The sequence below is a fragment of the Burkholderia sp. BCC0405 genome (assembly GCF_902833075.1).
Classification (GTDB): domain Bacteria; phylum Pseudomonadota; class Gammaproteobacteria; order Burkholderiales; family Burkholderiaceae; genus Burkholderia.
This window is the reverse complement of the sequence record NZ_CADFEO010000008.1, coordinates 225327-282564: the sequence shown is the minus strand read 5'-3', so window position 1 is coordinate 282564 and position 57238 is coordinate 225327. Positions and strand designations below refer to the sequence as shown.

General features: G+C 69.9%; 48 protein-coding genes and 2 pseudogenes (2 of these 50 only partly in view). 38 read left to right on the top strand and 12 right to left on the bottom strand.

Annotation, left to right across the window (positions count from 1 at the left end; translation table 11 throughout):
* The 3 genes in view from HWX36_RS16235 to HWX36_RS37630 are tightly spaced (at most 25 nt apart) and all read left to right on the top strand, a layout consistent with a single transcriptional unit that may run on beyond the window.
* A protein-coding gene (locus HWX36_RS16235; RefSeq protein WP_175953054.1) for a topoisomerase IV crosses the window boundary here: on the top strand, window positions 1-37 show its final stretch. It extends 776 nt beyond the left edge of the window; 37 of the gene's 813 nt are visible here — the last part of the coding sequence; its start codon lies beyond the left edge, outside the window; the stop codon is at window positions 35-37.
* Window positions 38-62: 25 nt separating this feature from the next.
* The gene (locus HWX36_RS16230) at window positions 63-224 is read left to right on the top strand and encodes a hypothetical protein (RefSeq protein WP_175953053.1); all 162 of its coding nucleotides are present in this window, start codon (window positions 63-65) and stop codon (window positions 222-224) included.
* On the top strand, window positions 221-346 hold the full coding sequence (locus HWX36_RS37630; RefSeq protein ID WP_279613388.1) for a hypothetical protein: 126 nt from the start codon (window positions 221-223) through the stop codon (window positions 344-346). Before HWX36_RS16230 ends, HWX36_RS37630 begins: the two co-directional genes overlap by 4 nt.
* 144 nt (window positions 347-490) lie before the next feature.
* On the opposite strand, the gene HWX36_RS16225 is transcribed toward HWX36_RS37630, so the two are convergent.
* Both HWX36_RS16225 and HWX36_RS16220 read right to left on the bottom strand, forming a co-directional pair.
* Window positions 491-1420 carry a phosphatidate cytidylyltransferase gene (locus HWX36_RS16225; RefSeq protein ID WP_175953052.1) on the bottom strand — a complete coding sequence of 310 codons (930 nt, stop codon included), beginning with the start codon at window positions 1418-1420 and terminating at the stop codon, window positions 491-493.
* 37 nt (window positions 1421-1457) lie between these two features.
* Window positions 1458-2090, bottom strand: a complete 633-nt coding sequence (locus tag HWX36_RS16220) for a lysophospholipid acyltransferase family protein (protein WP_166962972.1) — start codon at window positions 2088-2090, stop codon at window positions 1458-1460.
* Window positions 2091-2556: 466 nt separating this feature from the next.
* On the opposite strand from HWX36_RS16220, the gene HWX36_RS16215 reads away from it, so the two are divergent.
* From HWX36_RS16215 to HWX36_RS16200, 4 genes are all read left to right on the top strand, one after another.
* On the top strand, window positions 2557-3162 hold the full coding sequence (locus HWX36_RS16215) for a CDP-alcohol phosphatidyltransferase family protein (protein WP_041492804.1): 606 nt from the start codon (window positions 2557-2559) through the stop codon (window positions 3160-3162).
* Window positions 3163-3243: 81 nt separating this feature from the next.
* Window positions 3244-5013, top strand: coding sequence for a bifunctional alpha/beta hydrolase/class I SAM-dependent methyltransferase (locus tag HWX36_RS16210; RefSeq protein ID WP_175953051.1), 1770 nt, complete (start codon window positions 3244-3246; stop codon window positions 5011-5013).
* Window positions 5010-6416, top strand: coding sequence for a phosphatase PAP2/dual specificity phosphatase family protein (locus HWX36_RS16205; RefSeq protein WP_175953050.1), 1407 nt, complete (start codon window positions 5010-5012; stop codon window positions 6414-6416). The genes HWX36_RS16210 and HWX36_RS16205 overlap by 4 nt, the downstream gene beginning before the upstream one ends.
* Window positions 6416-6868: a hypothetical protein gene (locus HWX36_RS16200; protein WP_175953049.1), complete on the top strand. Its 453-nt coding sequence runs from the start codon at window positions 6416-6418 to the stop codon at window positions 6866-6868. The genes HWX36_RS16205 and HWX36_RS16200 overlap by 1 nt, the downstream gene beginning before the upstream one ends.
* An 81-nt stretch (window positions 6869-6949) precedes the next feature.
* On the opposite strand, the gene HWX36_RS16195 is transcribed toward HWX36_RS16200, so the two are convergent.
* Window positions 6950-7972, bottom strand: a complete 1023-nt coding sequence (locus HWX36_RS16195) for a sensor domain-containing diguanylate cyclase (protein WP_175953048.1) — start codon at window positions 7970-7972, stop codon at window positions 6950-6952.
* Between the two features lie 478 nt (window positions 7973-8450).
* Here HWX36_RS16195 and bcsB point away from each other — a divergent pair, with 478 nt between their 5' ends.
* From bcsB to HWX36_RS16155, 9 genes are read left to right on the top strand one after another with little or no spacing between them, the layout of a single operon-like run.
* Window positions 8451-10748 carry a cellulose biosynthesis cyclic di-GMP-binding regulatory protein BcsB gene (gene bcsB / locus HWX36_RS16190; RefSeq protein ID WP_244136434.1) on the top strand — a complete coding sequence of 766 codons (2298 nt, stop codon included), beginning with the start codon at window positions 8451-8453 and terminating at the stop codon, window positions 10746-10748.
* 3 nt (window positions 10749-10751) lie between these two features.
* Entirely contained in the window at window positions 10752-11981 is a 1230-nt protein-coding gene (bcsZ, locus tag HWX36_RS37175; RefSeq protein ID WP_244136433.1) for a cellulose synthase complex periplasmic endoglucanase BcsZ, read from the top strand.
* On the top strand, window positions 11966-15865 hold the full coding sequence (locus HWX36_RS16185) for a cellulose synthase subunit BcsC-related outer membrane protein (RefSeq protein WP_175953047.1): 3900 nt from the start codon (window positions 11966-11968) through the stop codon (window positions 15863-15865). Before bcsZ ends, HWX36_RS16185 begins: the two co-directional genes overlap by 16 nt.
* Before the next feature lie 9 nt (window positions 15866-15874).
* Complete coding sequence (gene bcsE / locus HWX36_RS16180) at window positions 15875-17842, top strand: cellulose biosynthesis protein BcsE (protein WP_175953046.1); 1968 nt, start codon at window positions 15875-15877, stop codon at window positions 17840-17842.
* The gene (locus HWX36_RS16175) at window positions 17839-18057 is read left to right on the top strand and encodes a hypothetical protein (protein ID WP_175953045.1); all 219 of its coding nucleotides are present in this window, start codon (window positions 17839-17841) and stop codon (window positions 18055-18057) included. Before bcsE ends, HWX36_RS16175 begins: the two co-directional genes overlap by 4 nt.
* Window positions 18054-18833 carry a cellulose biosynthesis protein BcsQ gene (gene bcsQ / locus HWX36_RS16170; RefSeq protein WP_175953044.1) on the top strand — a complete coding sequence of 260 codons (780 nt, stop codon included), beginning with the start codon at window positions 18054-18056 and terminating at the stop codon, window positions 18831-18833. The genes HWX36_RS16175 and bcsQ overlap by 4 nt, the downstream gene beginning before the upstream one ends.
* The gene (gene bcsA / locus HWX36_RS16165; RefSeq protein WP_175953043.1) at window positions 18830-21367 is read left to right on the top strand and encodes a UDP-forming cellulose synthase catalytic subunit; all 2538 of its coding nucleotides are present in this window, start codon (window positions 18830-18832) and stop codon (window positions 21365-21367) included. The genes bcsQ and bcsA overlap by 4 nt, the downstream gene beginning before the upstream one ends.
* Window positions 21368-21394: 27 nt before the next feature.
* Window positions 21395-22951, top strand: a complete 1557-nt coding sequence (bcsG, locus tag HWX36_RS16160) for a cellulose biosynthesis protein BcsG (RefSeq protein WP_175953042.1) — start codon at window positions 21395-21397, stop codon at window positions 22949-22951.
* A complete protein-coding gene (locus HWX36_RS16155; protein WP_175953041.1) occupies window positions 22933-23130 on the top strand; it encodes a hypothetical protein in 198 nt (65 codons plus the stop codon). Before bcsG ends, HWX36_RS16155 begins: the two co-directional genes overlap by 19 nt.
* A gap of 161 nt (window positions 23131-23291) precedes the next feature.
* On the opposite strand, the gene HWX36_RS16150 is transcribed toward HWX36_RS16155, so the two are convergent.
* The 4 genes and pseudogenes from HWX36_RS16150 to HWX36_RS16135 form a co-directional block, all read right to left on the bottom strand.
* Window positions 23292-24176, bottom strand: a complete 885-nt coding sequence (locus HWX36_RS16150) for a pirin family protein (RefSeq protein WP_175953040.1) — start codon at window positions 24174-24176, stop codon at window positions 23292-23294.
* A 30-nt stretch (window positions 24177-24206) separates the two neighbouring features.
* A complete protein-coding gene (locus HWX36_RS16145) occupies window positions 24207-24599 on the bottom strand; it encodes an OsmC family protein (RefSeq protein ID WP_175953039.1) in 393 nt (130 codons plus the stop codon).
* Window positions 24600-24646: 47 nt separating this feature from the next.
* Window positions 24647-25708, bottom strand: a pseudogene (locus tag HWX36_RS16140) (cation:proton antiporter); the annotation flags it as partial.
* Window positions 25709-25788: 80 nt separating this feature from the next.
* A pseudogene (locus HWX36_RS16135) lies at window positions 25789-27374 on the bottom strand (acid phosphatase).
* Between the two features lie 225 nt (window positions 27375-27599).
* On the opposite strand from HWX36_RS16135, the gene HWX36_RS16130 reads away from it, so the two are divergent.
* The 3 genes from HWX36_RS16130 to HWX36_RS16120 all read left to right on the top strand — a co-directional run bounded on the left by HWX36_RS16130 (window position 27600) and on the right by HWX36_RS16120 (window position 29998).
* On the top strand, window positions 27600-28985 hold the full coding sequence (locus tag HWX36_RS16130; RefSeq protein WP_175953038.1) for a cytochrome c peroxidase: 1386 nt from the start codon (window positions 27600-27602) through the stop codon (window positions 28983-28985).
* A 144-nt stretch (window positions 28986-29129) separates the two neighbouring features.
* The gene (locus tag HWX36_RS16125) at window positions 29130-29516 is read left to right on the top strand and encodes a hypothetical protein (RefSeq protein WP_175953037.1); all 387 of its coding nucleotides are present in this window, start codon (window positions 29130-29132) and stop codon (window positions 29514-29516) included.
* 11 nt (window positions 29517-29527) lie between these two features.
* Window positions 29528-29998, top strand: coding sequence for an NUDIX hydrolase (locus HWX36_RS16120; RefSeq protein ID WP_175953103.1), 471 nt, complete (start codon window positions 29528-29530; stop codon window positions 29996-29998).
* A 139-nt stretch (window positions 29999-30137) separates the two neighbouring features.
* Here the strand turns inward: HWX36_RS16120 and HWX36_RS16115 are convergent, their stop codons facing one another.
* The gene (locus tag HWX36_RS16115; protein ID WP_175953036.1) at window positions 30138-31847 is read right to left on the bottom strand and encodes a glutamine--tRNA ligase/YqeY domain fusion protein; all 1710 of its coding nucleotides are present in this window, start codon (window positions 31845-31847) and stop codon (window positions 30138-30140) included.
* 244 nt (window positions 31848-32091) lie between these two features.
* Between HWX36_RS16115 and HWX36_RS16110 the strand changes: the two genes are divergently transcribed.
* A complete protein-coding gene (locus HWX36_RS16110) occupies window positions 32092-32301 on the top strand; it encodes an ornithine acetyltransferase (protein ID WP_011351716.1) in 210 nt (69 codons plus the stop codon).
* Window positions 32302-32480: 179 nt separating this feature from the next.
* Entirely contained in the window at window positions 32481-33047 is a 567-nt protein-coding gene (locus HWX36_RS16105) for an alpha/beta hydrolase (protein ID WP_175953035.1), read from the top strand.
* 64 nt (window positions 33048-33111) lie between these two features.
* On the opposite strand, the gene HWX36_RS16100 is transcribed toward HWX36_RS16105, so the two are convergent.
* Window positions 33112-34332, bottom strand: coding sequence for a CaiB/BaiF CoA-transferase family protein (locus tag HWX36_RS16100; RefSeq protein ID WP_175953034.1), 1221 nt, complete (start codon window positions 34330-34332; stop codon window positions 33112-33114).
* Window positions 34333-34581: 249 nt separating this feature from the next.
* Here HWX36_RS16100 and alaS point away from each other — a divergent pair, with 249 nt between their 5' ends.
* The gene (alaS, locus tag HWX36_RS16095) at window positions 34582-37206 is read left to right on the top strand and encodes an alanine--tRNA ligase (protein ID WP_175953033.1); all 2625 of its coding nucleotides are present in this window, start codon (window positions 34582-34584) and stop codon (window positions 37204-37206) included.
* Window positions 37207-37333: 127 nt separating this feature from the next.
* On the opposite strand, the gene HWX36_RS16090 is transcribed toward alaS, so the two are convergent.
* Window positions 37334-38248 carry a LysR family transcriptional regulator gene (locus HWX36_RS16090; RefSeq protein ID WP_175953032.1) on the bottom strand — a complete coding sequence of 305 codons (915 nt, stop codon included), beginning with the start codon at window positions 38246-38248 and terminating at the stop codon, window positions 37334-37336.
* A 123-nt stretch (window positions 38249-38371) separates the two neighbouring features.
* On the opposite strand from HWX36_RS16090, the gene HWX36_RS16085 reads away from it, so the two are divergent.
* The 16 genes from HWX36_RS16085 (at window position 38372) to HWX36_RS16010 (ending at window position 55077) form a co-directional block, all read left to right on the top strand.
* On the top strand, window positions 38372-39616 hold the full coding sequence (locus HWX36_RS16085; RefSeq protein ID WP_175953031.1) for a YbfB/YjiJ family MFS transporter: 1245 nt from the start codon (window positions 38372-38374) through the stop codon (window positions 39614-39616).
* 121 nt (window positions 39617-39737) lie between these two features.
* Window positions 39738-40274 carry an NUDIX domain-containing protein gene (locus HWX36_RS16080; RefSeq protein ID WP_175953030.1) on the top strand — a complete coding sequence of 179 codons (537 nt, stop codon included), beginning with the start codon at window positions 39738-39740 and terminating at the stop codon, window positions 40272-40274.
* Between the two features lie 148 nt (window positions 40275-40422).
* Complete coding sequence (locus HWX36_RS16075) at window positions 40423-40860, top strand: thioesterase family protein (protein ID WP_175953029.1); 438 nt, start codon at window positions 40423-40425, stop codon at window positions 40858-40860.
* Window positions 40861-40867: 7 nt separating this feature from the next.
* Window positions 40868-41803 carry a branched-chain amino acid ABC transporter permease gene (locus tag HWX36_RS16070; protein WP_175953028.1) on the top strand — a complete coding sequence of 312 codons (936 nt, stop codon included), beginning with the start codon at window positions 40868-40870 and terminating at the stop codon, window positions 41801-41803.
* Entirely contained in the window at window positions 41796-43016 is a 1221-nt protein-coding gene (locus tag HWX36_RS16065) for a branched-chain amino acid ABC transporter permease (protein WP_175953027.1), read from the top strand. Before HWX36_RS16070 ends, HWX36_RS16065 begins: the two co-directional genes overlap by 8 nt.
* The gene (locus HWX36_RS16060) at window positions 43013-43765 is read left to right on the top strand and encodes an ABC transporter ATP-binding protein (RefSeq protein ID WP_175953026.1); all 753 of its coding nucleotides are present in this window, start codon (window positions 43013-43015) and stop codon (window positions 43763-43765) included. Before HWX36_RS16065 ends, HWX36_RS16060 begins: the two co-directional genes overlap by 4 nt.
* On the top strand, window positions 43762-44466 hold the full coding sequence (locus HWX36_RS16055; protein ID WP_175953025.1) for an ABC transporter ATP-binding protein: 705 nt from the start codon (window positions 43762-43764) through the stop codon (window positions 44464-44466). Before HWX36_RS16060 ends, HWX36_RS16055 begins: the two co-directional genes overlap by 4 nt.
* 165 nt (window positions 44467-44631) lie before the next feature.
* A complete protein-coding gene (locus HWX36_RS16050; RefSeq protein WP_175953024.1) occupies window positions 44632-45378 on the top strand; it encodes a glucose 1-dehydrogenase in 747 nt (248 codons plus the stop codon).
* A 479-nt stretch (window positions 45379-45857) separates the two neighbouring features.
* The gene (locus tag HWX36_RS16045; RefSeq protein ID WP_175953023.1) at window positions 45858-47348 is read left to right on the top strand and encodes an MFS transporter; all 1491 of its coding nucleotides are present in this window, start codon (window positions 45858-45860) and stop codon (window positions 47346-47348) included.
* A 9-nt stretch (window positions 47349-47357) separates the two neighbouring features.
* The gene (locus tag HWX36_RS16040) at window positions 47358-47945 is read left to right on the top strand and encodes a hydrolase (protein WP_175953022.1); all 588 of its coding nucleotides are present in this window, start codon (window positions 47358-47360) and stop codon (window positions 47943-47945) included.
* Between the two features lie 58 nt (window positions 47946-48003).
* Window positions 48004-49167: a zinc-binding dehydrogenase gene (locus HWX36_RS16035; RefSeq protein WP_175953021.1), complete on the top strand. Its 1164-nt coding sequence runs from the start codon at window positions 48004-48006 to the stop codon at window positions 49165-49167.
* 102 nt (window positions 49168-49269) lie between these two features.
* On the top strand, window positions 49270-50508 hold the full coding sequence (locus HWX36_RS16030; RefSeq protein WP_175953020.1) for a CoA transferase: 1239 nt from the start codon (window positions 49270-49272) through the stop codon (window positions 50506-50508).
* Window positions 50505-51368 carry a CoA ester lyase gene (locus HWX36_RS16025; protein WP_175953019.1) on the top strand — a complete coding sequence of 288 codons (864 nt, stop codon included), beginning with the start codon at window positions 50505-50507 and terminating at the stop codon, window positions 51366-51368. Before HWX36_RS16030 ends, HWX36_RS16025 begins: the two co-directional genes overlap by 4 nt.
* Entirely contained in the window at window positions 51365-52852 is a 1488-nt protein-coding gene (locus tag HWX36_RS16020) for an MmgE/PrpD family protein (protein ID WP_175953018.1), read from the top strand. The genes HWX36_RS16025 and HWX36_RS16020 overlap by 4 nt, the downstream gene beginning before the upstream one ends.
* Entirely contained in the window at window positions 52849-53868 is a 1020-nt protein-coding gene (locus tag HWX36_RS16015; protein ID WP_175953017.1) for a cyclase family protein, read from the top strand. Before HWX36_RS16020 ends, HWX36_RS16015 begins: the two co-directional genes overlap by 4 nt.
* Before the next feature lie 270 nt (window positions 53869-54138).
* The gene (locus HWX36_RS16010; RefSeq protein WP_175953016.1) at window positions 54139-55077 is read left to right on the top strand and encodes a LysR family transcriptional regulator; all 939 of its coding nucleotides are present in this window, start codon (window positions 54139-54141) and stop codon (window positions 55075-55077) included.
* Between the two features lie 33 nt (window positions 55078-55110).
* Here the strand turns inward: HWX36_RS16010 and HWX36_RS16005 are convergent, their stop codons facing one another.
* On the bottom strand, window positions 55111-56601 hold the full coding sequence (locus tag HWX36_RS16005) for an MmgE/PrpD family protein (protein ID WP_175953015.1): 1491 nt from the start codon (window positions 56599-56601) through the stop codon (window positions 55111-55113).
* Between the two features lie 47 nt (window positions 56602-56648).
* A protein-coding gene (locus tag HWX36_RS16000) for a porin (RefSeq protein WP_175953014.1) crosses the window boundary here: on the bottom strand, window positions 56649-57238 show its 3' portion. The gene runs 493 nt beyond the window's last position; only the last 590 of its 1083 coding nucleotides appear in the window; its start codon lies beyond the right edge, outside the window — the gene reads right to left on this strand; its stop codon occupies window positions 56649-56651.

The window sequence follows — 57238 nt, the reverse complement described above, 5'->3', positions numbered from 1 at the left end:
CTACGTCGTGCCGAAGGCATTGCGCGAAGGGTACTGAGGGGTGCTGCCGCACCGGCTGGGTGTTGAGCAACGCGCTGTCGACACGCGCGGTGGCGGGCATCGACGCGTATGCCGCGCTCGACGCGAACGGCAACGCGCGCCGCTTCGACCCGAACGGCGACATCGTCGTCGAGGCGACCGGCTCGACGCGCGCGAGGTGCGCCGGCTCGGCCTCGCGGCGATGAACGCATCAGGAAACGGCGGTATCGACAACCGGGCCGGTGCACGGATCAGCAGTGGCGGCGTCGTGAAGGCGAACGAGCGGGTGGACAACTCAGGCGAGATCGAGCAGTACGTCAAGCGTTGATTTGCCAGGGTCTTCCGGTCGCGACCTGCGTTGCCGGAAGACTGCCGCGCGACGCGTCGCGCGGGTTCGGGGCGCCGGTCGCGCGCAACGCGCGGCCGGCACACGCGGGCGCACGTGGCCGGCACCGGCCGGCGCGCCCGCGCATCACACGTACAGATACCGCACGAGGTGGAAGAACACCGGCGCGGCGAAGCAGATCGAGTCGACGCGATCGAGCATCCCGCCGTGGCCCGCGATCATCGAGCCCCAGTCCTTGGTGCCGAGCGAGCGCTTGACGGCCGACAGCACGAGGCCGCCGACGAAGCCGGCGATCACGATCGCGAGCGAGATGCCGAACGCCGACCCGAAGCTGAACGGCGTCACGCGATACAGCGATGCGCCGCACAGCGTGGCCAGCAGGCCGCCCCCGACGAACCCTTCGATCGTCTTCGACGGCGACAGCTGCGGCGCGATCTTGCGCTTGCCGAACAGCTTGCCGACCACGTACTGCAGCACGTCGCTGATCTGCACGACGAACAGGAAGAAGAACAGCAGCAGCGCGTTCTGCCCCGTGTAGTGCGGAATGTCGAGGATCAGCACGGCCGGCGCATGGCTCAACCCGTAGACGCACACCATCAGCGCCCAGTTGATCTTCGCGTTGCGGCTCAGGAATTCGCGCGTGTCCTGCGTGAGCGCCGACACGAGCGACATCGCGAAGAACAGGTGCACGGGCACGAAGATCGAATACATCCCGTACCAGTTGATCCCGAGCAGCAGGTACTGCACGGGGATCGCGATGAAGAACGCGATGAACAGCGTCGTATGGTCGCTCGCGGTGGTGGGCGTGAGCGTGATGAATTCACGCAGCGTCAGGTAGGACAGCACCGCGAACACCAGGTACGTGATGCTGTTGCCGAGGCCGATCGCGATGGCCATGATGGCGATCATCGCCCACCACGCGCGGATGCGCTGGTTCAGGTTGACGATGGTCGCGCTCGTGCCGCCGCTGCGTGCGCCGAGGATCGCGCCGATCACGGTCGCGAGGACGAGCACGCCCGTGACGCCCGCGACCAGTTCCCAGAAAATTGTTCGCATATTTGATATCCGGAAAAGGGAGAAGAGGGCGCCGCGTTCAGCCGGCCGGCCGCTGCGGCGGCGCGAGCGCGACGATCGCGTCGCGCATGCGGGCGAGGAAGGTCGGCTTGTCTTCCTGGGCGCCGAGCGCATCGTTCGCGCCGAAGTGCACCTTGCAGATCAGCGGCACCGGCCAGATCGCGCCCTTCGGCATGATCCGTTGCAGGTTCTCGAGATAGACGGGCGCGAGTGCGACGTCCGGAAACTCGGTCGCGAGGTGGAACAGCCCGCTCTTGAACGGCTGCGGCAGGATCTCCGCGCCGCGCGTGCCTTCCGGAAAGATGATGATCGAATGGCCCTGCTTGAGCGCGTCGCGCACCGGGTCGAGCGGGTCGCCGCCGGATTCGCGGTGGCGGTCGATCAGCACGACGTTCAGCAGCTTTTGCGCGATGTGGCGCTTCATGTCGCTGCTGTCCCAGTAGTCGCGCGCGGCGACCGGCCGCACGACCGCGCGCACGTTGCGCGGCAGCGCGGCGAGGATCGCGAGCGTGTCGATGTGGCTCGTATGGTTCGAGAAGTAGATCTTCTGCGTCGGCGATGGCGGCGCCTGATGCCAGACCGGATACGCGCCGGCGACGAGCCGCACGATGGACAGCAGGAAATCGCGCTGCCAGACGTTGAGGATGTTCATCGGCGCTGCGCCTCCTGCCTGCCTGCATGGCCCGCTGCGCACGAGCAGCGGGCGGAGCCCCGGAATGCCGGCGCGGCAGGATGCGCGCCGGACGGCCCTTGTTTAAATTTTTTCAAATTCGTGGCTGCCTGTCGCAGGTCCGCGATAATCGGACGATTCGCCGTCTCACGCTGATGCGTCGCGGCGAATGAGCCGGCCGGCGGCGTGATAATCGGCTGTTGCACGAGTGCCCGTTTGCAGTTCGAATGGATCTCGCCGCGATCGGGCCAGCGGATTATCGCGAGTTTCCGCCAAAAACGCCAGATTCGCGCCGCGCGTGCGGGCCGGGCGCATGCTTGACGCATCGGGGCCGCTCGGCGACGATTAGGCCCGTCCATGGAAGGCGCTTCAAGATCCTTCAAGTCCGTTTCGCCGCCCGGGGCATGGTGGCGGGAAACGTATCCGACTGTGCCGCACAAATAAAACGATGAGCCTCTACGCACTCAAACCCAAATTCCAGAACCGTCTGCGCCCGTTCGCGAACGCGCTCGCCGAGCGCGGCGTCACGGCCAACCAGGTCACGCTGTTCGCGGCCGGCGGCTCGATCGTCGTCGGCGCGCTCGCCGGCCTCGGCGTGTTTGCCCGCGCACTGTTCCTGCTGATCCCGCTGTGGCTGTTCGCGCGGATGGCGCTCAACGCGATCGACGGGATGCTCGCGCGCGAACACAACCAGAAGAGCACGCTCGGCGCATACCTGAACGAACTCGGCGATGTCGTGTCCGATATCGCGCTGGTGCTGCCGTTTCTCGCGATTCCCGTGTTCGCTCCGGCAGACGTCTGGCTGTTCGCGCTGACGGCGGTGATCGTCGAATGCGCGGGGCTGATCGGCCCGCTGGTCGGCGTGAGCCGCCGCTACGACGGCCCGTTCGGCAAGAGCGACCGCGCGCTCGCCCTCGGCGCGTTCGCACTGTGGATCGGGCTCGGGTTTCCGGTCGGCGGCGTTGCCGCGTGGCTGTGGCGGCTGCTGATCGTGCTGTCGATCGTGACCGTGGTGCGGCGCGTGCAGGCCGGCATCGCGGAAAAGGGCGGTTGAAAGGGGAGTTGGAGCGGTTGCGGTACCGGGCGCCGGAGGGCGGCGCACCAAGATTCGAATAACGAAACGAGAGAGAAACGCATGAGCGCACGCATGGCCCGCGAGGCCGACTTCATCACGCACGACGGCGAAACGCTGTTCTATCGTCACTGGCCCGCCACGGGCGCACGCTGTCGCGGCGCAATCGTGCTGCTGCATCGCGGCCACGAACACTCGGCGCGCGTCGCGCACTTGGTCGACGAGCTCGACCTGCCCGAATTCGCGTTCTTCGCGTGGGATGCGCGCGGCCACGGCCGCTCGCCGGGCGCGCGCGGCTACAGCCCGAGCGCGGCCGCGTCGGTGCGCGACCTGCAGACCTTCGTCGAACATATCCGCGACACGCACGGCATCGCGATCGAGGACATGGCCGTGGTCGGCCAGAGCGTCGGTGCGGTGCTCGCGGCGACCTGGGCGCACGATTATGCGCCGCCGATCCGCGCGCTCGTCGTCGCGTCGCCGGCGTTCCACATCAAGCTCTACGTGCCGTTCGCGCGGCCGGGCCTGCGGCTGATGCACAAGCTGCGCGGCCTGTTCTACGTGAACAGCTACGTGAAGCCGAAATTCCTCACGCACGATCCCGAGCGGATCGCGAGCTATGCGTCCGATCCGCTGATTACGCGGCCGATCGCGGTCAACATGCTGCTCGACCTGCACGACACCGCGCGGCGGATCGTCGCCGACGCGGCCGCGATCACCGTGCCGACGCAGCTGCTGATCTCGGGCGCCGACTGGGTCGTGCATCGCGGCCCGCAGGACCGCTTCTTCGAACGCCTCGGCGCCGCGCGCAAGGAGCGCATCGTGCTGCCGGGTTTCTATCACGACACGCTCGGCGAACGCGACCGTGCACAGGCGCTCGCGCCGCTGCGTGCATTCGTGTTGCGCGAATTCGATGCGCCGAGCCCGCGCGTGTCGCTCGCCGACGCCGACCGGCGCGGCGCGTTCCACGATGAATACGCGGCGCTCGGCCGGCCGCCGGCGAATGCGTTCGCGCGGGCGTACTGGGCGCTCGCGCGGGCCGGCCTGAAGGCCGGCGGCGCGCTGTCGGACGGCATCGCGCTCGGGCTGCGGCTCGGCTTCGATTCGGGCTCGACGCTCGACTATGTGTATCGCAACCGCGCACAGGGGCGGTTCGGCGTCGGCGCGCTGATCGATCGCACGTATCTCGATTCGCCGGGCTGGGTCGGCATCCGCCAGCGCAAGGTGCATCTGCAGGAACTGATCGGCGCGGCGATCGGCCGCTTGCGCGGCCACGGCGCGCCGGTGCGGATCGTCGACATCGCGGCCGGGCACGGGCGCTACGTGCTCGACGCGATCGCGTCGGCCGCCGAACGCGACGGCGCGGCGCCCGACGACATCACGCTGCGCGACTACAGCCCGCCGAACGTCGAGGCCGGGCGCGTGCTGATCGCGCAGCGCGGCCTCGAGCCGATCGCGCGCTTCGAGCGCGGCGACGCGTTCGACGAGGCGTCGCTCGCGGCGCTCGAGCCGCGTCCGACGCTCGCGATCGTGTCGGGCCTCTACGAGCTGTTCGGCGAGAATTCGCTGATCGAGCGCTCGCTGCGCGGGCTCGCGCAGGCCGTGCCGCCGGGCGGCTATCTCGTCTATACGGGGCAGCCGTGGCATCCGCAGCTCGAATTCATCGCGCGCGCGCTGAACAATCACCGCGGCGAAGCGACCTGGGTGATGCGCCGCCGCTCGCAGGCCGAGATGGACGAGCTCGTCGCGCGCGCGGGTTTCCGCAAGCTCGACCAGCGGATCGACGCAATGGGCATCTTCACGGTCAGCCTCGCGCAGCGGGTCGACGCGTCATGAGCGCGCTCGACGGCGGCGCGAGCGGCCTCGCCGAGGCGGCCTCGGCGGCCGGCGCGCGCGACGCGTCGTTCGCGCTGCGCTTCGGCTGGCTCGCGGCGATGGGCGCCGTGTTCTTCTCGACCTACGGCTTCGCGAACTGGCTCGCCGCGCGCCGCGCGGCGGTGCCGACCTTCGCGTTCGGCTGGGAGCACGCGATCCCGTTCGTGCCGTGGACGATCGTGCCGTACTGGTCGATCGACCTGCTGTATGCGCTGTCGTTCTTCTTCTGGACGCGCCGCGCCGACCTGCTCGATCACGTGAAGCGGCTGTTGACCGTGCAGTTGATATCGGTCGCATGCTTCATCGCGTGGCCGCTGCGCTTCGGGTTCGAGCGGCCCGACGCGGGCGGCGTGGCCGGCGCGCTGTTCACGCTGCTGATGGGCTTCGACAAGCCGTTCAACCAGGCGCCGTCGCTGCACATCGGGCTGCTCGTCGTGCTGTGGGCCGTCTATGCGAAGCACCTGCGCGGCACGCTCGCGCGTGCCGTGCTGCACCTGTGGTTCGCGGCGATCGGCGTGTCGGTGCTGACCACTTACCAGCATCACGCGATCGACGTGCCGACCGGCGCGGCCGTCGGCTGTCTCGCGCTGTTCCTGTTTCCGCTGCGCGATGCCGCGGGCCGGCTGCCGGGCGCCGATGCGTCGCCGGGTGCGGCCGGCCGTGCGCTCGCGCGCCGCTATGCGCTCGGCGCGGCGGTGGTCGCGCTCGCGGCGCTCTGGTGCGTGCCGCGCGCGCCCGGCTGGGCGCTGGCGGCAGGGTGGGTCGCGCTGGCGCTCGCGTGTGTCGCGTGGATCTACCGGCGCGGCGCGCCCGGCGCATTCCAGAAGGACGCGCACGGGCGTTTTCCGGTCGTCATTCGCTGGCTGCTCGCGCCGACGATTGCGGGCGCGTTCATCAATTCGCGGCTGTGGACGCTCCGGCAGCCGGCGCCGGTGCGGATCGACGAGCGCGTATCGATCGGCCGCACGCCGACGACACGCGACGTGCGCCGCCACGGCTTCACGGCGCTGGTCGACCTGACCGCCGAGATGCCGCGCTGGACGTCGGTCGATGCAGCGCTCGCGTATGCGACCGTGCCGCAGCTCGACCTCGTCGCGCCGACGGCCGGGCAGCTCGCGCGGGCCGTCGCCGCGCTCGAACGCCTGCACGGGGAAGGGCGCGACGTGCTGGTCTGCTGCGCGCTCGGCTATGGGCGCAGCGTGCTGTGCGCCGCCGCATGGCTGGCGGTGCGACGCGGGTTCGGCGATGCGCGCGACGCGCTGGCCGCGGTGCGCGCGGTACGGCCGCATGCGGTGTGGTCGGATGACGGCGTGGCCGTGCTGCAGCACTGGATCGATCGCCGTCGGGGTGCGGGAGGTACGTGATGCGCGACCCGTCCGCAGCGTTCAGGATTGCCGCCGCGCGCGGCGCGCTCGATGCGGGCGCGTGGGCGATCGCGGCCGCGCTGGCCGCGTCCGGCGCGGGCTGGTGGATCGCATCGGGGTGGGCGCCGGCGACGATCGCCCGCGTGCTGCTGGCCGTCGTCAGCACCGGGTCGGGGATCGCGGCGCTGTGGTACGCGGTGAGGATCGAGATCGACCGCCGGTTGTTCGGCGCGCTCGCGCGTGCGGCGGCAGGCGAGGGATCGGCCGACGACGGGCTCGCGGCGCTCGACCGCGCGTTGGCCGATCTCGGCTGGATCGATGCGTCGAAGGCCGGACGCGCACTCGACGCACGCGTGCGCGGTGCGGCCGGGCTGTGCCGGGCCGGCGTGCTCGTCGCGATCGTCCAGTGGCTCGCGGTCGGGCTCGCGATCGCCGTTCCGCCGATCGGCTAGCGCCCGTTCAAGCCAGCCGCGGGCGGCCGAGGGTGTCGTTCCGCCCGCCGGCGCGTCAAGGAAGCCGCCTTCGAGTGTGCGTCATGCGTGCGCCGTCCGTTGCGGCCGCGTGCGCTTCACTTCATACATCGCCCGGTCCGCATGCTCGATCAGCGCGTTCATGTCGGTGCCGTCGTCGGGCAGCAGCGCGATGCCGACGCTGACGCCGAGTTGCATCGGGCGCCCCTCGAATTCGAACGGTTCGCCGACCTGACGCGCGAGCCGCGCGCTTTGCGCATGCGCATCGTCGCGGTTGCCGATGTTCGGCAGGATCACCGCGAATTCGTCGCCGCCGATGCGCGCAACCGTGTCCGAGCGCCGCACCGCACCCCGCATCCGCGTGGCGATCTCGCGCAACGCCGCATCGCCCGCACGGTGGCCGAACCCGTCGTTGATCGGCTTCAGCCCGTCCATGTCGATGTTGAGGATGCCGAGCCGGCCGTTCGCGCGCAGCGTCGTGTGCATCGACTGCCGCAGGCGGTCGTAGAACAGCGCGCGGTTCGGCAGACCCGTGAGCGCGTCGTGCGTCGCGCGCAGGTACAGTTCGTTCGCCTCGTTGCGCGCCGCATGGAACATGGCGGCGGCGATCATATCGGCCGTCAGCCGCAGCGTGCCGGCGTCGGCTTGCGAAAAGCCGTCGACTTCCGGCGACATCACCTTCAGCACGCCGACGGTCGTGTCGGCATGGGTGAGCGGCATCACGAGCATCGAGCGCAGGCCGACCCGCCGGCATGCGTCGCGATCGACGCGCGGGTCGGTTTCCGAATCGGTGCAGTGCAGCAACTCGCCTTGCTGCACGCACAGGCCCGACAGGCTGCCCGAGCGCCGCAGCCGCAGGCCGAGCATCCCGGCCGCGGTGCCCGACGCGGCGCGGTACACCATGTCGTCGCCCTCGGCGAATTCGACGGCGGCGGCGCTCGCGCCGGTGAGCTGCGGCACCTGCTCGGCCACATAGGCCATCACGCTGCCGAGATCGAGGCCGAGCTTCGCGATCTCGGTCTGCGCGGCAATGATGCGCAGCAGCGTATCGGGGGACGGAGTAGCAGTGCCGACGATTTGATTCAAGTCAGTTTTCCGTGAAAGAAAGCACGTCCGTGCGGCGCGGGATTGCGGTAGCATACGCGCCGCCTCGCGGCAGCGAGTTCCGGCGGGGCGGTTCGCAACGAACCGCCGCCGGCCAGCCGCACCGCGCCGGCAGTATGCCGTTCGGCTTGCCGGGCGACAACGGCGCAATTCTTACCATTCATCCCTCTCACGCAGCATTTCCGACCGGATCGAGGTTTTTTCGCTCGAACGTTGCGAATCGGGGTAAGTTTTGTCCTATTTTTGAGATAGTGTGACGAATGGGCAGGTGCCGGTGCCAGGCGCGTAGCCCGACGACGCGCGATTAAAGAAATCGCCGCGTTGTTTCGATAAATGAATCAGGCCAGTTAGAGATATGAGGGGAAGCAGTGGGGATGTTCACTCACGGGCATAGCTGCTTTGCGCGCATCGGTTTCGATGCGACGGATGACCGGATGATCCTGACGAAACGGAGCGGCGCATGAAGCCGGCCGTGTCGCTGCTCGTCCTCTCGGCCGCCATGGTCGGCGCTTTGCATGCCGCCGCGTTGTCGGCCGCGCCGATGCCGGCCGTGCCGGCCGCCGGCGCCGCATCCGGCGCTGTGCCCGCGGCGGCCAGCGCGGCCAGCGCGGCCGCCGCCGGCCTGCCGGCGACGACGGTGCGCCTGCCGTTCGCGTCACTCGGCGCGTTCGATCCGCTGCGCCTGCGCGGGGCTGATGATGCGCGCACGATCAATGCGGGCGTGCGGCTCGATCGCGTGGTCACCGGCGCGCGGCTGCGCCTGACCTACGCGTATTCGCCGTCGCTGGTGTTCCCGATGTCGCACCTGAAGGTGTCGGTGAACGGCGAGGTCGGCGCGACCGTCCCGTTCGACGCCGCACAGGCGGGCCGCACGGTCACGCAAGAGATCCCGATCGATCCGCGCTACTTCTCGGATTTCAACCAGATCGGCCTGCGCCTGATCGCGCACTACACGCTCGACCATTGCGAGGATCCGGCCAACTCGGCGCTGTGGGCCGACGTGAGCCCGAAGAGCGAGCTGATCCTCGACGAATCGCCGGTCCGCCTGCCGAACGATCTTGCGCTGCTGCCCGCGCCGTTCTTCGACCGGCGCGACAACGGCCGCGTGCGGCTGCCGTTCGTGCTGCCGGCGTCACCCGATTCGGCGACGCTGCGCAGCGCGGGCGTGCTGGCGTCGTGGTTCGGCGCGCTGGCCGACTACCGGCACGCGCGCTTCCCGGTGTCGTCCGGGCTGCCGGCCGACGACCAGGCGGTGGTGATCGGCACGGCCGCGAAGCTGCCGGCCGGCCTCGCGCTGCCGTCGATCAACGGCCCGCTGCTCGCCGTCGCCGACAACCCCGCCGCGCCGGGGCGCAAGCTGCTCGTCGTCACGGGCCGCACGGCGGCCGAGGTCGACGACGCGGTCGCGACGCTCGTGCTGGGCCGCGTGGCGCTGTCGGGGCCGTCGGCGACGGTCGCGCACGTCGATCTCGGCGCGCCGCGCAAGCCGTATGACGCGCCGCGCTGGCTACCCGTGAACCGGCCGATCGCGTTCCGCGAACTCGTATCCGACGTGCGCGAACTGGAAGTGCGCGGCACGACGCCCGACGCCATCCGCCTGAACCTGCGGGTGCCGTCCGACCTGCATTCGTGGAATGGCGCGGGCGTGCCGATCACGCTGCGCTACCGCTACACGGCGCCGACGGTGCAGGACAACTCGACCCTCGCCGTCGAGATCAACGACCAGCTCGTGAAGTCGTACCGGCTCGGGCCGGCTCATGCCGAGGACGCGCACGGCCGCATGCAGTTGCCGCTCCTGTCGGTGCCCGAAGGGCGCGTGACGAGCGACGTCGACATCCCGGCGTTCCGGGTCGGCAGCGGCAACCAGCTGCAGTTCCGTTTCACGCTCGACTCGCAGAAGACGGGCCTGTGCTCGAGCACGGCGACCGAGCCGCAGCGTGCGGCGATCGATCCCGATTCGACGATCGACTTCTCGCACTTCGTCCATTACGCGCAGTTGCCGAACCTCGCGTTCTTCGCGAACAGCGGCTTCCCGTTCACGCGTTTCGCCGACCTGTCGCAGACGGCCGTCGTGATGCCTGACCGGCCGTCGCCGCAGGAACTCGAGGCCTACCTGACGATGCTCGGCCACATGGGCGAATGGACCGGCTTCCCGGCGCTGCGCGTGCAGGTCGCGCGGCCCGGCGACGTCGCCGCGCTGTCGGGCAGCAAGGATCTCCTCGTGATCGACGGTTCGCCCGCGTCGCCGCTGCTCGCGCACTGGCGCTCGGCATTGCCGCTCGTGATCGGCGAGCAGGGCAGCGCCGGCGGCGAAGGCGCCGCGCGCGTCGCGTTCTCGGTGAAGGAGCGCTGGCGCAACGGCGTCGGCCTGACCGAAGGCGGCGCGCATATCGAGCAGACGGGCTCGCTCGCGGCGCTCGCCGGGTTCGAGCTGCCGGGCAGCCAGGGGCGCAGCGTCGTCGCGCTGACGGCGACTGACCAGCCGCGCCTCGGCGATCTGCTCGACGTGTTCGAGAACGCCGGGCTCGTGTCGCAGCTGCAGGGCGACCTTGCGCTGGTGCGGCCGGGGCAGGTGGACAGCCTGCGCGTCGGCGAGCCTTACGTGGTCGGCTTCGTGCCGTGGTATGAGCGCGTGTGGACGCATGCGGCGCGGCATCCGGTCGTGCTTGGCGCGGTCGGCGTCGTGGCGGGGCTGCTGCTCGCGCTCGGCGTGTTCAGCGTGCTGCAGAGAATCGCCGCGCGTCGACGGGGGATGTAACGGATGGCGCGGGCAATGGCGAAGCGACGGGCAATGCGGCCGGCGCGGCGCGGCGGCGCGGCACTCGCGCTGGCGGTGGCGGTGACGTGCGCGGCGGCCGGCATGGCCACGCGCGCGCAGGCCGCGGGGGCTGGTACGGCCGATGCTGCCGACGCGGGATGCGGCGCGGCGTGGCCGCGCTGGGACGCGTTCAAGCGTGATTTCATCTCAGCCGACGGCCGCGTGATCGACGTCGGTTCGGCCGATTCGCGCACGGTGTCGGAGGGGCAGGCGTATGGACTTTTCTTCGCGCTGGTCGCGAACGACCGGCGCATGTTCGACACGATCCTCGCATGGACCGAGAACAATCTCGCGCAGGGCGACCTGAGCGCGCACCTGCCGGCGTGGCTGTGGGGCCGTGCGCCCGACGGCGCGTGGCGCGTGCTCGACGCGAACGCGGCGTCGGACGCCGACCTGTGGATCGCGTATGCGCTCGTCGAGGCCGGGCGGCTGTGGCACGAGCGCAGCTACACGGCGCGCGGCGCGCTGCTCGCGAAGCGCGTGCTCGACGAAGAGACGGCGGCCGTGCCGGGCCTCGGCCTCACGCTGCTGCCCGGGCCGACGGGGTTCAAGCTCGCCGACGGCCAGTGGCGCGTGAATCCGAGCTATTCGCCGCCGCAGGTGATCCGCGCGCTGGGCGCGCGCCTGCCCGACGACAAGCGCTGGGCCGCGCTCGCCGCCAGCACCGGACGCGTGCTGCTCGACACCGCACCGAAAGGCTTTTCGCCCGACTGGGCGCTGTATCGCGCGGGCACGGGTTTCGGGCCCGATCGCGAGACAAAGGCGGAGAGCGCGTACAACGCGATCCGCGTGTATCTGTGGGCCGGCATGCTCGACCGCGCCGATCCGCTCGCCGCGCCGATGCTCGCGCGTTTTGCGCCGTTCGCCGACACCATCGCCGCACATGGCGCACCGCCCGAGCGGGTCGATACGACGACGGGCGTTGCCGGGCCGAACGACGGCAACGGCGGGTTCTCGGCGGCGGCCGTGCCGTTCCTCGACGCACGCGGCCAGCGCGCACTCGCGGATGCACAGGCGGCGCGTGTCGATACGCTCGCGCGCCAGTCGGCACCCGGTTACTACACGAGCGTGCTGACGCTGTTCGGGCTCGGCTGGCGCGACGGGCGCTACCGGTTCGGCGCGGACGGCACGCTCGACGCCCGCTGGGGAGGCCGCTCGTGCGCCGCCCGCTGAAGCGCGCCGCGCCGCACGTCGCGGGATTCGCGTGGCTCGCGTCGTCGGTGTGCGCGGCGGCGCCGGGCACCGCGGCGGACGCGACGATGGCGAACCCTGCGACACCGGCGACTGCCGCGTCCGCCGATGCGCGGCGCGAGCTCGACACGGCGCGGATGTGGGGCGTCAAGCATCGCGACGACCTTGCGCGCGATGCCCTGCGCAAGGGGCTGCTGATCGCGCCGGGCGATCCCGAACTGCTGGCCGAACAGGTGCGCGTGCTGCTGCGGCTCGGCGACGCGAAAGGCGCACAGGCGTCGCTCGCGCGCCTGCAGGCGCAGTCGCCCACTGCGCCCGCCACGCGGCGGGTCGCCGACGAATACCGCGTCGCGACGAGCGGGCGCGGCGAGATGGCGCAGATCCGCCTGCTCGCGCGCAGCGGCCGCGCCGACGAAGCAGCCCGGCGGATCGTCGCGTTGTATCCGAACGGCGCGCCGTCGGGTGCGCTCGGCGCCGAGTATTACGAAATCGTGTCGAATGCGCCGGGCGGTCGCGAGCCGGCGCTTGCCGCGCTGCGCCGCGCGGTCGCGGCCGATCCGCAGGACACGAGCGCGGCGATGGCGCTCGCGCGGCTCCTCAACCAGCGCGCCGACTCGCGGCCGGAGGCGAACCGGATCGCCTGGGCGCTTGCCAGGCGCACCGACGCCGACCATACGGAGGCGATGGCGCTGTGGCGGCGCGTGCTGCAGTCGGCCGGCAGCGATCCCGCGTATCTCGATGCGCTGCATGCGTATCTCGCGCTCGTCCCGGACGATACCGAATTCGTCGACCGGGCGGGGACCCTGGATCGCCAGCGCGACGCGCAGCGCCGGCTCGAATGCAATCCCGACTACATCGCGCAGCAGCGCGGCCTGCAGGCGCTCGCGCGCGGCGACCTGGCCGGCGCCGATCCGCTGCTGACGCGCGCCGCGCGCGCGCGTGCGGACGACGCCGACGCGGTCGGCGGGCTCGGCCTGCTGCGCCTGCGCGAAGGGCGGCACGACGAAGCGCGCGCGCTGTTCATGCGCGCCGCGACGCTTGCGACCGACCAGCGCGGCAAATGGCTGGGCCTCGCGCGCACCGCGCAATTCTGGGGACAGCTCGCGCAAGGCCGCGCGGCGGCCGCCGCGGGACGTCCGCAGGACGAAGAGCGCGCCGCACGCGCGGCACTCGCGATGCAGCCGGACAACCCGGACGCGAAGCTGCAGCTTGTCGACGCGTTGCTCGCGCAGCGCGACTGGGCGCGCGCGGAGCCGTTGCTGCGCGCGCTGCTGGCCGCGCGTTCGCCCGATCTCGCCGCCGTGCGCGGCACGGCCATGCTGTATGAGAACACCGGCCGCGCGGACCGGATCGGCCCGCTGCTCGACGCGCTGCAAGGCCGCGTGACGGGCCGCGACGATCGGCGTGCGCTCGACGGCCTGCGTGCCGACCTGCTGGCGAGCCAGGCGCGCGCGCTTGCGGACAAGGGCGAACGCGGGCCTGCGGCGCAGCGCTACGAGGCGGCCGTGCGCGCCGCGCCCGACGCGCCGTGGACGCGCTTCGCACTGGCGCGCCTCTATCGCGACATGGGGTTGCCGCAGCTCGGCCGCACGGTGATGGACGACGGGCTTGCGCAAGGCGCGACGCCCGAGATGCGCTACGCGACCGCGCTGTACCGCAATTCGCTCAATGACGTGGCGGGTGCGCGGGCCGCGCTCGCGCCGGTCGACGATGCGCACCGTTCGGACGGGATGCGTGCGCTCGCGCGCAAGCTCGACGCCGAAGGCGCACTGGCCGATGCACGCGGTACGCTCGCACGCGGCGACCGCGGCGACCGCGGCGACCGCGCGGCGTTCGCTGCGTCCCTCGCCCAGGCGCAGGCGAGTGCGCCGGACGACCCCGACATGCTCGCCGCGATCGGCGCGCAATGGATCGACGCGGGCGAACCCGAGCGCGGGCTCGCGCCGTTGCGCGACTGGATCGCGGCGCACCCGCGCGAAGCCGATGCGGACGTGCGGCTGCGCTACGGCGACCTGCTCGGCAGCGCGGGGCGCGACGACGCGCTCGCCGCGTGGCTCGACACGCTGCGCCGGGAACCGTCGCTGACGCCCGCGCAGACGGCGAGGCTCGAGGACCAGTCGCTGCGGCTCGTGCTGCGCCGGACGGACGACGCGATCGCGCGGCAGGATTACGCGCAGGCGCGCACGCTGCTCGACCGCGCGAGCCCGGCCGGTCGCGCGGACAAGCGCTATGCGCTCGAACTGGCCGATCTCGAGCGCGCGCAAGGCCATTACGACGCGGCACGCGCGGCGCTTGCACCCGTCGTCGCCCGCACGCCGGACGATGCCGATACGCAGCTCGCGCTGGCGCGCATCGACGAGGACAGCGGCAACCGGGCAGCGGCGCTGGCACGCGTGCAAGCGGTGCTCGCCCGCACGCCGGACGACGACGTCGACACGCAACTGTCGGCCGTGCGCCGCCTGAATGCGCTGCGTCGCCCGGACGAGGCCGCGCAAGTGACCGATCGGCTGCAGGCCGCGTATCCGGCGCGGGCGGACGTGACGGTCGCGGCCGGGCGCGTGGCCGAGGCACAGGGGCGCTACGACGACGCGGCGTCGCTGTACCGCTTGTCGCGGTCGCAGGAACGCACGGCGGGCGTGAGCCCGGGCCGCGACGGCCTGACGCCGGCGCAGGCGGCATTCGCGGATCTCGAGCAGCGGCGCAATCCCGAGATCGAGACCGGCTGGACGCCCGCGTACAAGTCGGGCGACGAAGGCATCTCGTCGTATCGCGCGCAGCAGGTGCCGATCTACCTGCAGGTGCCGATCCGCTACGACGGGCATGTGTTCGCGCAGATCGACACCGTGCATCTGGATCCGGGCACGCTCGACACGAGCAACCCGGACGCGTATTCGCTCAGCACGTTCGGCAGCTACGCGTCGCTCAAGGCGCGGAACGCGCTGACACCCGCAGAGATCGCCAATCCGCCGGGCTCGCTGCACCAGACGGCCACGGGTGTCGCGCTCGGCGCCGGCTATCTGACGGACGCATGGCGCTTCGACCTCGGCACGTCGCCGCTCGGTTTCCCCGTGCATTACCTGGTCGGTGGCGTGCGCTATCGCTTCGACGCGGGCCCGGCCAGCTTCTCGGTGAATGCGTCGCGGCGGCCGGAAACGAGCAGCGTGCTGTCGTACTCGGGGATGCGCGACCCATGGACGGGTGCGGTCTGGGGCGGCGTCCGGCGCGATGGCGCGAACCTGCGCGCGTCGGTCGACGTCGGCCGCACGAACCTGTTCGCGGAACTCGGCGCGGGCGTGCTGTCCGGCCGCAACGTCGAACGCAACGCGGAAGTCACGCTGCGCACGGGCTTCACGATGCCCGTGTACGAGCGTTCGACGATGAAGGTCAGCACCGGGCTCGTCGGCAATGCGTGGCACTACGCACAGAACCTGCGCTACTACACGTACGGGCAGGGCGGTTACTACAGCCCGCAACGCTACCTGTCGCTCGGCGTGCCGATCGAATGGGCGGGGCGGCACGATGCGCTGTCGTGGGACCTGACCGTCACGGGCGGGATCTCGAACAGCTACGAGAAGGATTCGCTGTATTACCCGCTGTCCTCGGACCAGCGGGCCGCGCAGGCGGCGGCCGGGTTCGTGTACGCGGGCAGCTCGACGCGCGGCGTGTCGTTCTCGTACGGCATCAACGGGATCGTCGAGTACCGCATGAACCCGCACCTGAGTGTCGGCGCGCAGTTGCAGGTCGACCGGTCGCACGACTACGCGCCGAGTTCGGCGCTCGTGTACCTGCGCTATGCGTTCGACGCGCGCGCGCAACGCAGCTGGCTCGTCACGCCGACGCCGGTGCGGCTTTATTCGGATTACTAGGGGAACGCCGTGACTACGGAACTCGATGCCACCCGTCCCGCGCTCGGCGCCGCCTGCCTGCTGGGCCGCCTGCGTGCGCGGCTGGGCGCGGGGCCGGCCGGCGGCCGCGCCGGCCCGGTGAGCCGGCTCGCGATCGACGGCTTGCCCGATGCCTGGACGCAACTGGAACCCGGCGGCCTGTACGCGATCTATGCGGCCGGCGGCACGCCGGCCTGCGATGCGCTCGTGTGGGAGAGCGCGCGGCAGGCGCGCACGCGCGACGTGACAGTCGTGCTCGCGCGCGAGGCGGCGCACGTCGCCGAACAGATGCAGGCGCGCGGCTTCGCGGGCGGCGCGCAGCCGGCCGGCTGGCCGCGCAACCTGAACGTGCTGGCGATGCCGCCCGCGGCCGAATCGGCCAACGGTGACAACACCGGCGCCGGCGCAACGGCGGACGCGCCGCGCCACGCGGCGCCGGGCCCGTTCGCCCGGCTGAGCGGCGGCCTGCGCGCGATGAAGCGCTACGGCTTTCGCGCGCGCTCGCTGTATTTCGTCGAGGGCGCGCAGCGCTGGTTCAGCTGGGACGACCCGATCGCGCTCGCCGACGAGGCGCACGCGCTCGCCGAATGGTGCCGCACGCGCCGGATCGCGCTCGTGCTGCTGCTCGATCCCGAAGCGACCCGTGCGGGCGACGCAGCGCGCACCGACGATGCTCCGCTCGTCCGCGACACGGCTCGCACGACGCGCGGCGGCTTCCACGGTATCTGCTCGGGCGTCGCGCAGTTGCAGCGCACGCACGGCGAGCTGCTGTGGGTCGTCGATTTCTGGCGTGCGGGCGATACGCTCGCGGCCGGCGAAGTCCGGCCGCTGCGCTTTGCGCCGGGCGGCCGGCTGTCGGCGAGCGTCGACGGCGGCGCGACCGGGCCCGCGCACCGGATGAAGCTCGCGAGCGACGAGGATCGCGTCGTCGCCAGCCGCGCGGTGCTCGACGGCGCGAACCGCGCGCCGGACGGCTGGGAGATCGTCGAGGACAACGCGGCCGTCGTCGCGGCGTGCGCGCATGCCGAGGCCGCGACCGCGGTGCTCGTGTTCCGCTCGCATGCGCAACTCGAAGCGCTCTGCGCGGACGTGCACACGCTGCGCCGGCAGTGCGGCGGTGCGCTGAAGATCGCGGTCGTCGAGCGCGGCGAAGTGCTGCGCCAGCAGTTCGAGATGCTCGTGCTGAGCGTCGGCGCGAGCCGCGTCGTCGCGCGCGACCTGCCGGTATCGCGGATGCAGGCCGCCGTGCACGCGCTGCGCGGCCAGCTCTATGCGCGGCCCGTCGCGGCCGACTATCGTGCGGCGCTCGCGGCCGCGCTCGGCGATTCGGTGCTCGGCTACCTGCCGGTCGGCGCGTTCTGCCAGCGGATCCGCGCGGTGCTCGATCGCGGCGCCGTGCTCGCGCTGCCGCACACGCTCGTGAAGATCGCGCTGCTGCCGGGCGTGTCGCACGTCGACGCGCTGCGGCTTTGCCGGCCGCGCCGCACGGGCGACATCGTGACGGCCGATGCGGCGCACCTGTACGTGTTCCTGTTCGCGTGCGAACCGACCGATGCGGAGGACGCGCTCGCGCGCATCTTCGACGTGCCGGTCGATACGCTGTCCGACCGTGTCGTGTGCCTCGGGTCCGGCAGCATCGACACCGAGCTCAGTGCGCTGACGGCCGAGAACCGGCGCGCGCCGATCGCCGACTACAGCGATCTGTTCGCGGCCACGCAGCCGGCGGGCGCCGGGCGCACACCGTCCGCGCGCACCGATTCCGGCGCGGCGCTGCCCGACCCGCGCGAAGTGAGCGTGGCGATCGACGCGATCGATACGATCGTCGCGCTCGAGGCGATCGGTGCGACGCCGTCGGCCGCGGCCGCCGACGCATCGGCGCCGGAATCCGTCATTCCTGCCGCGCGCAAGCGCGGCGCCATCCGCAGCGCGATGCCGCTGCGCAAGCAGGGGGTCGCATGATCGCCGACATCGTCATCGGCTTCATCGTCGGCATCGTGATCGCGGTGCCCGTGTGGATCGTCGCGCAGCATCTCGGCATCGGCCGGGGCTTTCATGCGCCGCGCGGGATCGACCGGCGCGACGCCGTGCCCTGCGAACTCGTGCCGGTGGCGCTGCGCGGGCGGCTGCTGCCCGATGCCGAGCCCGGCCAGCGTGCGGACGAGGCGGCCCGATGAAGACGATCGCCATTACGTCGACCACGGGCGGCGCGGGCCGCACGACGCTCACGGCTGCGCTCGCGGTGCTGCTGGCGCGCCGCGGCCGCCCGGTCGTCGCCGTCGAATTCGACGCGCAGAACCTGATGGGCGCGACGCTCGGTCTCGACACGCTCGCCGAGCACGGCCTCGCGCAAAGCGTGCTCGGCGGCGCTAAGCCGTGGCATGCGCAGACGTGGCGCAACGCCGACGGCGTGCTGTTCGTGCCGTACGGGCAGCTCGACGCGGCCGGCGCCGCCGCGTGCGATGCGCGGCTCGCGGCCGATCCCGCGTGGCTGTCGCGCGCCCTCGACGAAATCGCGCTGCCGGCCGACGGCGTCGTGCTGATCGACACCGCACGCTATCCGTCGACGCAGGCCGAGCAGGCGATTCGCTGCGCGAACCTGACGCTCGTCGTCGTGCCGCCCGAGCCGACCGCGTGCGCGACGACGGCCGCGCGGCTCGGTGCGCTGCGGGCCGGCGGTGGCGAACTGCAGATCGTCGTGAACCGGCTGAATCCGGCGCGCGACATGCAGCGCGACGCGCTCGGCATGCTGCGCGCGGTCGCGGGGCCGGCATCGATGCTCGAGCAACGCATCCACGTCGATGCGGCCGTGCCCGAAGCCCTCGCGCGCGGCAGCTGGATCTTCGACGACGCACCGTATTCGCAGGCGTCGCACGACCTGAACGGCGTCGCGAACTGGGTCGATACGTGGTTGGCGGCAGGCGCCGCCGGTCGCCGCGGAGCGGCGCGATGAACGCGGGCTTCGCGCCGCGCCTGCGCGCAGTCGGCCGCCGCGCGGCCGACTGGCTCGCACGCGGCATCGGGTTGCCGGCGCAACGCACGCTGGTCGACTGGTTCGTGCGGCTGTTCTTCCACGCGCCGCCGCCGGGCCGGCCCGATCACGTGCGCCGCTGGGTGCGCGTCGCGTCCCTGCGGCTGGCGCACGAGTGGGGCGTGCTGCAGCCGCTCAGCCCGCGCGAATGGCTGTGGCGCACGATCGTGCGCGCGCCGCGCACGGCCGACGCCCGGCCCGCGCGCGATCCGCTCGCGTGGTTCGACAAGGTTGTCGTGCCCGTCTACGTGGCCGGGCGCGCGGTCGGCCGGTGGATCAACGCGAGGCTCGAACGCCTGCCGTGGGTGCGCTGGGGCGGCTGGCTCGATGCGCGCGCGAACGGCGTCGGCCGGCGCCGCTGGCTCGCGCCGCTGCTGCTCGTGGCCGGCGCGCTGCTGTGGGCCGCAGCCGGCATGTCGCCGCTGATGCCTGGCGCGCAGTTCGCGTTCTTCGCGATCGTCGCGGTGCTGGCGCTCGCGCTGCGCCGCCTGCCGGGCCATCTGCCGACGCTCGCGCTCGCGTCGCTCGCGCTGCTCGCGACGTTGCGCTACGTGTGGTGGCGCACCACGCAGACGCTCGATTTCCGCGGCCCGGTCGAGGCCGTCGCCGGGTACCTGCTGTACGGCGCGGAAGCCTATACGTGGATGATCCTGCTGCTCGGCTTCGTGCAGACCGCATGGCCGCTCGACCGGCCGATCGTGCCGCTGCCCGACGATCCCGACACCTGGCCGACCGTCGACATCTACATCCCGACCTACAACGAGCCGCTGTCGGTCGTGAAGCCGACGGTATTCGCCGCGCAGAGCATCGACTGGCCGAGCGCGAAGCTGCGCGTGTACCTGCTCGACGACGGCAAGCGCCCCGAATTCGAGGCGTTCGCGCGCGAGGCCGGCATCGACTACGTGACGCGCGACGACAACCGCCACGCGAAGGCCGGCAACATCAACCGCGCATTGCCGAAGACGCACGGCGAATACATCGCGATCTTCGACTGCGATCACGTGCCGACGCGCTCGTTCCTGCAGACGACGATGGGCGTGTTCCTGCGCGATCCGAAATGCGCACTCGTGCAGACGCCGCACCATTTCTTCTCGCCCGATCCGTTCGAGCGCAACCTCGGCACGTTCCGCGAGATCCCGAACGAGGGCAACCTGTTCTACGGCCTCGTGCAGTCGGGCAACGACCTGTGGAACGCGACGTTCTTCTGCGGCTCGTGCGCGGTGCTCAGGCGCAGCGCGCTGGAAGAGGTGGGCGGCGTCGCGGTCGAGACCGTGACCGAGGATGCGCACACCGCGCTCAAGCTGCACCGGCGCGGCTATACGTCGGCGTATCTGCCGACCGTGCAGGCGGCCGGTCTCGCAACCGAAAGCCTCGCGGGCCACGTGAAGCAGCGCACGCGCTGGGCGCGCGGGATGGCGCAGATCTTCCGCATCGACAACCCGTTCCTCGGGCGCGGGCTCGGCCTCATCCAGCGGATCTGCTACGGCAACGCGATGCTGCACTTCTTCTACGGGATTCCGCGGCTGGTGTTCCTGACGATCCCGCTCGCGTACCTGTTCTTCCACCTGTACTTCATCAACGCGTCCGCGGTCGCGCTCGCAAGCTACGTGATCCCGTACCTCGTGCTGGCGAACGTCGCGAACTCGCGGATGCAGGGGCGCTACCGCCACTCGTTCTGGGCCGAGGTCTACGAATCGGTGCTCGCGTGGTACATCGCGCTGCCGACCACCGTCGCGTTCTTCAGTCCGAAGCACGGCAAGTTCAACGTGACCGACAAGGGCGGCAAGATCGACGAAGGCTACATCGACTGGTCGACGTCGAAGCCGTACCTGGTGCTGTTCGGGATGAACGTGCTCGCGATCGTCGCCGGCCTGTGGCGGCTCGCGGCCGACCAGGGCGACGAGGCATCGACGATCCTGATCACGCTCGGCTGGACCGTGTACAACCTCGCGATGCTCGGCGCGGCGCTGGCCGTTGCGCGCGAGACCAGGCAGGTGCGCGTCACGCACCGGATCGCGATGCGCGTGCCGGCCACGCTGCTGCTCGCCGACGGCTCGACGGCCGCGTGCTTCACGAGCGACTACTCGACCGGCGGCCTGGGCCTCGAAGCGGTGCCGGGGCTTGCGCTCGCCGTCGGCGACACGCTGACGGTGTGCGTGACGCGCGGCGACCGGCCGTTCCCGTTCCCGGTGCGCGTGAGCCGCGTGACGCCGACCCACGTCGGCGTGAGCTTCGAGGCACTGACGCTCGAACAGGAGCGCCAGCTCGTGCAATGCACGTTCGGCCGCGCGGACGCGTGGCTCGACTGGCACGCAGGCGAGCGCCCCGACACGCCGCTCGGCGGGCTGAAGGAAGTGTTGCGTATCGGCCTGGACGGCTATGTACGGATGTGGAAGGGTGCGGCGCGCGGCCTGCAGGCCATGCTGGCGCCGAAACTCGATCGGGCGCGCGACTGACGCGGCGCTCATCACGGAGTGGGTTAGATGACGTTCTGGAATCTGTATTTCATCCTGAAGTTCGCGCTGTTCGCGACCGGGCACTTGCAGCCGTTCTGGCTCGCGAACCTCGCGTTCGCGGTGGCGCTCGCGGCGAGCGCACCGATCCGGCGGCGTGCGTGGCGCCTCGTCCGGCAGCTCGTCGCGATCGCGATCGCGGTGCCGCTGCTCGCACGCGAGATGCATGCGCCGCCGCTCGCCCGGCTCGTCGAGGCCGCACGCGAAGTGAGCGCGTTCCGCCTCGACTACTGGATGGAGCTGCTGCCGCGCCTGCTGCCGCCGGTGCTGCTGCTGACGGTGGCTGGCGTGCTGATCGTCTACTTCGTCGTCAATCGCTGGCTGCGCGTCGCGACGTTCGTGCTGGCGGTGCTGGTCGTGATGCCGCTGTGGCAGGCCGGCAGCGGGCTGATGGCGCGCGTCGTCGCACCGCTTCCGCAGCAGGCGAACACGACGGGCACGACGCTCGCCGGCCAGCCGGAGGATCACAACGCCGCGCTCGCGACGTTCCGCGCGCAGGAATCGCAGCGGCAGGTCGCATTCGGCCATCTCGGCAACGATCCGGCCACGCAGTTCGACGTGATCGTGTTGCACATCTGCTCGCTGTCGTGGGACGACCTCGATGCCGCGAAGGTGCGCAACCATCCGATGCTGAGCCACTTCGACTACCTGTTCACCAACTTCAGTACGGCCGCGAGCTACAGCGGCCCGGCGGCGATCCGCGTGCTGCGCGCGAGTTGCGGGCAGGAAGCGCACGCCGACCTGTACAAGCCGGCGCCGCAGCAGTGCTACCTGTTCTCGCAACTGGCGAGCGCGGGCTACAAGGTGCAGTCGCTGCTGAACCACGACGGCCATTTCGACAACTTCCTGCAGGTGGTCCACGACAACATCGGGGTGCCCGACGCGCCGCTGGTGTCGAACGCGGCCGCGCCCGTCGCGATGCACGCGTTCGACGGCTCGGCGATCAAGGACGACTACTCGACGCTCGCGAACTGGTATGCGCAGCGCGCGTCGGTGCCGGGCCCGGTCGCGTTGTACTACAACACGATCAGCCTGCATGACGGCAACCGGCTCGTCGGCAGTTCGCTGACGAGCATCGACTCGTATCCGCAGCGCGCCACGAAGCTGATGGACGACTTCGACCGCCTCGCCGACCTGATCGCACAATCGGGCCGCCGCGCGGTGATCGTGTTCGTGCCCGAGCACGGCGCCGCGCTGCGCGGCGACAAGAACCAGGTCGCGGGCCTGCGCGAGATCCCGACGCCGCGCATCGTGCACGGGCCGGTCGGCGTGCGGCTGATCGGCTTTACCGGCAACCACGGCGCGACGACCGTGATCGATCAGCCGACCAGCTTCCTCGCGCTCGCGCAACTGCTGTCGAACCTCGTGTCGAACAGCCCGTTCAAGCCGGGCACGACGCTCGCGCAGTACGCGGCCGACCTGCCGCGCACGCGGATGGTGGGCGAGAACGAGGGCACGGTGACGATGCAGATGGCCGCGGGCTACTCGGTGAAAACTCCGGATGGCGTATGGATCGACGAACAGTAATGCTTCCCGGCGACACCGATGACGATCGCCTGTCGCAACCGAACGACGTGAGCGGTCTCGCGCGGCATCTGCCCGCGCTCGATCCCGAGCGTTACGTCGACGAGCAGGCGCGCCGCGCGTTCATCGAGTCGCTCGACCGGTGGCCGACGCTCGCGAAGCTGATGGGATTGAAGCGCTGAAAAGCGTGGCGGCCGGCGCGGTGGGCGGCGGTTGACCCGATGCCGCCCGGGTTCGGTCGACACGAAACCCGGGCATTCCGTCATTTGCCGCAGCCCGGCCGGGCTCGTGTCTCACGACGCTCCCGCAGGGGGGCGCTCGTGTCGCGTCAACTATCCGGCGTTTACCGCACCTTGCGTTCCGGCTGGCGCGTCCATTCGTTTTCTTCGCCCGGCACCTTGCCGAAGGTCTGATCGGCCCACGCCGCACGGGCCGCGTCGATCGTCGCGCGCGCGCTCGACACGAAATTCCATTCGATGAAACGCTCGCCCGGCAGGTGCGCACCGCCGAGCAGCATCGCGCGCGCGCCGTTCGCGCTGGCGAGCGTCACGGTCACGCCGGGTTCGAGCACGGCCATCGTCGCGGGGGCGAGCGGGGTGCCGTCGATGGCGAGGTCGCCGTCGACGAGGTACACGCCGCGCTCCTCATGTTCGGCGTCGAGCGCGAGCGTGCCGCCTGCGGCGAATTCCGCATACGCATAGAGCGTGGGCGAGAACACGGCGACCGGCGACGTGAGCCCGAACGCGGTACCCGCGATCACGCGCATGCTTGCGCCGTCACGCGTGAACGACGGCAGCGTCTCGGCCGCATGATGGACGAACGCGGGCGCGGTGTCTTCATGCTCGACCGGCAGCGCGACCCAGGTCTGGATCCCGTGGACCGGCTGATCATGCGGCCGGTCTTCGTCGGGCGAGCGCTCCGAATGCACGATGCCGCGGCCGGCCGTCATCCAGTTCACGTCGCCCGGCACGATCTTCTGCCGGAAGCCGAGGCTGTCGTGATGCATCAGCGAGCCGTCGAACAGGTAGGTGACGGTCGCGAGGCCGATGTGCGGATGCGGCAGCACGTCGATGCCGCGGCCGGCCGGCAACACGGCCGGCCCCATCTCGTCGAAGAAGATGAACGGGCCGACGAGGCGCGCGGCGCGCGCGGGCAGCACGCGACGCACGACGAGGTTGCCGATGTCGCTTTCGCGCGGCGTGAGCAGGGTCTTGATCGAGGCGGACATGGTGGGGTCTCGTGGTCGAGGCGGGATGTGTCAGGCGATCGCCGTGTCGATGGCGATCGGATGCGTGAGGATCTTGTGCACCGGGCACGCGTTCGCGATCTGCAGCAGGCGCTCGCGCTGCTCGCCCGACAGGTCGCCTTCCAGCGTGATGCGGCGCACGATCGTGCTGCCGGTGCTGCCCGATTCGTGCGCGAGCTTCACGTGCACTTCGGCGAGCGGCCAGCCCTTGCGCTGCGCGTACATCTTCAGCGTGATCGCGGTGCATGCGCCGAGGCTCGACAGCAGCAGCGCGACGGGCGCGGGCGCCGCATCGCCGCCGCCCAGTGACGCCGGTTCGTCGGCGCGCCACTGGTGGGCGCCGTCGCTGAAGTGGACAAGGTAATCGACGGAGCCGATGCTCGCTTCGACGGACAGTTCGCTCATTGCAGTTCCATGGGGAGAAAGGGGAAGGCCGGCGGCGTGGCCGGGCGTTACGGTTCGAGCAGCCGCTGCAGCCGCAGTTCCTCGAAATCGAGTTCCGATTCGATCCGGTGCAGCACGGCGTCGTCGACCTTGCCGTCGCGATGCAGGTCGAGCAGCGCACGGCGCGACACGCCGACGAGTCCGAGTTCGACGCGCAGCATGCGCGCACGCACGTTGGCCGGTTCGGCGCCGTGGCGATGCGCGCGTTCGTTGAAGGCGACGCGGTTCCGGTATTCGGCGAGCAGGCGCTCGAGCGACGGCCGCTCGAGGGTCAACCCGCGCTTGTCGAGCGCGTCGAGTTCGGCGAGCGCCGCGCCGAACGCATGCGCGCGCACCGCATGCTCGGACATCGTGTGCCGCACGGCCGGGCGCAGCTTCAGCACGCGGATCAGCGGTGCGAGCGTGCCGCCCTGCACGACGAGCGTGGCGATGATCAACAGGAACGTGCTGAACAGGATCAGGTCGCGGCCGGGGAATTGGGCGGGCAGCGCGATCGCGGCCGCGAGGCTCACGACCCCGCGCATGCCCGACCAGCCGAGCACGACGGCCTCGCGCCACGACCACGGTGCGTGGCCGGCGCGCGGCGCGCGCAGGCGGCCCGGCAGCCACATCGCGACGAACACCCACACGATGCGCGCGGCGATCGCGGCGGCGGTGGCGGGCAGCGCGACGCGCAGGCCGGCCATCAGCACCGCGCCTTCATGGTTCACGCGTGCGAGGATCGCGTGCAGCGCGAGGCCGATCAGGATGAACACGAGCGCGTCGAGCACGAACACGAACACGATCGCTTCCCACGTCGCCTTCGCCTTGATCCGCATGTCGGCGTCGAACACGCGATGCTGGCGCACGCCGAGCACGAGGCCGCAGGTGACGACCGACAGCACGCCCGAGCCTTCGACGGCTTCCGTGATCCCGTAGCTGCCCCACGCCATCGCGAAGGTCACGACGATGCCGAGCATCGGGTCGCGCAGGCGCGGAAGCACCCAGCTCATTGCATGGCCGCACGCGAGGCCGCACGCGAGGCCGACCGCGATGCCGATCAGCGTGAGCGAGAAGAACAGGCCGGTGGCGCGGCGCGCACGTGCTTGCGTTCGCGTTTATGCAATGACAAAGGGCGGCCGAAGCCGCCCCTTGCCGCGTCGCTCCGCCGTTACAGGTTCGGCGACAGTTGCAGCGCGTTCGTCAGGTCGCCCATCGGCTGCCCGCCGTTCGCCTTCAACGCGTCGTCGCGCTGTTGCAGGCCCGCGAGGCGCGGCAGCGAGAAGCGGCGCGTGATGAAGCGCAGGATCGACGCGGTGTCGTATTGCGTGTGGTCGACGAAGCCCTTTTTCGAGAACGGCGACACGATGAGTGCCGGAATCCGCGTGCCCGGGCCCCAGCGGTCGCCCTTCGGCGGCGCCACGTGATCCCAGAAGCCGCCGTTTTCGTCGTACGTGACGACCACGACCATGTTCTTCCACTGCGGGCTTGCCTGCAGGTGGGCGAGCACGTTCGCGATGTGCTGGTCGCCGCTCGCGACGTCCGTGTAACCCGGGTGCTCGTTCAGGTTGCCCTGCGGCTTGTAGAACGCGACCTGCGGCAGCGTGCCCGCGTCGATCGCCTGGATGAACTCGCTGCCGTCGGTGCCGCCGTCGAGCAGGTGCTGCGCGCGGCTCGCGCTGCCCGGCGCCTGGTTCGCGTAGTAGTTGAACGGCTGGTGGTGCGGCTGGAAGTTCGGCGCCGTCATGTTCGGGCCGTAGATCACGTTCGCCGTGCCGCTCTGTGCGGCTTGCAGTGCCTGGTTCCACGCGCCGCCGTACCATGCCCACGACACGCCCGCGTTGGTCAGCAGGTCGCCGATGTTCTGTTGCGACTGCGGCGGCAGCGTCGTCGCGGCTGACGGGTCGGCGAGGTTCGGGTCGCCGCCCGATGCGGCCTTGTTGCCGCTCGGCTGGTACGGCGGCTGCATCGTGTTGATCGCGTAGAAGTCCGGCGTCAGGTTGCCCGAATTCACGAACTTCGGCACGCCGTCGAGCGCCGAGGCCGGCGAGTTGCTCGCGAGCTGCAGCGACTTGCCGTCCGCGGCGACGGCCGAGACGAGCCGGCCGCGGGGCTCTTGTTCGCGTTCGCGTAGAACGGCGCACACGCGCAGATCAGGTACTGGTGGTTCAGGAACGAACCGCCGAACGCGCCCATGAAGAAGTTGTCGGCGAGCGTGAACTGCTGCGCGATCTTCCACAGCGGCAGCTTCGTCGCGTCGGGCGTGTAGTGGCCCATCACGAGGCCGCCCGAGTCGGCCCACGCGGCGAACATGTCGTTCTTGCCGCCGTTGATCTGCATCTGGTTCTCGTAGAAGCGGTGATACAGGTCGCGCGTCGTCACGCTCATCGGCGTGTTGAAGCCGTTCGGGTCGTCGATCGCGAACGGCGCGTTCGGCAGGTTGGCCGTCATCGCTTCGGTCACGGCCGGCGTGACGCCCTTCGCGGTCAGGCCGCCCCAGGCCTTCGGCAGCGTCGCGAGCGGCTGGCCGTTGCGGTCTTTCTGCTGCGCGCTTGCCGCAGTCACATTCTGCAGGCCGTTCGCGCCCGGGAAGTTGCCGTACAGGTTGTCGAAGCTGCGGTTTTCCGCGTAGATCACGACGACGTTCTTCACCGTCGACAGGCCTTGTTGCTGCACGTCGTCGCCGCCGCAGGCGGTCAGGGCGGCGGCCGCGGCAACGGCGATCGGTGTAAAGCGAATCCAGGCGTGGTTTTTCATGCGTTGTACTCTCTATCTCTCTCTTGTCGCGTGGGAAACCGGAGCATTCGTGTACCGCCGGTTCGCGAGGGTAACCGTGGCATGTCCGGCTGTAAGCATTTTGAGGGGGTGATTTGACAGCCGGGTGTAGGCGTCCTTTCGATTGCCTGTCGATCGGCCGTCATGTAACGGTCATGCGGCTGACATAAACTCCGGCCGCTCCTGAACCCACTTCCCGACGAATCGATGAAGCCTCGCCAACCGACAGCCGGCGCGTTCGCGCGTTCGTGGCTGCACCTGACCGGCGCATTCGCGCTGGCCACCACGCTTGCAACCCTTGCCGGCTGTGACGGACAGCCGGGGGCGGGGGCGCCGCCCGCGCAGTCCGCGCGCGCGGCGAGTGCGCCGGGCGCCGCGAACGTGGTTGCGTCCGCAACGGTTGCCGCCAGCGGCGCGGTGGTCGAGACGAACCAGCCGCAGACGCGGGCACAAGTTTACGAAGGCGTGCGCCGGATGACGGCGCTCGGCAAGCAACTTTTCTTCGACCCTACGCTGTCAGGTTCCGGCAAGCTCGCGTGCGCGTCGTGCCACAGCCCCGATCACGCATTCGGCCCGCCCAATGCGCTGGCCGTGCAGTTCGGCGGCGACGACATGAAGCGCCCGGGTTTTCGCGCGGTGCCGTCGCTGAAGTACCTGCAGGGCGTGCCGCAGTTCACCGAGCATTTCCACGATTCCGACGACGAAGGCGACGAGAGCGTCGATGCGGGCCCGACGGGCGGCCTCACGTGGGACGGCCGGGTCGACACGGGCGCCGAGCAGGCGCGCATTCCGCTCACGTCGCCGTTCGAGATGAACAGCTCGCCCGCGAAGGTGGCGCAGGCCGTGAAGGCCGCGCCGTATGCGGACGAGTTCCGCGCGGTGTTCGGCGTGAAGGTGCTCGACGACGACGCTGCCGCGTTCAAGGCCGTGCTGCGCGCGCTCGAGACGTTCGAGCAGACGCCCGAGCTGTTCTCGCCGTACACGAGCAAGTACGACGCGTATCTCGCCGGTCATGCGCAGCTCACGCCGGCCGAATTGCGCGGCCTGCAGTTGTTCAACGACGAGAAGAAGGGCAATTGCGCGAGCTGCCACATCAGCCAGCGCGCGCTCGACGGCACGCCGCCGCAGTTCAGCGATTTCGGACTGATCGCGATCGCGGTGCCGCGCAATCGCGCGTTGCCCGTCAATCGCGACCCGCGTTTCCACGATCTCGGCGCGTGCGGCCCCGAGCGTACCGACCTGAAGGGCCGAGACGAATTCTGCGGGCTGTTCCGCACGCCGTCGCTGCGCAACGTCGCGCTGCGCAAGACGTTCTTCCACAACGGCGTGTATCACACGCTGGAGGACGTGATGCGCTTCTACGTCGAGCGCGACATCCATCCGGAGAAGTTCTATCCGGTCGTGCACGGCAAGGTGCAGATCTACGACGACCTGCCCAGGCGCTACTGGCCGAACATCAACCGCGAGGCGCCGTTCGATCGCAAGCGCGGCGAGCAGCCGGCGCTGAACGCGGCCGAGATCAAGGACGTGATCGCATTCCTGGGTACGCTGACCGACGGATATCGGCAAACGGCCGCGCCGGCCGGCCACTAGGGCAAGCCCGTTATTGGCGTGAACAGGCCCTAGCAGACGGCGCGGACGGCACGCATGCTATCCTCGCCCGCTGACAGGCGCAGTGTGCGTGCCGGTTTGCCGGCCTGCACCGCGCCGTTCGATCGAACATCCAAGGAGAACAACATGTCGATGCGTGCATCCCTTTCCGTCGTCACGCGCGTGCTGGCCGGCGCCGCGTGCGCAGCAGCGATGCTGCCCGCCCATGCGCAGAACAACCTGAACTTCCTGAGCGACACGCCGCTCAGCTACTTCAGCAAGACCGATCGTGCGTCGCTTTCCAAGGCGGTCGTGCAGGTGCGCGACGAAGGCAAGGACGGCGAGACCACGACGTGGCAGAGCACCGGCCGCGGCACGCAGATCGATGCGAAGATCACGCCGGCCACGACCGAGACGAACGGCAAGACCTGCCGTGAAATCGCCACCGAAATCACCGCGAAGGGCCAGACGATGACGCTCAAGCCCGTCTACTGCAAGAGCGGCGCGGGCAAGTGGCAGCTGCAGAAACGCTGAGCGCGCGCGTGATGAAGCGGGGCGGCGCGGCGCGCACGGTGTCGTGCGGCGTCGTGATCCTCGACGGGGCCGGTCGCGTGTTCCTCGCCCACGCGACGGATACCACCCACTGGGACATCCCGAAGGGGCAGGGCGAGCCGGGCGAGTCGCCGGCCGATGCGGCGCTGCGTGAACTGCTCGAGGAAACCGGCATCGCATTCGCGCCGGCCCGGTTGCTCGATCTCGGCCGCTTTGCTTACCGGCACGACAAGGACCTGCACCTGTTCGCGGTGCAGGTGGCCGACGGCGAGATCGATCCCGCGCAGTGCACGTGCACGTCGCTGTTTCCGAGCCGTCGCGACGGATCGATGATTCCCGAGATGGATGCGTATCGCTGGACCGTGCCCGGCGACATCGACGCGTATGCGAGCCGCAGCCTCGCGCGGCTGTTTCGCACGAAGCTGTCGCTGGTGGCGTTGCATCGGCGGTTGACGGGCGGGTGAGTGAGCGCGGCGGCTTGCGCTGCGTCATGACGGAGCTTTCGCTTCGCAGCACGCAATAAAAAACCGGCCCAGGGGCCGATTTTTTTATGGTCACGCGACGGCGGCTTGCGAAGCCGCGCGCCGCGTGCGGAGCATGCCGTTACGCCGGCTTGCCCCAGCTGTCACGCAGCCCGACGATCCGGTTGAACACGGGCTGGCCCGGTTTCGAATCGACCCGGTCGGCCACGAAGTAGCCGTGACGCTCGAACTGCAGGCGCGTTTCCGGCGCGATGTCGCCGTTGCCCGGCTCGAGGTACGCCTGCACGATCTTCTTCGAATCGGGGTTCAGCGCCTCGAGGAAGTTCGCGCCGCCCGCGTCCGGATGCGGCTCCTTGAACAGGCGGTCGTAGATCCGCACTTCCGCCGGCTGCGCATGCTTCGCGCTGACCCAGTGGATGTTGCCCTTGACCTTGTACGCGTTCGCGCCTTCGGTGCCCGACTTGCTGTCCGGGAAGTAGTTGCAGTGCACGGCCGTCACGTTGCCTTCGGCGTCCTTGTCGAAGCCCGTGCACTCGATCACGTAGCCGTAGCGCAGGCGCACCTTGTTGCCCGGGAACAGGCGGAAATAGCCCTTCGGCGGGTTCTCGACGAAGTCCTCGCGCTCGATCCACAGCTCGCGCGAGATCGGGAACGTGCGCACGCCGCGATCCGGGTGGTGCGGATGCACGGGCGCCGTGCACGCTTCTTCGAGGTCTTCCGGGTAGTTGTCGATCACGAGCTTCAGCGGATCGAGCACGGCGACCGTGCGCGCGGCCTTGTCGTCGAGGTCGTCGCGCAGCGCGCCTTCGAAGATGCTCATGTCGATCCACGAGTCGATCTTCGTCACGCCGATCCGCTCGCAGAACAGGTGGATGCTCTCCGGCGTGAAGCCGCGGCGGCGCACGCCGACGATCGTCGGCATCCGCGGGTCGTCCCAGCCGTCGACGTGGCCTTCGGTGACGAGCTGCAGCAGCTTGCGCTTGCTGGTGATCGCGTACGTGAGGTTCAGTCGCGAGAATTCGATCTGTTGCGGCAGCGGGCGCGTGAACACGCCGGCTTCCGCGAGTTCGTTCAGCACCCAGTCGTACAGCGGCCGGTGATCCTCGAATTCGAGCGTGCACAGCGAATGCGTGATGCCTTCGAGCGCATCCGAGATGCAGTGCGTGTAGTCGTACATCGGGTACACGCACCATGCGTCGCCGGTGCGGTAGTGGTGCGCATAGCGGATCCGGTAGATCACCGGGTCGCGCATGTTCATGTTCGGCGAAGCCATGTCGATCTTCGCGCGCAGCACGTGCTCGCCTTCCTTGAACTCGCCGGCCTTCATGCGGCGGAACAGGTCGAGGTTTTCTTCCGGCGTGCGATCGCGGAACGGCGACGGCTTGCCGCCTTCCGTCAGCGAGCCGCGGTTCGCGCGCATTTCATCGGCGCTCTGGCTGTCGACATACGCCTTGCCGCGCTGGATCAGCAGCTCGGCGAACTCGTACAGCTTGTCGTAGTAGTCGCTCGCGAAGTACTGGTGATCGACCGCGTCCTTGCGCCAGTCGAAGCCGAGCCAGCGCACCGCGTCGACGATCGAGTCGACGTACTCGACGCTTTCCTTTTCCGGGTTGGTGTCGTCGAAGCGCAGGTGGCACACGCCGCCGTAGTCGCGCGCGACGCTGAAGTTCAGGCAGATGCTCTTGGCATGGCCGATGTGCAGATAGCCGTTCGGCTCGGGCGGGAAGCGCGTCTCGACGCGGCCGCCCCATTTGCCGGTGCGGTTGTCGTCGTCGATGATGTTGCGGATGAAATTGGAAGCCGCGGGGGCGTCGTTGCGTTCGGTGCTCATGCGGATAGCGTCAGGTTGTGTCGGCGCGTCGCGCCGGTTTAATCCCGTGATTCTACCTGACCGGGGTCCGTCCCGCGCGGCTTGCGGCATGGCGGGGGCGGGTTTCGAGCGATTATCTCGATATTGTGTCGGCTGTAACACGACGTAAATCGGATTGCCCGGGCCGTTTGGCGTTGCCTATGATGGCTGCACCGATTCAATGCCGCCGCCCGGCTTGCCGCGCGGCGGGAGGAAACCAAAAATCATGATGAAGAAGACTACGTTTATCGTTCGTACCGCCGTGATCGTCGCGGCCCTGTCGCAACTCGGCGCATGCGCGATGACGCATACGCAGCGTAATGCCGGCATCGGCGCGGCCGCGGGCGGCGCGCTCGGCTATCTCGTGACGGGCGGCCCGCTCGGCACGGTTGCGGGCGCCGCGGCGGGCGGTATCGTCGGCGCGAACGTGCGCTGACCGACAGACATGACGCGAGCCGCCTGCAACGCGGCTTGCCGTCCGGTCGCGACGCCGCGCTCGACGCGTCCCGACCCCACGCACATCCTTCCGGTATCAGACAGGCAGCATCAGGGAGGAACGGGTGTGCGACACTGCGTCGACGCAACATAACGATTTCACGCGTCGACGCACTTTCCATGAGCCGATTCTCCGTTCGATTCCCCGTTCTCGTCCTGCCGGGCTACGCCAATTCCGGCCCGCTTCACTGGCAGAGCCGCTGGGAGCGTGCCGATGCACGTTTCTCGCGCGTCGCGATGCCCGACTGGGACCGGGCGTTCCGCAACGGCTGGTGCCTCGCGCTCGATCGGGCTGTTGAAGCCGCTCGCGGGCCGGTGCTGCTTGCCGGCCACAGTCTCGGTACGCTGACCGCCGCGTGGTGGGCGACGCGCTATGCGCGCCCGGCCGCGCTCGCGAAAGTGCGCGGCGCGTTGCTGGTCGCGCTGCCCGATCCCGACGGTCCCGCGTTTCCGGCCGATGCGCACGGCTTCGGGCCCGTGCCGTACGAACGGCTGCCGTTTCCGACCTGCGTCGTCGCCAGCAGCGACGATCCTTATGGCTCGCTCGCGTTCGCCCGCACCTGTGCGAACGCGTGGGGCAGTGCGTTCCACGATATCGGCCCGCGCGGCCACATCAACGCGGACAGCGGGCTCGGCGACTGGCCCGAGGCGCGCGCCTGGCTCGACGCGCTCGCCCACCGCGATTGACGACGCGGGGCGGTGGTCGAGGCCGCCGCCACGCGCCTGCCCGCACCCGCGCCGGCCACCGCGTTCAGATCGCCTGTTTCGCCCGCAGCGCGGCGATCCTCGCGTCGTCGTAGCCGAGCATGTCGCGCAGCACGTCGTCGGTCTGCGCGCCGAGCAGCGGCGGGGCCGTGCGCGCCTCGGGCGGCGTCGCGCTCATCCGGATCGGGTTGCGCACGAGCTTCGCGTCCGCGCCGCACGGGTGCGGTAGCGACACCTGCATCCCGCGCGCGACGACCTGCTCGTTGTCGAATACCTCGTCGAGATCGTTGATCGGCCCGCACGGCACGCCGGCCGCTTCGAGCGCGCCGATCCAGTCGGCCTTGCCGCGCGTCTTCACCATCTCCGCGAGGATCGGCACCAGCGTGTCGCGGTGGCGCACGCGCGCCGGGTTCGTCGCGAAACGCTCGTCGTCCGCCAGCTCGGGCCGGCCGCCGGCCTCGACGAACTTGCGGAACTGGCCGTCGTTGCCGACCGCGACGATGATCCACCCGTCGCGCGTCTGGAACGTCTGGTACGGCACGATGTTCGGATGCGCGTTGCCCCAGCGCACCGGCGGCTTGCCGCTCGCGAGGTAGTTGGTGTTCATGTTCGCGAGCAGCGCGACCTGCACGTCGAGCAGCGCCATGTCGATGTACTGGCCTTCGCCCGTCCGGTCGCGGTGTGCGAGCGCGGCGAGCACCGCGATCGTCGAGTAGAGGCCGGTGGCGAGATCGGCGATCGCGACGCCGGCCTTCTGAGGGCCGCCGCCCGGCTCGCCGTCGCGCTCGCCGGTGATGCTCATGAAGCCGCCGATTCCCTGGACGATGAAGTCGTAGCCCGCGCGGTGCGCGTACGGGCCGGTCTGGCCGAAGCCCGTGACCGAGCAGTAGACGAGGTCGGGCTTCACCGCGCGCAGCGAGTCGTAGTCGAGCCCGTATTTCTTCAACTGGCCGACCTTGTAGTTCTCGAGCACGACGTCGCTCTGCGCGGCGAGCTCGCGCACGATCTGCTGGCCTTCGGGCGTCGCGATGTCGACCGTCACCGAGCGCTTGTTGCGGTTCGCCGCGAGATAGTACGCGGCCTCGGCGGTATCCGCGCCGTCCGCGTCCTTCAGGTACGGCGGCCCCCAGTGGCGCGTGTCGTCGCCGGCGCCCGGGCGCTCGACCTTGATCACGTCCGCGCCGAAATCGGCAAGGGTCTGCGCGCACCACGGGCCCGCGAGCACGCGGGTGAGGTCCAGCACGCGGATATGGCTCAGGGCACCCATCGTCGAATCGTCTCCTTTCATGGCCGGCCTTGTCGGGCACGGCCGGTTGGCATGCCGAGCATCTTAAGGCGAATCGGCCCGGCGGGTGGCCCGGCCGGGCCGGCCGGATGGCCGAGCCGCTTTCCTGCGCTTTGCCCGGAAGCCGGCCCCGATCCCGTATAATCGACTGTTTCCGAATCCATGCCGCCGCGCGCTCCGCCAAGGGCGCCGGCGTTTGAAGCCGTCTTTGCCAGACTGTCCCCGCACGCCATGAAAGCTGCCGAAATCCGCGAGAAATTCCTCAAATTCTTCGAATCGAAGGGCCACACGATCGTCCGCTCGTCGAGCCTCGTGCCCGGTAACGACCCCACGCTGATGTTCACGAACTCGGGCATGGTCCAGTTCAAGGACGTGTTCCTCGGTACGGACCCGCGTCCGTACTCGCGCGCCACGACGGCGCAGCGCAGCGTGCGCGCGGGCGGCAAGCACAACGACCTCGAGAACGTCGGCTACACGGCGCGCCACCACACGTTCTTCGAGATGCTCGGCAACTTCTCGTTCGGCGACTACTTCAAGCACGACGCGATCAAGTTCGCGTGGGAGCTGCTGACCACGGTCTACCAGCTGCCGAAGGACAAGCTGTGGGTCACGGTCTACCAGGAAGACGACGAGGCATACGACATCTGGGCGAAGGAAGTCGGCGTGCCGACCGAGCGCATCATCCGCATCGGCGACAACAAGGGCGCGCGCTACGCGTCGGACAACTTCTGGACGATGGGCGACACCGGCCCGTGCGGCCCGTGCACCGAAATCTTCTACGACCACGGCCCGGACGTGTGGGGCGGCCCGCCGGGATCGCCCGAGGAAGACGGCGATCGCTACATCGAGATCTGGAACCTCGTGTTCATGCAGTTCAACCGCGACGCGCAGGGCAACATGACGCGCCTGCCGAAGCAGTCGGTCGACACCGGCATGGGCCTCGAGCGTCTCGCCGCGGTGCTGCAGCACGTGCACAGCAACTACGAGATCGACCTGTTCCAGAACCTGATCAAGGCCGCCGCGCGCGTGACCGAGATCAGCGACCTCACGAACAACTCGCTGAAGGTGATCGCCGATCACATCCGCGCATGCTCGTTCCTGATCGTCGACGGCGTGATTCCCGGCAACGAAGGCCGCGGCTACGTGCTGCGCCGGATCGTGCGCCGCGCGATCCGCCACGGCTACAAGCTCGGCCGCAAGGGTTCGTTCTTCCACAAGCTGGTGGCCGACCTCGTCGCCGAGATGGGCGTCGCATACCCGGAGCTGAAGGAAGCCGAACAGCGCGTGACCGACGTGCTGCGCCAGGAAGAGGAGCGCTTCTTCGAGACGATCGAACACGGCATGTCGATCCTCGACGCCGCGCTGGCCGACGTCGAAGCGAAGGGCGGCAAGGTGCTCGACGGCGAACTCGCGTTCAAGCTGCACGATACCTACGGCTTCCCGCTGGATCTGACGGCCGACGTGTGCCGCGAGCGCGGGATGACGGTCGACGAGCCGGCATTCGACGATGCGATGGCGCGCCAGCGCGAGCAGGCGCGCGCGGCCGGCAAGTTCAAGGCCGCGCAGGGCCTCGAGTACACGGGCGCGAAGACCACGTTCCACGGCTATGAAGAAATCGCGTTCGACGACGCGAAGGTCGTCGCGCTGTACGTCGACGGTTCGTCCGTCAACGAAGTGAAGACCGGCCAGGACGCGGTGGTCGTGCTCGACCACACGCCGTTCTATGCGGAATCGGGCGGCCAGGTCGGCGACCAGGGCGTGCTCGCGAACGCCGCGACGCGCTTCGCGGTGGCCGACACGCTGAAGGTGCAGGCCGACGTGATCGGCCACCACGGCACGCTGGAGCAGGGCACGCTGAAGGTCGGCGACGTGCTGCGCGCGGAAATCGACGCGCATCGCCGTGCCCGCACGCAGCGCAACCACTCGGCCACCCACCTGATGCACAAGGCGCTGCGCGAAGTGCTCGGCGCGCACGTGCAGCAGAAGGGTTCGCTGGTCGACGCGGAAAAGACCCGTTTCGACTTCGCGCACAACGCGCCGATGACCGACGACGAAATCCGTCGCGTCGAGCAGATCGTCAACAACGAAATCCTCGCGAACGCGCCGGGCATCGTGCGCGTGATGCCGTACGACGAAGCGGTGAAGGGCGGCGCGATGGCGCTGTTCGGCGAGAAGTACGGCGATGAAGTGCGTGTGCTCGACCTCGGCTTCTCGCGCGAACTGTGCGGCGGCACGCACGTGCATCGCACCGGCGACATCGGCTTGTTCAAGATCGTCGTCGAAGGCGGTGTCGCGGCCGGCATCCGCCGCGTCGAGGCGATCACCGGCGACAACGCGGTGCGCTACGTGCAGGAACTCGACGCCCGCGTGAACGAAGCCGCGGCCGCGCTGAAGGCGCAGCCGTCGGAACTCACGCAGCGTATCGCGCAGGTGCAGGACCAGGTGAAGTCGCTCGAGAAGGAGCTGGGCGCGCTGAAGTCGAAGCTCGCATCGAGCCAGGGCGACGAGCTCGCGCAGCAGGCCGTCGAAATCGGCGGCGTATACGTGCTGGCCGCGACGCTCGACGGCGCCGACGCGAAGACGTTGCGCGAAACGGTCGACAAGCTGAAGGACAAGCTGAAGAGCGCGGCGATCGTGCTGGCGGCCGTCGAAGGCGGCAAGGTCAGCCTGATCGCGGGCGTCACGCCTGACGCGAGCAAGAAGGTCAAGGCCGGCGAGCTCGTGAACTTCGTCGCGCAGCAGGTCGGCGGCAAGGGTGGCGGCCGTCCGGACATGGCGCAGGCAGGCGGCACCGAGCCGGCGAACCTGCCGGGTGCGCTGGCTGGCGTGAAGGGCTGGGTCGAAGCGCGGCTCTGATCGTCCCGACCGATGCGATGCCGCCTCGTTGCGGCATCGCGTGAAATGAAAAAGGACCCGATCGGCATGCGCCGGCCGGGTCTTTTTGTTGGTGCGCCGGAACAACGTGTGCCGGCCGCCTGACGATTCAGGCCGGCGTGGCGACCGGCGGCTTCGCCGTCCCGTCCGGCTGTCGTGCGGCCTCGGTGATCATGTCGCGCAACGCGGCCAATGCGGCCGACGCATAACCCTGCCGCCACGCGAGCAGCGTTTCGATGCCTTCCAGTGCGGGGATCGCGTGCGCGGTGATGTTGCCGGTCTCGGGCTGCAGGTCGAGCACCGAACGCGGCGCGACCGCGATGCCCGCGCCGGCCGCGACGCACGCGACGATCGCGTGATACGAGCCGAGTTCGAGCACGCGCGCCGGTTTGATCGCGTAAGCCGCATACCACTGCTCCACATACTTGCGATACGTGCAGCCGCGCTCGAACGCGATCAGCGTCGGCAGGATCACGTCGCGCGGCGTGCGCACCGGCGGATGGCCGCGTGGCGTGAGCAGCACGAGATCCTCGCGGAAGACCGGCACCGTCTCGAACGTATCGGGCAACGTGTCCGGCGCGGGCGGGCGCGCGAACAGCGCGGCGTCGATCTCGAAGTCGCGCACGCGGCCGATCAGCCAGCCCGTCGTGCCCGTCACCAGTTCGAGCGACACGTCGGGCCACGCATGGTGATAGCGCGCGAGCAAGGTCGGCAGGCGGCTCGCAGCCGTGCTTTCCATCGTGCCGAGCCGCAGCCGCCCGCGCGGCGTGTCCTCGCGTACCGCGTCGCGCGCCTCGTCGGCGAGCGCGAGCAGGCGCTCCGCATACGGCAGCAGCGTGTGCCCGGCCAGCGTCAGTACGAGCCGGCGGCCGTCGCGCACGAACAGCGCCGCGCCGAGTTCCTCCTCGAGCTGCTTGATGCGCGTCGTGACGTTCGACTGCACGCGATTGAGCTTGGCCGCCGCGCGCGTCACGCCGTTCTCGCGCACCACGGCCCGGAAAATCGCCAGCGCCGCCAGATCCATGATTCTCTCCAAGCGATGAATGGATTCTTAATTATTCATTTTTCAAGAACGTTTGGTCAAGCTAGGATGACGCCATTCCGATTGCCGATCCGGCCGGCGCGTTGCGCGCCGGCCCATGCCGCCATGTCACGCTCCGATGCCCCGACCGCCGCCGCCGGCGCGCCTCCCGCCGATCAAGCCGACCGCCGCGCCCGCACGGCCGCACTGGCCTGCATGGTTGGCCTCGCGGTCGTGCTCGGCGTCGGCCGCTTTGCGTTCACGCCCTTGTTGCCGCTGATGCTCGCGGACGGCTCGATCGGCCTGAAGGCCGGTGGCTGGCTCGCATCGGCGAACTACGCGGGCTACTTCGTCGGCGCGGTCAGTTGCGCGGCGCTGCGTGCGGCGCCCGCGCGCATGGTGCGCTTCGGGCTCGTCGCCACCGTGCTGCTCACCGCCGCGATGGGCGTCGGCCACCTGCTGCCCGTGTGGCTCGCGGTGCGCTTCGTCGCGGGCGTCGTCAGCGCATGGACGTTCGTGTTCGTGTCGCAATGGGGGCTGCGGCGCCTGGCCGAACTGCATGCGCCGGAGTGGAGCGGGGTGATCTACGCCGGGCCCGGCGTCGGCATCGTGGTGACGGGGCTGATCGGCAGCGCGCTGGCCGGCCGGCACGCGGCGGCGGGCTGGCTCGGTTTCGCGGCGCTGTCGGCCGTGCTGTCGGTCGCGATCTGGCGCACGTTTGCAACGGCCCCGGCGCAAGCCGGCGCGCCGGGCGGCGGCACACCGCACGCGGCCGCCGCAACCGCGGCGATGCCGGCCGATACGCGCCGCCATCGCGCGGACGCCGCATGGCTCGTCGTGCTGTACGGCCTGCCGGGCTTCGGCTACATCATCACCGCGACGTTCCTGCCCGTGATCGCGCGCGCCGCGCTGCCGGCCGGTTCGCCGTGGCCCGACCTGTTCTGGCCGATGTTCGGCGCGGCGCTGATCGCCGGCGCGATCACCGCCGCGCGGCTGCCCGGGCACTGGGACAACCGGCTGCTGCTCGCCGCCGGTTGCGCGACGCAGGCGCTCGGCATTGCCGCCGGGATCGTGTGGCCGAACGCGGCCGGCTTCTCGGCCGGCAGTGCGCTGCTCGGCTTGCCGTTCACCGCGATCACGCTGTTCGCGATGCGCGAGGCGCGGCGTTTGCACGGCGAGCGCGCAGCCGGGCTGATGGGCTATGCGACCGCGTCGTACGGGGTCGGGCAGATTCTCGGCCCGCTTGTCGCGGCGCCGCTGGCCGCGCGCTTCGGGTCGTTTTCCCCCGCGCTGTGGGGTGCGGCGGCCGCGCTGCTGCTCGGCGCCGCCGGCTTCGCGGCGACTGCCGCACGAGGGCGCCTGCAACCGTGATATCGGCGGGGCCGGATCGTCTGCGGCACCGGCAAACTCGCTAGAATGAAGCCTTTCCCGCGCCGAGCGGGTGCGCGGGCAGCCGGCAGGCGGCCGTCCGGCGCCTGCCAGATCCCCATCGATGACCACCGCCGATTACCGCTTTTGCCCGCGCTGCGCGAGCCCGCTCGCCGAGCGCGCCGATCCCGACCATGAAGGCGGCCGGATTCGCCAGGCGTGCCCCGACGACAGCTGCGGCTATGTCCACTGGAACAACCCGCTGCCCGTCGTCGCCGCGATCGTCGAGCTCGACGGCAAGATCCTGCTCGCGCGCAACGCGGCCTGGCCCGAAGGCATGTTCGCGCTGATCACCGGCTTCCTCGAGAGCGGCGAGACGCCCGAGGACGGCATCGCGCGCGAGGTGTTCGAGGAAACGGCGCTGAAGGCCGAGCAGGTGTCGCTCGTCGGCGTCTACGAATTCATCCGCAAGAACGAGCTGATCATCGCGTACCACGTGCGTGCGTCGGGCACGGTCGCGCTGTCGCCGGAACTGCTCGAATACAAGCTCGTCGATCCGCCGCTGCTGCGCCCGTGGCGCGCCGGCACGGGCGTCGCGCTCGCCGACTGGATGCGTGCGCGCGGCCTCGATTTCGAGTTCGTCGACCGGCCGGGGCAGTGAAGGGCCGGCCCGTCGGCAGGGTTGCATCCGCCGTGCCGCGAGCGATCGCGGCGCGGCGCTCCGCTTCCTGCCGGTGCGCCGTGTTCCGCGGCCGCCGCGCGTCGTCCTCGTCGTCCCCATCGCTTCCATCGTCCTGACCGCCATCGCCATGTCCGACAAGCCGCAACCGCGTCCGCGCGACGCCTATCGCCACTTCCTGCCGATCACGACCCGCTGGATGGATAACGATGTCTACGGGCACGTGAACAACGTCGTCTACTACAGCTACTTCGACACGGTCGTGAACGAATACCTGATCCGCGCCGGCGTGCTCGATGTCGAGCACGGGCAGACGATCGGCCTCGTGGTCGAGACGCAGTGCAACTACTTCGCGCCGCTCGTGTTTCCGCAATCGGTCGATGCCGGGCTGCGGGTCGTGAAGCTCGGCACGTCGAGCGTGCGCTACGAGGTCGGGCTGTTCGCGCAGGGCGACGCGGCGCCCGCCGCGCAGGGGCACTTCGTGCACGTGTACGTCGATCGCGGCACGCGCCGGCCGGTGCCGCTGCCCGACGCGCTGCGCGCCGCGCTCGAGCCGCTCGCGGCCTGACTGCGCGGTGCACGCGTTCGCGCTCCAGGCCTTCAACGGCCTCAGCTACGGCTTGCTGCTGTTCATGCTGTCGGCCGGACTCACGCTGATCTTCAGCGTGCAGGGCGTGCTCAACTTCGCGCACGCGAGCTTCTACATGCTCGGCGCGTATGTCGGCTACAGCATCGCGGCCAGCACGGGTTTCTGGCCCGCGCTGGTGCTCGCGCCGCTCGCGGTCGGGCTGCTCGGGGCGGGCTGCGAGCGCACGATGTTGCGCCGCGTGCAGGCGCGCGGCCATACGAGCGAGCTGCTGCTGACCTTCGGCCTTGCCTACCTGATCGGCGAGGGCGCGAAACTCGTGTGGGGGCTCGCGCCGCTGCCGGCACCCGTGCCGGCGCTGTTCGATGGCGCGCCCGTGACCGTATTCGGCCTCGCGCTGCCGCGCTACCGGCTGTTCATGATGGGGATGTCCACGGCGATGCTGGTCGCGCTCGGCGCACTGCTGCGCGCGTCGCGCATCGGGCTCGTCGTGCGCGCGGCGCTCACGCACCGCGCGGCCGTCGAGGCGCTCGGCTACGACGTGCCGCGCGTGATGACGGCGCTGTTCGGCGCGGGCACCGCGCTCGCGGCGCTGGCCGGCGTGATCGGCGCGCCGCTCGCCGTCATCGAACCCGCGCTGGCCGAAACCGTCGGGTCGGTCGTGTTCGCGGTCGTCGTGATCGGCGGGCTCGGCTCGCTCGGCGGCGCGTTCGCGGCGTCGCTCGCGGTCGGCTTCGCGCAGACCTTCGCGGCTGCGAGCGACACGTCGCTGCGCGACCTCACGGAATGGGCCGGCATCGCGCTGCCCGACAGCGTGGCCGCGGTGTCGATCGCGCAGCTGGCGCCGCTGGTGCCGTACCTGTTGCTCGTCGTGGTGCTGGTCGCGCGGCCGCGCGGGCTGTTCGGCGAGCGTGCCGATGCGTAACGGTACGCTCGCCGGCCTCGCGCGCGGGTCCCTGTTCGCCGCGTGCGTCGTGCTGCCCGCGTGGCTGTGGCCGCATGGCGCGGTGCTCGGCTATCTCGCGCAGACGGCCGCGCTCGTCGTGCTCGCCCTGTCGTACAACCTGCAGCTCGGCACGACTGGGCTGCTGTCGTTCGGACACGCGGCGTTCGCGGGCGTCGGTGCGTTCGCGGCCGCGCACTGGTTCAACCATTTTGGCGGCCCGCTGCCGCTGTTGCCGCTCGTCGGCGGCGTGGCCGGCGCCGGTTTCGGCTTCGCCGCCGGGCTGCTCGCGACGCGCCGTGCGGGCACCGCGTTCGCGATGATCACGCTCGGGCTCGGCGAATGCGTCGCCGCCGCCGCGTGGAGCGTGCCTGCGTGGTTCGGCGGGATCGGCGGCGTGCCGATCGACCGCGCGAGCGGTACGCCATGGGGCGGCTGGCATTTCGGCGCACCGGTCCAGGCGTATGCGGTGATCGCGGCCTGGTGCCTCGCGTCGGCGTGGGCGATGCACGCGCTGACGCGCACGCCGCTCGCGCGGCTCGCGAATGCGGTGCGCGACAACCCCGTGCGCGTCGCCGCGCTCGGCACCGATCCGCGCCGCGTACGTCTTGCGATGGTCACCTGCGCGTCGTTCTTCGCCGGCGTCGCCGGCACGCTGACGTTGATCGACGTCGAAATCGCGACGCCCGACAGCGTATCGATGGCGCGCTCGGCGACCGTGCTGATCGCCGCGGTGATCGGCGGCACCGGCGCGTTCTTCGGGCCGGCGGCCGGTGCGGCGGTGCTGACCGCGCTGAGCATCGTCGTCGCGGGCGTGTCGCGCGCGTGGGCGCTGTATCTCGGCGTGCTGTTCGTCGTGATCGTCATGGCCGCGCCGCGCGGCATCGCCGGGATCGTGCCAGCGCTCGCGCATGCGTTGCGGCGCGGCGCGCCGGCGGCCGAACGGTGGCGCATGCTGTGCGCGGTCGGCGCGTGCGTGTTCTGGGGCGTCGCGATCGTCTGCGCGGCCGAGCTCGGCTATGCGTGGCGCTTCGCGCAGGACGACGGCGCGGGCTTCGCGTTCGGCGCCTGGAACGTCGACGCCGATACGCCGGCCGGCTGGGCCGTCGCGTGCTCCGCGTTCGGCATCGGCACGCTGCTGTGGGGCTGGCGTGCGCGGCTCATGCTGGCCGGCAAGCAGGAGGACGGGCGATGAACGGCAACGCGATCGCGCTTCACGGGGTGGTGCAGCGCTTCGGCGCGCAGACGGTGCTCGATGGGGTCGAGCTGAGCATCGCGGCCGGCGAGCGTCATGCGCTGATCGGGCCGAACGGCGCGGGCAAGTCGACGCTGTTCGGCGTGATCGCCGGTGCGGTGCGGCCCACGCGCGGGCGCGTCGTGCTGCACGGCGTCGAGCTGCGCGGGCGCGGCCCGGTCGTGGCGAGCCGGCTCGGCATCGGCCGCAGTTTCCAGCAGACGAGCGCGTTCGCGCGGCTGACCGTGTTCGACAACCTGCGCTGCGCGGCGCTGCATGCGCCGGCCGCGCGGCGGCGCTGGTGGAACCGGCTGCGCGAATCGGCGTCGGTCGATCTCGCGGCCGAGCGCGTGCTGCACGACATCGGCCTCGATGCGCACCGCGATACGCCGGCCGCCGAGCTGAGCTACGCGGAACAGCGCGCGCTCGATCTCGGGATCGCCCTCGCGAGCGGCGCACGCACGCTGCTGCTCGACGAGCCGACGGCCGGCATGAGCCGCGCGCAGGCGGCGCGGATGATCGCGCTGATTCGTGCGACGACGCAGGGGCGCACGGTCCTGCTGATCGAACACGACATGGATGCGGTGTTCGGCTTCGCCGAACGCATCACGGTGCTCGTGCGCGGCACGGTGGTCGCGACCGGCGCGCCCGATGCGATCCGCGCCGATCCGGCCGTGCGTGCCGCCTATCTGGGCGAGGGCGGCCCATGAGCGCGTTGCTCGACATTCGCGACCTGCGCGCAGGGTACGGGCTGCAACCCGTGCTCGACGGCGTCGATCTCGCGCTGGCGCCCGGCGAGACGCTCGCGCTGCTCGGCCGCAACGGCTCGGGGCGCTCGACGTTCGCGAAGGCCGTGATGGGGCTCGTGCGCACGGCCGGCTCGGTGCGCATTGCCGGCGCCGAATGCGTGGGGGCGCGCACGTTCGAGATCGCGCGACGCGGCGTCGCTTACGTCGCCGAAAGCCGCGACGTATTCCCGCTGCTGACGGTACGCGACAACCTGCGGCTCGGGCTGCGCGGCGCCCGCGGTGCGGCCGAGCGCGCGGCGCTCGAGCGGCTGTTCGAGCGCTTTCCGTTGCTGGCCGCGCGTGCGGACGTCAAGGCGGGGCGGCTGTCGGGCGGCGAGCAGCAGGTGCTCGCGCTGGTGCGGGCGCTGGCCGGCCGCCCGCGCGTGCTGATCGTCGACGAACCGGCCGAAGGGCTCGCGCCGCTCGCGGTCGATGAGGTTGGCGCGTGCCTTGCCGCATTGCAGGCCGACGGTGTCGCGATCGTGCTGATCGAGCAGCGGCTGCAGTTCGCGCCGCGGCTCGCGCGGCGCGTCGCGGTCATGGGGCGCGGACGGATCGTCTACGACGGCGCGCTCGAAGGCCTGGGCGGCGAGGTCGCGAACGCATGGTTGAGCGCCGGCTGACGGCGCGCGCGATTGTTCGGAAAACACCGCCAGTCAATTCATGTCGAGCCGCTTTATCGCTGCCGCACCGCACAGTAAATTGCCAGTCATGCCGGGTGCGCATCGACGCAACGACGGGGCAACCGGCGCTATCCATCAAGCGTCTTCTGACTGAGGAATGAAATCATGAGCAAGCTGGCAAACAAGGTAGCGATCGTCACGGGCGGATCGAAGGGCATCGGCGCGGCGATCGCGAAGGCACTGGCCGCGGAAGGCGCATCGGTGGTCGTCAACTACGCGAGCAGCAAGGCGGGCGCCGACGCGGTCGTCGGCGCGATCGTCGAAGCCGGCGGCCGTGCGGTCGCGGTCGGCGGCGACGTGTCGAAGGCGGCGGATGCGCAGCGCATCGTCGATACGGCGATCGACACGTATGGCCGTCTCGACGTGCTCGTCAACAATTCCGGCGTGTACGAATTCGCGCCGATCGAAGCGATCACCGAAGAACACTACCGCCGGCAGTTCGACACGAACGTGTTCGGCGTGCTGCTGACCACGCAGGCCGCGGTCAAGCATCTCGGCGAAGGCGCGAGCATCATCAACATCAGCTCGGTCGTGACCAGCATCACGCCGCCCGCGAGCGCCGTATACAGCGGCACCAAGGGCGCGGTCGACGCGATCACCGGCGTGCTCGCGCTCGAACTCGGCCCGCGCAAGATTCGCGTGAACGCGATCAACCCGGGGATGATCGTGACCGAAGGCACGCACAGCGCGGGCATCATCGGTTCGGATCTCGACAAGCAGGTGCGCAGCGAGACGCCGCTCGGCCGCCTCGGCGAGCCGGACGACATCGCGTCGGTCGCCGTGTTCCTCGCGTCGGACGACGCGCGCTGGATGACCGGCGAGCATCTCGTCGTGAGCGGCGGGTTGAACTGACCGGATCGCGCCGCGCCGGAAGCAGGGGCGGCGCGATCCGGCGGACGCCGCGGCGATTGTGCTTCGGCAGATCACGCAGCGTGCCGCCGATTGCCGTGCGGCCCACCCCACGCCATTCGATGCCCGAATGCGGGATGAGTCCGATTCTCCAGTAGAGGCCACCCTCTGATCCTGCGCCGCACCGCGGCATAAAAGTGTCATACGGCACCTGCGGCCACGGTGCATGCAGCGTGCCGCACGTGACTGAAGCGATCCCGCCGAATTCTCCTCGACCGCCCGTCGCGCAAGGCTGACGGGCGCTTTCCATGGCGCGCCGCGGTATCGGTGCAGGCCGGTTCGATGCGTCACGCGCACGCCACCCATTCAAGTTGCGAATGTGTGCATCGCAACAATCCATTTCATCCGCAGCGCGCCGGGCGGTATGGTGAACGCACGTTCGAAATTCATCGACCGATGCACATCCACCACGCGAAGGCGCCATGAAAACGACTCACGTTCGCTCCGGGCACGCGGCGCATTCAGCCGCCGGCGGCCCGCCCGAAGACGGCGACGACCGACGCAACGCGGGCCTGCGCCTGCCGGCGAAGCTGGTGGGGCCGATCGTGCTCGGCACGCTGCTCAACGCGCTGAACTCGTCGATGATCGCGGTCGCGCTCGTCAGCATCCAGCAGGCGTTCGCGCCGCACGGCGCCGCGCAAGAGCGCATCGATACGCTGTGGCTCGTGTCGGGTCTCTATCTCGCGACGGCCGCCGGCCAGCCGACGATGGGGCGGCTCGCCGATCGCTTCGGTGCGAAGCGGATCTTCTGTCTCGGCCTCGCGATCGTGCTGGTCGCGTCGTCGCTCGCGCCGTTCGCGCCGACGCTCGGCTGGCTGATCGCATCGCGCGTCGCGCTCGGTATCGGCACGTCCGCCGCCTATCCGGCCGGCATGGCGATGATTCGTGCGTGGTCGCAGCAGCACGCGAACGGCGCGACGCCGACGGGCGGCCTCGGCGCGATTTCGATCGCGGCGCAGGTCGCCGTCGCGTTCGGCCCGCCGCTCGGCGGCGCGCTCGTGCAGTTCGCCGGCTGGCGCGCGATCTTCTGGATCAACGTGCCGATCGTGCTGGCCGCCTTCCTGTTCGCGTGGCTGTGGATTCCGGCCGACCCCGTCCGTCGCGGCGCGCAGGCGCGCGACACGCTGAAGGAACTGGACCTGCCGGGCGTCGTGCTGTTCGTGCTGACGCTGGCGAGCCTGCTGCTGTTCCTGCAATCGGTGACGCGCGAACCCGATTGGCTGCTGCTGGCCGCGACGCTCGTGCTGGTGCCGCTGCTGATCCACCGCGAGCGCCAGGCCGCGGCGCCGCTGATCGACATTCGCATGCTGGCCGAAAACCGCCCGCTGCTCGGCACGTATCTGCGCTGCGTCGGCACCTATGCGGTGTTCTACGCGATCTTCTACGCGCTGCCGATGTGGCTGCAGGAGGCGAGGGGACTGTCGGCCGCCGATGCCGGCCTCGTGATGCTGCCGGTCGCCGGCATCGGCACGGTCACGACGATGCTCGCGACCCGCATCGTGCACCGTCACGGCCCGCGCCCGGTGCTGGTCATCGGTTCCGCGATGCTCTGCATCGGCAGCGTCGTGATGAGCCTGATGACGAGCAGCCTGCCTGTCGCGGCGATCGTACTGCTGTCCATCGTGTTCGGTATTCCTAACGGGTTCAACAATCTCGGCAATCAGGCCACGCTCTACCAGAGTACGCCGCACGACCGGATCGGCACGGCCTCGGGGCTGTACCGCACCGCGCAGTATGTCGGCGGCAGCCTGTCGTTCGCGCTCGTCGGTTTCGCGCTCGGTCATCCGGCGAGCGATCACGGCCTGCGCGAGCTTGCCGTTGTCCTGGCGGTCATCAGCGTGCTGCTGTTGCTCAATGCCGTATCGAGCCGGCACCTCGACGCCGCCATTTCTTCCGTTCCACAACAAAAGTGAGGGTTTTACATGTCCATTCCGACGCTCAATCGCACCGCCGCGCTCGTCGCCATCGATCTGCAGAACGGCATCGTCTCGTTGCCGGTCACGCCCTATACCGGCGCACAGGTGGTCGCGAAGACGGTCGAGCTGGCGGCGGCTTTCCGCGCGCTGGGGCTGCCCGTCATCTACGTGCACACGAGCTACCTGCCGGACGGCGGCGTCGCGCTGAAGGTGAAGACGGATGCGCCGTCGTCGCCGCCGAATCTCGATCCCGAATGGAGCGCGTTCGCGCCGGCGCTCGGCGTGCAGCCGTCCGACATCGTCGTGACGAAGCATCAGTGGGGCGCGTTCACGGGCACCGACCTGGACGTGCAGCTGCGCCGCCGCGGCATCACCGACATCGTGCTGACGGGCATCGCGACCAATATCGGCGTCGAATCGACGGCGCGCCAGGCATACGAAAACAACTACAACGTCGTCATCGTGAGCGACGCGGTCAGCACCTCGTCGGCCGATGCGCAGACGTTCGCGCTGACCCAGATCTTCCCGAAGCTCGGGCAGGTCGCCGCGGCGGCAGACGTGGAGGCGGCACTGGAGCAGGCTCAGTCGCGCTGAAGCCGGCGAATCGTTCGGCGCGCTTTTGCACACATCAATCGTTTACCGAGGAATGGCGATGATCAAGACCGATGCATGGGTTCTCTACGCGGGACCGGAACCGACCCGGCAGCAGCCGCCCGTTGCGGGCGAGCTGCGCCGTGAAACCTTCGAATTTTCCAGTCTCGAAGCCGATGAGGTGCTCGTCGAGCCGCTGTACGGATCGTGGGAAGCGAACCTTGACCATGCGCTGTCGCGCAATCCGGTCGATATCTGTCGCCAGCGCCGCGAGGACAAGATCGTGCTGGGCAACGGCGCGCTGGTGCGCGTCCTGGAGCGCGGCAGCGCGGCCAATGCGCTGAAGGACGGCGAGATCTGCATGGTGATGCCGTTCGGCAAGCGTGACGAATACGGGTTCGCCGAACTCGTCTACGCGTACGACGCGCCGGGCACGATCGGCGTGATGGCGCAGCGCACCAAGATGCGCGCCGACAACCTGGTGCCGGTGCCGACCGACAGCCGCCACTCGCTGCTGCAATGGGCGACCTACGGCCGCTACTTCACCGCATGGGACAACTGGAAGGTCGCGTCGGCGTGCTGGCGTTCGCAATTGCCCGACGTCGATCCGGCCGACAACCTGGTGTTCGGCTGGGGCGGCGGCACGACGCTGGCCGAGCTGCAGCTCGCGAAGCGCGAAGGCTTTCGCGTCGCGATGACCGCGAGCAACGATCGCCGCCTCGAGGAGCTCGCGAAGCTCGGCATCACGCCGGTCGACCGCCGCAAGTTTCCGGATCTCGCGTATGACGAGGCGCGCTACCGGGCCGATCCGGAATACCAGGCACGCTACCGAGAGTCGGAGCGCGTATTCGCCGAGACGATCGCCGAGCTGAGCGGCGGCCGTGGCGTCGCGATCTTCCTCGACAATCTCGGGGGCGCGCTGTATCGCGCGACGATGCGCGTGACGGGCCGCACCGGCATCGTCGCGACGGTCGGCTGGAAAACCGGGATGCGCCTGTGGAACCTGCGCGCGACGGAGTGCATCAACCGCCGCCTGCACATCCATACGCACGCGTGGCGCTACGACGACAGCATCACGATTCGCGACTTCCAGGAGTCGACCGGCTGGATCGGCCAGGAACCGACCGAAATCTTCGATTTCGACGACGTGCCGAAGCTGGCGTCCGATTACCTGAACGGGAAGATCGAGACGTATTTCCCGATCTATCGGATCAACGCGGTCTAAGCCGCGGGGCGCGCGCCGTGCCTGCATCGTCGCACGATGATTAGTCATGCAGACGATGGCGGCGCACGGCGCGCCGTGCAATCTGACTCGCAGGAGAACGCCATGGCCTTTGTGGAAACCGGGGAGGTCGACGCCGGCACGGCGTCGGACAGCTCCAGCCGCGCGCCGCTCGGCGGCATTCGCGTGATCGACGCCGCGACGCTGTTCGCCGGCCCTCTCGCGGCGACGATGCTCGCCGATTACGGCGCCGACGTGATCAAGGTGGAACATCCGACGGGCGATCCGGCGCGCAAGTACGGTGCGCGCCGCGACGACGTGCCGTTGTGGTGGAAGGTGGTCGCGCGCAACAAGCGGGCGGTCACGCTGAATCTCGGCGCATCCGACGGCCAGCGGATCTTTCGCGAGCTGGCGGCGCAGGCCGACGTGGTGGTCGAGAATTTCCGGCCCGGCACGCTGGAGCGCTGGGGGCTCGGCTACGACGTGCTGTCCGCGATCAATCCGCGGCTCGTGCTCGTTCGGGTGACCGGCTTCGGCCAGTTCGGCCCGTATGCGCGCCGCCCCGGTTTCGGCACGCTCGCGGAGGCGATGAGCGGGCTGGCGGCGGCCACCGGCGAGGCGGGCGGGCCGCCGCTGCTTCCGTCGTTTCCGTTGGCGGACACGGTGGCGGGGCTGACCGCCGCATTCGCGATCATGACGGCGCTGAAGGCGCGCGATCGTACCGGGCGCGGGCAGGTGGTCGATCTCGCGATCATCGAGACGATGCTCGCGGCGATGGGCGCGCAGATCGCGAGCTACGACCAGACGGGGCGCGTGCCCGAGCGCACCGGCAACCGCTCGCCGAACAATTCGCCGCGCGGCGTGTATCGGACCTCGGACGGCAAGTGGGTCGCGCTGTCGACGTCGGCGCACAGCATCGCGGAGCGCGTGATGCGGCTCGTCGGCCGCGCCGACCTGATCGACCTGCCATGGTTCGCGAACGGCGTCGAGCGCGCGAAGCATGCGGACGAGCTGGACGCGGCGGTGGGCGGCTGGATCGGGCAGCGCACGCGCGCCGAGGTGATCGACGCATTCGAACGCGCGGAGGCGGCCATCGCGCCGATCTACGACGTGTCCGACGTGCTGGACGATCCGCAGTATGCGGCGCTCGGCTCGGTCGTTTCGGTGCCCGACGCCGAACTCGGCGCGTTCCGCACGCACAACGTGCCGTTCCGGCTGTCCGACACCCCCGGCGCGATCCGCTGGGGCGGGCCGTCGCGCGGCGCGCACAACGATGAAGTATTCGGCGCATTGGGACTGGAACCGCAGGACCTTGCCGACTTGACCGAACGAGGTGTGATTTGAAACAGAGCGCAACCTGCCGCAGTTACCTGTACGTGCCTGCGCACAAGACGCAGGTGGTCGAGAAGGCCTATGCGAGCGAGGCCGACGCGATCGTGCTGGATCTCGAGGACGCCGTGCCGGCGAGCCACAAGGTCGACGCCCGCAAGGCCGCCGCCGCGATTCTCGCGGGCGGCCCGCCGAAGCCGACCTACGTGCGCGTCAACCCGATCGGGAGTCCGTGGTGCCGCGACGACGTCGAGGCGATCGCACTACCCGCGCTGCAAGCGCTGCGTCTGCCGAAGTGCGATCTTCCCGCGCATGTCCAGGAAGTCGCGGGCTGGCTCGACGCGCTCGGCAGCGAAGCGGGGATCCAGATCCTGATCGAATCGGCGTATGGCGTGGAGACGGCCTTCCAGCTCGCGACCGCGTCGCCCCGGCTGGAACGGATCGGGCTCGGCGAAAGCGACCTGCGCGCCGACCTGCGGATCGGCGTCGACAACTTCACGCTCGAAGTGTGTCGCGCGCGCTGCGTGGTGGTGTCGCGCGCGGCGGGGCTGAACGGGCCGATTCAAACGGTCTATCACACGCTGGGCGATCTCGAGGGCCTGAAGGAGTCGACGTTGCGCGCGAAATCGATGGGGTTCGTCGGCCGCTTCGCGATTCATCCGTCGCAGGTGCCGGTCATCAACGCGGTATTCACGCCGTCGGACGAAGACATCCGCGCGGCCGAGCGCGTGCTGGAGGCGGTCGACGCGGCGGACGGCGAATCGTCGGTGTTCGTGCTGCCCGACGGCCGCGTCGTGGCGCCGCCGCTGATCGCGAACGCGCGTGTGACGCTCGCGCTGGCCGCCCATCTCCGGCGCGACGGAGTCCCGGCATGAGTACGCCCGACACGCTTTCCGCACCGGCCGCTGTCGCCAGGCCGGCGAGCCCGGACGGCATCATCGGCGCGCTCGGCCGCTTCGCGGCGGCGGCGCGCGCCGACGGGCTCGAGCGCACGCTGCGCGTCGAGGCGGCCGCCCGCGTGCTCGACCTGATCGGCAACAGCCTGATCGCGCACGACGAACCCGTCGCGCAGTCCGTGCTGCAGGTCGCGCGGCGCTGGGCCGGTCACGGCCCGGCGAGCGTGATCGGCGCGCCCGACCGGCTGCCGGCCGCGAGCGCCGCGTTCGTCAACGGCACGCTTGCGCATGCGATGGATTTCGACGATTCGCACATGCTGTCGGTGCTGCATCCGAGCGCGTCGGTGATTCCGGCCGCGCTGGCCGCCGCACAGGCGAGCGGTGCATCGGGCGCGGCGTTGCTCGATGCGATCACGGTCGGCACCGAGATCTGCATCCGGCTCGGCGTGGCCGCCTACAACCCGCAGATCGGCAATTCGGTGTTCTTCGAGCGCGGCCAGCATGCGACGTCGATCTGCGGGACGGTCGGCGCGGCCGCGGCCGCGGCGATGCTGCTCGGGCTCGACGCCGCGCAAATCGCCGCCGCGCTCGGGATCGCCGCGAGCATGGGCGCGGGCCTGCTCGAAGCGAATCGCACCGGTGGCTCCGTGAAGCGGGTCCACTGCGGCTGGGCCGCGCATGCGGGCGTGAGCGCGGCGGAACTGGCGGGCGCGGGCGTGACCGCGCCGCCGACCGCGCTCGAAGGCCGCTTCGGCTTCTTCCGCGCGTGGTGCGGCGAGCTGGCCGACGCCGACGCGGTGCTGCGCGAACTCGGGCACGACTGGGAGACGAGCCGGATCATCTTCAAGCCGTATCCGTGCAACCACTTCACGCATCCGGGCATCGACGCGGCATTGCAGTTGAAGGCGCAGGGCGTGACGGCCGACGACGTGGTGTCCGCCGAACTGCGGGTCGCGGCGTCGACGCTGCGCACGATCGGCGAGCCCGCCGCGCTGAAGGCCAGCCCGCCGGACGGCTATGCGGCGGCGTTCTCGGGACCGTACACCGTTGCGGCCGCGCTGCTCGGCGGCGGCGGGCTCGGCGTCTGGTTCGACGATTTCGACGACAAGCTCGTGCACGATCCCGCGCGCCGTGCGCTGGCCGCGAAGGTGCGCTGCGTGGCCGATCCGTGGTGCGACGCGCGGTTCCCGCATTTCCTGCCTGCCGTGCTGCGGGTGGAACTGCGCGACGGGCAGGTGCGCGAGGCGCGAGTGGAGTCGAGCAAGGGCACCAATTCGCGGCCGCTGACCGAACGGGAGCTGGTCGCGAAGTTCGTGCTCGCGGCGAGTTCGACGATCGGCTTGCCGCACGCGCTCGAACTGCGCGACGCGGTGCAGGCGCTCGCCGACGACGCGCCGCTCGACGCGCTGGCGGCGTTGACGTCCGGCGCGCATTCGAACCTGAAAGGAGGAGACCCATCTTGAGCACACCACGCTGGAACAAGCGCCCGCCCGGCTCGAACTGGGGCGATTTCGGTCCGGACGACCAGAAGGGACGGTTGAACTGGCTGACCCCGGACAACGTGCGGCAGGGCGTCGCCGAGGTGCGCGAAGGCCTGTCGTTCTCGTTGAGCCTGCCGCTCGACGTGCCGCGTGGCGGCGGGCTGAACGCGCGCCGCCGGCCGCCGGCGGTCATGCCGGCGCTGCTGGGCGGCAAGCCGTACTTCGGCTATCGCGCGGACGAACAGGTTGCGAACGCAACCGACGTGGTCTGCGACGATTCCTTCTGCATGCATTCGCAGTTCTCGACGCAATGGGACGGTCTCGCGCATGTCGGCGGCGTATTCGATGCGGATGGCGACGGCGTGCCCGAAATCGTGTTCTACAACGGCTTCCGGATGGGCGAGCATCTGCGGGTGCCGCAGGAAGGCGACGCCACCGGCGGCGCGCGCGCACTCGGCATCGAGGTGATGGCGCGAACCGGCGTGCAGGGGCGCGGCGTGCTGATCGATCTGCGGCATCACTTCGGCGATGCCCGCACGAAAATCGGCTACGCGCAACTGATGCGCGTGATGGAGGAGGACGACGTGCGCGTCGAGCAGGGCGACATCGTCTGCATTCACACCGGTTTCGCCGACCTGCTGCTGAACGACGAGAGCGGGTCGCCCGCGACCGTTGCGAGCGCATGCGTGCTGGACAGCAGCGACGCCCGCCTGCTGCAGTGGATCGACGAGTCGCGGCTTGCCGCGCTCGTGGCCGACAACCATGCGATCGAGGAGCGGCCGCAGCATGCGCAGCCGCTCGCGCAGCCGGGCGCGCTGATGCCGCTGCACGAGCTGTGCCTGTTCAAGCTCGGCATCCACCTCGGCGAGCTATGGCATCTGACGCCGCTCGCGAACTGGTTGCGTGCGCATCGGCGAAACCGGTTCCTGCTGACCGCGCCCCCGCTGCATATCCGGGGCCTGGTCGGTGCGCCGGTGAATCCGGTCGCGACGGTCTGATGCGCGGGTGGGCAGCGGCCCGTGCGCGATTGCCGGCGCAAACCGTTTCCACTCGTCGATTCGCGGTTCCGATTGACTCGTTTTTCAGAAAAATTCCAGGGAAACGAGTCATTTAAATAAAAAATCGAATCAATGGCGGCGGGTATATAAAAAATATTGAAACGTCAAGGTTGGACTATTCTCGTTTATTGCACTAAATATCAGGGGATTTCCCCATTGCGATAATCGTGAGCCGGGGGCGATTAACCCGTTTAGTGGATGGTCACAATCATGAATCTACGTTCGATCGACCTGAACCTGCTGGTCATACTCGATGCGCTGCTGACCGAGAAACAGGTGACGCGGGCCGGCCTGAAGGTCGGCCTGACGCAGCCGGCCGTCAGCAATGCGCTGTCGCGGCTGCGGTATCTGTTCAACGACGAGATCCTCGCGCGCGGCGCGATCGGGATGGAGTTGACCCCGCGCGCCCAGGCACTGATCTCGCCGGTGCGGCAAATCATGCAACAAATCGAGGAATTATTTGAATCGGATTATCAATTCCAGCCTTTTACGTCGGAACGTCATTTCACGGTCAGAATGTCGGATCTGACCGAATTGCTTTTGCTGCCCGCATTGCTGCGGCGCATGCGCACGGCGGCGCCGAATATCAGCCTGGACGTCGTGCATCCGAGCGCGGCCAAGACGGCCGAAGCGCTCGAAGCGGGGCGGCTCGACATGGCGATCAGCGCGGGCCTCGAGCATTCCGGCACGCTGTCGTCGGAAACCGTATTTCACGACCGGCTGGTCTGCGTGCTGAGCCGCAACCATCCCGACGCGGACAAGCCGCTGACGCTTGAGCGGTTCCTCGCGCTCGACTTCCTCAACGTATCGATCAATCCGGTCGACCACAGCCTGATCGACAACCTGCTCGCGAACATGCACTGCAAGCGCCGCATCGTGCTCAACGTGCCGCACTGGCTCGTCGTGCCGAACATGCTCGATGCGCTGCCGTACGCGGCGATCATGTCGGAGCGGCACGCGCTGAGCCTCGGCGATCCGCGTCTCGTGATCCGCGAACTGCCGCTCGCGATGGAGCCGGTCGCGTGGTCGCTGTACTGGCATCGCCGGTACGATGCGAGCAACGCGCACGGCTGGATGCGTCGCACGATCATCGCGGTTGCCGAGTCTCTCGCGGACGACGTCGCGGCGCACGCATGCAGCGTCGGCTGAGTGGGATGTCGCGTGGCGCCGATCGTGCACGGGTCAGCCCACGACGAACAGCGGCGGCAGCGTCGTGACGTCGGGCTGTTCATCGAGCCGCCACAGGTAATCGAGTGCGGCGCGCATGCGTGCCGCGCTCCAGCGCTGCCGGCAATTCCTCGTGAACTTCGCTTCGTAGTCGTCGCGCTGCATCGGTTGCGTCGGCGAACCCGGCAGATCGTCCACCTGCTTCGCATGAATCGCGCCGTCGTCGCACACGGCCGTCACGCGATTCGGCGCATGCGCGGGATAGCGGGCGGTCAGCGCCGGATCCGCGCTGACCGTGATTTTGCCGATCAGCGTGCGCAATGCCGGGTCGCGCAGCGCGGCGCTCGCATAGCTTCGGGTCGTGATGTCGCCGTCGAGCATCGCCCGGGCGACGATGTAAGGCAGGCTGTGATCGGCGGTTTCGTGGGTGGACGGCGCCCACTTCTCCGGATCGCGGCCGGCCGTCACGTAGCCGACTTCGGTCGTGTGGATCTCGATGCGGCGGATGCGCCGCAGGTCGCCGACCTGCGCGGCGACCGCGAGCGCGGCCGGAATCGCCGTTTGCGTGAGCCCTTGCGCCGGATAGAACTTCACAAAGCATTTGCCGACCCTGAACGTGCCGCCGCGCCCGCCGAATTCGCCCGTATCGAGCGTAAACGGCCCGGACACCTGCTCGAAGAACCCGGCCGTCCCTTCGAAGATCGGTGCGGGACCGGTGAGGCCGGCGCGGGCGAGTTCGGTCGAAAATACCGCGTTGCGCGCCGCGTCCGCGTCGGCGAGCGCCTTCCAGTTGGACAGTTGCTGCACCCGTGTCTGGTTCAGCGCGAGATGGCTGTTGAGCGACAGGTTCACCGCCTGCACGAGTTGCGGCGCGGGCAGGCGCATCAGCTTGCCCGCGGCGAGCGCGACGGCGGGCAGGCTGTAGCAGGTGTGGTCCCAGCCGCGCGGGCTGATGGCGGCGGCGTCCATCAGCCGGCACGCGATTTCGTACGCGATCGCAATCGACAGGATCAGGTCGCGGCCGGCGGCGTGCTGCGCTTCGGCCACCGCGAGACACGCGGCGACGTTGTCGCTCGGATGGCCGGTCTCCTTGCCGGCATACGCGTCGTTGAAATCGAAGTAGCGCAGCGCCGTGCCGGTCGCGAATGCGGCGAGTGCGGGGCTCGTGCGCCGGTGCGTCCCGATCACGGTCGCGACGCCGCCGGGCGTTGCGAGCGCCGCGTTGCGCGCGATGCGCACGGGCGGCTCGTCGTGCGCGGCGATCGCGCAGCCGAGTGCGTCGATCAGGTGCGCCTTGATCGTTTCGACGGTCGCGGCGTCGAGGTCGCGATACTGCAGCCCGGCTGCGTAGTCGGCGAGTTGCCGCGCGAGTTCGGGCCGGTCGGTGTCGTGCATGTCGGCACGGCCGGCGACGCTTGCGGCGGGCGACGCGTCGGCGCGGGCGCGCATGGCGGGCAGCGTCAACGCGGCGCCGGTCAGGGCGGAAAGGAAATGGCGGCGGTTCATGGCGATGGACTCCGAAGGTTTCAGGTGCGGGGAGAAGGGGGGCGATGTCAGAACGCCTTGCGCAGGCCGAGCGCGACGCCCGCGCTGCCCGAGCGATCGGCGGCGAGCGAGTAGTGCAGAAAGTTGTAGTTGTCGTTGTCGAAGTCGAGCGCGGCGCGATGCGCGTAGCCGCCCGCCAGGTACAGCGTCACCGTCTTGGACACGAAGTAGTTCAACTGCAGCGTGATCTGCTGCGGACTGGCGGGACGCGACGCGGGCGTTGGTGCATGGGCAGGATTCTGCGCCCGGATGTTTTCGTAATAGACCGCGCCGATCACCTGCAGGAAATCGGTGACGGCGTAGCGGACGCCGGCCCACCAGAACGTGAAATTCGTCACGACCGACGGCGCGGCGATGTCGCTGCGCGCGTGCTCGACACCGGCCAGCAGTTGCGCGCGGCCGAGCGGCACGAGTGCGGAAGCGGCGTAGCGGCGAAAGTGCGCGAAGCCGCCGGGTTGCGGCGTGTGGACATCGTCGAACGCCGCGGCGAACGAGAACGCCCCGCCGGCATAGTCGAAGCCCGCGCCGTACGCGGCGTTCGACTGGAACGCGCCCGCCGTGCCGCCGAATGCGTAGTGCGTTTCGAGCGTCAGCGCGC

What these genes read in the sequence shown, in the direction of transcription:
- HWX36_RS16055 (WP_175953025.1), top strand. Translation starts at nt 43,762, where the DNA reads ATGAGCGCGTTGCTCGACATTCGCGACCTGCGCGCAGGGTACGGGCTG.
- HWX36_RS16035 (WP_175953021.1), top strand. Translation starts at nt 48,004, where the DNA reads ATGATCAAGACCGATGCATGGGTTCTCTACGCGGGACCGGAACCGACC.
- HWX36_RS16050 (WP_175953024.1), top strand. Translation starts at nt 44,632, where the DNA reads ATGAGCAAGCTGGCAAACAAGGTAGCGATCGTCACGGGCGGATCGAAG.
- HWX36_RS16225 (WP_175953052.1), bottom strand. Translation starts at nt 1,420, where the DNA reads ATGCGAACAATTTTCTGGGAACTGGTCGCGGGCGTCACGGGCGTGCTC.
- HWX36_RS16175 (WP_175953045.1), top strand. Translation starts at nt 17,839, where the DNA reads ATGATCGCCGACATCGTCATCGGCTTCATCGTCGGCATCGTGATCGCG.
- HWX36_RS16040 (WP_175953022.1), top strand. Translation starts at nt 47,358, where the DNA reads ATGTCCATTCCGACGCTCAATCGCACCGCCGCGCTCGTCGCCATCGAT.
- HWX36_RS16215 (WP_041492804.1), top strand. Translation starts at nt 2,557, where the DNA reads ATGAGCCTCTACGCACTCAAACCCAAATTCCAGAACCGTCTGCGCCCG.
- HWX36_RS16120 (WP_175953103.1), top strand. Translation starts at nt 29,528, where the DNA reads ATGAAGCGGGGCGGCGCGGCGCGCACGGTGTCGTGCGGCGTCGTGATC.
- bcsA (WP_175953043.1), top strand. Translation starts at nt 18,830, where the DNA reads ATGAACGCGGGCTTCGCGCCGCGCCTGCGCGCAGTCGGCCGCCGCGCG.
- HWX36_RS16105 (WP_175953035.1), top strand. Translation starts at nt 32,481, where the DNA reads ATGAGCCGATTCTCCGTTCGATTCCCCGTTCTCGTCCTGCCGGGCTAC.
- HWX36_RS16075 (WP_175953029.1), top strand. Translation starts at nt 40,423, where the DNA reads ATGTCCGACAAGCCGCAACCGCGTCCGCGCGACGCCTATCGCCACTTC.
- bcsQ (WP_175953044.1), top strand. Translation starts at nt 18,054, where the DNA reads ATGAAGACGATCGCCATTACGTCGACCACGGGCGGCGCGGGCCGCACG.
- HWX36_RS16115 (WP_175953036.1), bottom strand. Translation starts at nt 31,847, where the DNA reads ATGAGCACCGAACGCAACGACGCCCCCGCGGCTTCCAATTTCATCCGC.
- HWX36_RS16020 (WP_175953018.1), top strand. Translation starts at nt 51,365, where the DNA reads ATGAGTACGCCCGACACGCTTTCCGCACCGGCCGCTGTCGCCAGGCCG.
- HWX36_RS16130 (WP_175953038.1), top strand. Translation starts at nt 27,600, where the DNA reads ATGAAGCCTCGCCAACCGACAGCCGGCGCGTTCGCGCGTTCGTGGCTG.
- HWX36_RS16210 (WP_175953051.1), top strand. Translation starts at nt 3,244, where the DNA reads ATGAGCGCACGCATGGCCCGCGAGGCCGACTTCATCACGCACGACGGC.
- bcsB (WP_244136434.1), top strand. Translation starts at nt 8,451, where the DNA reads ATGAAGCCGGCCGTGTCGCTGCTCGTCCTCTCGGCCGCCATGGTCGGC.
- HWX36_RS16060 (WP_175953026.1), top strand. Translation starts at nt 43,013, where the DNA reads ATGAACGGCAACGCGATCGCGCTTCACGGGGTGGTGCAGCGCTTCGGC.
- HWX36_RS16200 (WP_175953049.1), top strand. Translation starts at nt 6,416, where the DNA reads ATGCGCGACCCGTCCGCAGCGTTCAGGATTGCCGCCGCGCGCGGCGCG.
- HWX36_RS16065 (WP_175953027.1), top strand. Translation starts at nt 41,796, where the DNA reads ATGCGTAACGGTACGCTCGCCGGCCTCGCGCGCGGGTCCCTGTTCGCC.
- HWX36_RS16010 (WP_175953016.1), top strand. Translation starts at nt 54,139, where the DNA reads ATGAATCTACGTTCGATCGACCTGAACCTGCTGGTCATACTCGATGCG.
- HWX36_RS16080 (WP_175953030.1), top strand. Translation starts at nt 39,738, where the DNA reads ATGACCACCGCCGATTACCGCTTTTGCCCGCGCTGCGCGAGCCCGCTC.
- HWX36_RS16085 (WP_175953031.1), top strand. Translation starts at nt 38,372, where the DNA reads ATGTCACGCTCCGATGCCCCGACCGCCGCCGCCGGCGCGCCTCCCGCC.
- HWX36_RS16150 (WP_175953040.1), bottom strand. Translation starts at nt 24,176, where the DNA reads ATGTCCGCCTCGATCAAGACCCTGCTCACGCCGCGCGAAAGCGACATC.
- HWX36_RS16090 (WP_175953032.1), bottom strand. Translation starts at nt 38,248, where the DNA reads ATGGATCTGGCGGCGCTGGCGATTTTCCGGGCCGTGGTGCGCGAGAAC.
- HWX36_RS16005 (WP_175953015.1), bottom strand. Translation starts at nt 56,601, where the DNA reads ATGAACCGCCGCCATTTCCTTTCCGCCCTGACCGGCGCCGCGTTGACG.
- HWX36_RS16045 (WP_175953023.1), top strand. Translation starts at nt 45,858, where the DNA reads ATGAAAACGACTCACGTTCGCTCCGGGCACGCGGCGCATTCAGCCGCC.
- HWX36_RS16220 (WP_166962972.1), bottom strand. Translation starts at nt 2,090, where the DNA reads ATGAACATCCTCAACGTCTGGCAGCGCGATTTCCTGCTGTCCATCGTG.
- HWX36_RS37630 (WP_279613388.1), top strand. Translation starts at nt 221, where the DNA reads ATGAACGCATCAGGAAACGGCGGTATCGACAACCGGGCCGGTGCACGG.
- HWX36_RS16100 (WP_175953034.1), bottom strand. Translation starts at nt 34,332, where the DNA reads ATGGGTGCCCTGAGCCATATCCGCGTGCTGGACCTCACCCGCGTGCTC.
- HWX36_RS16145 (WP_175953039.1), bottom strand. Translation starts at nt 24,599, where the DNA reads ATGAGCGAACTGTCCGTCGAAGCGAGCATCGGCTCCGTCGATTACCTT.
- HWX36_RS16205 (WP_175953050.1), top strand. Translation starts at nt 5,010, where the DNA reads ATGAGCGCGCTCGACGGCGGCGCGAGCGGCCTCGCCGAGGCGGCCTCG.
- HWX36_RS16110 (WP_011351716.1), top strand. Translation starts at nt 32,092, where the DNA reads ATGATGAAGAAGACTACGTTTATCGTTCGTACCGCCGTGATCGTCGCG.
- bcsG (WP_175953042.1), top strand. Translation starts at nt 21,395, where the DNA reads ATGACGTTCTGGAATCTGTATTTCATCCTGAAGTTCGCGCTGTTCGCG.
- HWX36_RS16125 (WP_175953037.1), top strand. Translation starts at nt 29,130, where the DNA reads ATGTCGATGCGTGCATCCCTTTCCGTCGTCACGCGCGTGCTGGCCGGC.
- bcsZ (WP_244136433.1), top strand. Translation starts at nt 10,752, where the DNA reads ATGGCGCGGGCAATGGCGAAGCGACGGGCAATGCGGCCGGCGCGGCGC.
- HWX36_RS16155 (WP_175953041.1), top strand. Translation starts at nt 22,933, where the DNA reads ATGGATCGACGAACAGTAATGCTTCCCGGCGACACCGATGACGATCGC.
- HWX36_RS16030 (WP_175953020.1), top strand. Translation starts at nt 49,270, where the DNA reads ATGGCCTTTGTGGAAACCGGGGAGGTCGACGCCGGCACGGCGTCGGAC.
- alaS (WP_175953033.1), top strand. Translation starts at nt 34,582, where the DNA reads ATGAAAGCTGCCGAAATCCGCGAGAAATTCCTCAAATTCTTCGAATCG.